The organism is Allobosea sp. 2KB_26 (genome assembly GCF_052115715.1).
GTDB lineage: Bacteria > Pseudomonadota > Alphaproteobacteria > Rhizobiales > Beijerinckiaceae > Allobosea.
The window spans coordinates 1-56689 of record NZ_JBFRHE010000011.1 but is presented as its reverse complement, the minus strand read 5'-3'; the positions used below and the strand labels follow the sequence as shown (position 1 = coordinate 56689).

The 56689-nt window shown below is 65.7% G+C and carries 50 protein-coding genes and 2 pseudogenes (1 of these 52 cut by a window edge); 27 read left to right on the top strand and 25 right to left on the bottom strand.

Going from position 1 to position 56689, the window contains the following annotated elements; all coding sequences use genetic code 11:
- On the top strand, window positions 1–708 hold the 3' portion of the coding sequence (locus AB4099_RS24665; RefSeq protein WP_113511898.1) for a sugar-binding protein. The gene continues 306 nt to the left of window position 1, outside the view; 708 of the gene's 1014 nt are visible here — the last part of the coding sequence; its start codon lies off the left edge, out of view; the stop codon is at window positions 706–708.
- Between the two features lie 109 nt (window positions 709–817).
- Here the strand turns inward: AB4099_RS24665 and AB4099_RS24660 are convergent, their stop codons facing one another.
- Together AB4099_RS24660 and AB4099_RS24655 are read right to left on the bottom strand one after the other, a co-directional pair.
- A complete protein-coding gene (locus AB4099_RS24660; protein WP_113511896.1) occupies window positions 818–1798 on the bottom strand; it encodes an ABC transporter substrate-binding protein in 981 nt (326 codons plus the stop codon).
- 518 nt (window positions 1799–2316) lie between these two features.
- Window positions 2317–2557 (bottom strand): annotated as a pseudogene (locus AB4099_RS24655) (ABC transporter permease); the annotation flags it as partial.
- Between the two features lie 206 nt (window positions 2558–2763).
- Here AB4099_RS24655 and AB4099_RS24650 point away from each other — a divergent pair.
- The 9 genes from AB4099_RS24650 to AB4099_RS24610 all read left to right on the top strand — a co-directional run bounded on the left by AB4099_RS24650 (window position 2764) and on the right by AB4099_RS24610 (window position 13141).
- A complete protein-coding gene (locus tag AB4099_RS24650) occupies window positions 2764–4101 on the top strand; it encodes an NtaA/DmoA family FMN-dependent monooxygenase (protein ID WP_113511893.1) in 1338 nt (445 codons plus the stop codon).
- A 3-nt stretch (window positions 4102–4104) separates the two neighbouring features.
- Entirely contained in the window at window positions 4105–5592 is a 1488-nt protein-coding gene (locus AB4099_RS24645) for an NAD(P)-binding domain-containing protein (RefSeq protein WP_441479979.1), read from the top strand.
- Window positions 5589–7175 (top strand): ABC transporter substrate-binding protein, encoded by a 1587-nt coding sequence (locus AB4099_RS24640; protein ID WP_441479978.1) that lies wholly within the window; start codon window positions 5589–5591, stop codon window positions 7173–7175. Before AB4099_RS24645 ends, AB4099_RS24640 begins: the two co-directional genes overlap by 4 nt.
- 53 nt (window positions 7176–7228) lie before the next feature.
- A complete protein-coding gene (locus AB4099_RS24635) occupies window positions 7229–8569 on the top strand; it encodes an NtaA/DmoA family FMN-dependent monooxygenase (protein ID WP_441479977.1) in 1341 nt (446 codons plus the stop codon).
- Window positions 8570–8592: 23 nt separating this feature from the next.
- Complete coding sequence (locus tag AB4099_RS24630) at window positions 8593–8925, top strand: rhodanese-like domain-containing protein (RefSeq protein WP_113511885.1); 333 nt, start codon at window positions 8593–8595, stop codon at window positions 8923–8925.
- A gap of 43 nt (window positions 8926–8968) precedes the next feature.
- Window positions 8969–9955 carry an ABC transporter permease gene (locus AB4099_RS24625; protein WP_441479976.1) on the top strand — a complete coding sequence of 329 codons (987 nt, stop codon included), beginning with the start codon at window positions 8969–8971 and terminating at the stop codon, window positions 9953–9955.
- Window positions 9955–10872 (top strand): ABC transporter permease, encoded by a 918-nt coding sequence (locus AB4099_RS24620; protein ID WP_113511881.1) that lies wholly within the window; start codon window positions 9955–9957, stop codon window positions 10870–10872. The genes AB4099_RS24625 and AB4099_RS24620 overlap by 1 nt, the downstream gene beginning before the upstream one ends.
- Window positions 10873–10892: 20 nt before the next feature.
- Window positions 10893–12578: an ABC transporter ATP-binding protein gene (locus tag AB4099_RS24615; RefSeq protein ID WP_441479975.1), complete on the top strand. Its 1686-nt coding sequence runs from the start codon at window positions 10893–10895 to the stop codon at window positions 12576–12578.
- A gap of 113 nt (window positions 12579–12691) precedes the next feature.
- Window positions 12692–13141 (top strand): RrF2 family transcriptional regulator, encoded by a 450-nt coding sequence (locus AB4099_RS24610; RefSeq protein WP_113511879.1) that lies wholly within the window; start codon window positions 12692–12694, stop codon window positions 13139–13141.
- A gap of 56 nt (window positions 13142–13197) precedes the next feature.
- On the opposite strand, the gene AB4099_RS24605 is transcribed toward AB4099_RS24610, so the two are convergent.
- The 7 genes from AB4099_RS24605 to AB4099_RS24575 form a co-directional block, all read right to left on the bottom strand.
- Window positions 13198–13578, bottom strand: coding sequence for a rhodanese-like domain-containing protein (locus AB4099_RS24605; RefSeq protein ID WP_441479974.1), 381 nt, complete (start codon window positions 13576–13578; stop codon window positions 13198–13200).
- 348 nt (window positions 13579–13926) lie between these two features.
- Window positions 13927–14808, bottom strand: a complete 882-nt coding sequence (locus AB4099_RS24600; protein WP_441479973.1) for an ABC transporter permease — start codon at window positions 14806–14808, stop codon at window positions 13927–13929.
- Between the two features lie 3 nt (window positions 14809–14811).
- Window positions 14812–15753, bottom strand: a complete 942-nt coding sequence (locus tag AB4099_RS24595; protein WP_441479972.1) for an ABC transporter permease — start codon at window positions 15751–15753, stop codon at window positions 14812–14814.
- A 3-nt stretch (window positions 15754–15756) separates the two neighbouring features.
- Window positions 15757–16878 carry an ABC transporter ATP-binding protein gene (locus tag AB4099_RS24590; protein ID WP_441479971.1) on the bottom strand — a complete coding sequence of 374 codons (1122 nt, stop codon included), beginning with the start codon at window positions 16876–16878 and terminating at the stop codon, window positions 15757–15759.
- A complete protein-coding gene (locus AB4099_RS24585) occupies window positions 16875–17891 on the bottom strand; it encodes an ABC transporter ATP-binding protein (RefSeq protein ID WP_441479970.1) in 1017 nt (338 codons plus the stop codon). The genes AB4099_RS24590 and AB4099_RS24585 overlap by 4 nt, the downstream gene beginning before the upstream one ends.
- 18 nt (window positions 17892–17909) lie before the next feature.
- A complete protein-coding gene (locus tag AB4099_RS24580) occupies window positions 17910–19430 on the bottom strand; it encodes an ABC transporter substrate-binding protein (RefSeq protein ID WP_441479969.1) in 1521 nt (506 codons plus the stop codon).
- Window positions 19431–19472: 42 nt separating this feature from the next.
- Window positions 19473–21305: a gamma-glutamyltransferase family protein gene (locus AB4099_RS24575; protein WP_441479968.1), complete on the bottom strand. Its 1833-nt coding sequence runs from the start codon at window positions 21303–21305 to the stop codon at window positions 19473–19475.
- Between the two features lie 242 nt (window positions 21306–21547).
- Between AB4099_RS24575 and AB4099_RS24570 the strand changes: the two genes are divergently transcribed.
- From AB4099_RS24570 to AB4099_RS24560, 3 genes are all read left to right on the top strand, one after another.
- A complete protein-coding gene (locus tag AB4099_RS24570) occupies window positions 21548–22240 on the top strand; it encodes a GntR family transcriptional regulator (protein WP_441479967.1) in 693 nt (230 codons plus the stop codon).
- Window positions 22241–22264: 24 nt separating this feature from the next.
- Window positions 22265–22684 carry a nuclear transport factor 2 family protein gene (locus tag AB4099_RS24565; RefSeq protein ID WP_441479966.1) on the top strand — a complete coding sequence of 140 codons (420 nt, stop codon included), beginning with the start codon at window positions 22265–22267 and terminating at the stop codon, window positions 22682–22684.
- Between the two features lie 623 nt (window positions 22685–23307).
- Window positions 23308–25308 carry a COG3904 family protein gene (locus AB4099_RS24560; protein WP_441479965.1) on the top strand — a complete coding sequence of 667 codons (2001 nt, stop codon included), beginning with the start codon at window positions 23308–23310 and terminating at the stop codon, window positions 25306–25308.
- 480 nt (window positions 25309–25788) lie between these two features.
- On the opposite strand, the gene AB4099_RS24555 is transcribed toward AB4099_RS24560, so the two are convergent.
- Window positions 25789–26490 (bottom strand): L,D-transpeptidase, encoded by a 702-nt coding sequence (locus AB4099_RS24555; protein WP_441479964.1) that lies wholly within the window; start codon window positions 26488–26490, stop codon window positions 25789–25791.
- 369 nt (window positions 26491–26859) lie between these two features.
- Here AB4099_RS24555 and AB4099_RS24550 point away from each other — a divergent pair, with 369 nt between their 5' ends.
- The 5 genes from AB4099_RS24550 (at window position 26860) to AB4099_RS24530 (ending at window position 31161) form a co-directional block, all read left to right on the top strand.
- Window positions 26860–27912 carry an ABC transporter substrate-binding protein gene (locus tag AB4099_RS24550; RefSeq protein ID WP_441479963.1) on the top strand — a complete coding sequence of 351 codons (1053 nt, stop codon included), beginning with the start codon at window positions 26860–26862 and terminating at the stop codon, window positions 27910–27912.
- A 20-nt stretch (window positions 27913–27932) separates the two neighbouring features.
- Entirely contained in the window at window positions 27933–28952 is a 1020-nt protein-coding gene (locus AB4099_RS24545; protein WP_441479962.1) for a FecCD family ABC transporter permease, read from the top strand.
- Window positions 28945–29826, top strand: a complete 882-nt coding sequence (locus tag AB4099_RS24540) for an ABC transporter ATP-binding protein (RefSeq protein WP_441479961.1) — start codon at window positions 28945–28947, stop codon at window positions 29824–29826. The genes AB4099_RS24545 and AB4099_RS24540 overlap by 8 nt, the downstream gene beginning before the upstream one ends.
- Window positions 29816–30622: a substrate-binding domain-containing protein gene (locus AB4099_RS24535; RefSeq protein WP_441479960.1), complete on the top strand. Its 807-nt coding sequence runs from the start codon at window positions 29816–29818 to the stop codon at window positions 30620–30622. Before AB4099_RS24540 ends, AB4099_RS24535 begins: the two co-directional genes overlap by 11 nt.
- 176 nt (window positions 30623–30798) lie before the next feature.
- Window positions 30799–31161, top strand: coding sequence for a hypothetical protein (locus AB4099_RS24530; RefSeq protein WP_113511835.1), 363 nt, complete (start codon window positions 30799–30801; stop codon window positions 31159–31161).
- A 289-nt stretch (window positions 31162–31450) separates the two neighbouring features.
- On the opposite strand, the gene AB4099_RS24525 is transcribed toward AB4099_RS24530, so the two are convergent.
- Entirely contained in the window at window positions 31451–31999 is a 549-nt protein-coding gene (locus tag AB4099_RS24525; protein ID WP_441479959.1) for a GNAT family N-acetyltransferase, read from the bottom strand.
- Between the two features lie 371 nt (window positions 32000–32370).
- Between AB4099_RS24525 and AB4099_RS24520 the strand changes: the two genes are divergently transcribed.
- The 5 genes from AB4099_RS24520 to ltaE all read left to right on the top strand — a co-directional run bounded on the left by AB4099_RS24520 (window position 32371) and on the right by ltaE (window position 37210).
- Window positions 32371–33129 carry an NAD(P)H-binding protein gene (locus tag AB4099_RS24520; protein ID WP_441479958.1) on the top strand — a complete coding sequence of 253 codons (759 nt, stop codon included), beginning with the start codon at window positions 32371–32373 and terminating at the stop codon, window positions 33127–33129.
- Window positions 33130–33208: 79 nt separating this feature from the next.
- Entirely contained in the window at window positions 33209–33391 is a 183-nt protein-coding gene (locus tag AB4099_RS24515; protein ID WP_441479957.1) for a hypothetical protein, read from the top strand.
- Window positions 33392–33692: 301 nt separating this feature from the next.
- A complete protein-coding gene (locus AB4099_RS24510; RefSeq protein ID WP_441479956.1) occupies window positions 33693–35303 on the top strand; it encodes an SUMF1/EgtB/PvdO family nonheme iron enzyme in 1611 nt (536 codons plus the stop codon).
- 12 nt (window positions 35304–35315) lie between these two features.
- Window positions 35316–35825: a DUF4399 domain-containing protein gene (locus AB4099_RS24505; protein ID WP_441479955.1), complete on the top strand. Its 510-nt coding sequence runs from the start codon at window positions 35316–35318 to the stop codon at window positions 35823–35825.
- Between the two features lie 338 nt (window positions 35826–36163).
- Window positions 36164–37210 carry a low-specificity L-threonine aldolase gene (gene ltaE, locus AB4099_RS24500; protein WP_441479954.1) on the top strand — a complete coding sequence of 349 codons (1047 nt, stop codon included), beginning with the start codon at window positions 36164–36166 and terminating at the stop codon, window positions 37208–37210.
- Window positions 37211–37546: 336 nt separating this feature from the next.
- Here the strand turns inward: ltaE and AB4099_RS24495 are convergent, their stop codons facing one another.
- On the bottom strand, window positions 37547–42190 hold the full coding sequence (locus AB4099_RS24495) for an autotransporter domain-containing protein (RefSeq protein ID WP_441479953.1): 4644 nt from the start codon (window positions 42188–42190) through the stop codon (window positions 37547–37549).
- A 74-nt stretch (window positions 42191–42264) separates the two neighbouring features.
- Here AB4099_RS24495 and AB4099_RS24490 point away from each other — a divergent pair, with 74 nt between their 5' ends.
- The gene (locus tag AB4099_RS24490; RefSeq protein ID WP_441479952.1) at window positions 42265–42558 is read left to right on the top strand and encodes a hypothetical protein; all 294 of its coding nucleotides are present in this window, start codon (window positions 42265–42267) and stop codon (window positions 42556–42558) included.
- 30 nt (window positions 42559–42588) lie between these two features.
- Here AB4099_RS24490 and AB4099_RS24485 read toward each other — a convergent pair whose 3' ends face one another.
- The 5 genes from AB4099_RS24485 to AB4099_RS24465 form a co-directional block, all read right to left on the bottom strand.
- Window positions 42589–43284 (bottom strand): RES family NAD+ phosphorylase, encoded by a 696-nt coding sequence (locus AB4099_RS24485; protein WP_441479951.1) that lies wholly within the window; start codon window positions 43282–43284, stop codon window positions 42589–42591.
- Entirely contained in the window at window positions 43278–43688 is a 411-nt protein-coding gene (locus tag AB4099_RS24480; RefSeq protein WP_113511823.1) for an antitoxin Xre-like helix-turn-helix domain-containing protein, read from the bottom strand. The genes AB4099_RS24485 and AB4099_RS24480 overlap by 7 nt, the downstream gene beginning before the upstream one ends.
- A gap of 325 nt (window positions 43689–44013) precedes the next feature.
- Window positions 44014–44535: a nuclear transport factor 2 family protein gene (locus AB4099_RS24475; RefSeq protein WP_113511821.1), complete on the bottom strand. Its 522-nt coding sequence runs from the start codon at window positions 44533–44535 to the stop codon at window positions 44014–44016.
- Between the two features lie 184 nt (window positions 44536–44719).
- Entirely contained in the window at window positions 44720–45061 is a 342-nt protein-coding gene (locus AB4099_RS24470) for an Atu4866 domain-containing protein (RefSeq protein ID WP_113511819.1), read from the bottom strand.
- Window positions 45061–45789: an SDR family oxidoreductase gene (locus AB4099_RS24465; RefSeq protein WP_441479950.1), complete on the bottom strand. Its 729-nt coding sequence runs from the start codon at window positions 45787–45789 to the stop codon at window positions 45061–45063. Before AB4099_RS24465 ends, AB4099_RS24470 begins: the two co-directional genes overlap by 1 nt.
- Before the next feature lie 121 nt (window positions 45790–45910).
- On the opposite strand from AB4099_RS24465, the gene AB4099_RS24460 reads away from it, so the two are divergent.
- Window positions 45911–46849 carry a LysR family transcriptional regulator gene (locus AB4099_RS24460; protein WP_441479949.1) on the top strand — a complete coding sequence of 313 codons (939 nt, stop codon included), beginning with the start codon at window positions 45911–45913 and terminating at the stop codon, window positions 46847–46849.
- 139 nt (window positions 46850–46988) lie between these two features.
- On the opposite strand, the gene AB4099_RS24455 is transcribed toward AB4099_RS24460, so the two are convergent.
- From AB4099_RS24455 to AB4099_RS24445, 3 genes are all read right to left on the bottom strand, one after another.
- On the bottom strand, window positions 46989–47156 hold the full coding sequence (locus tag AB4099_RS24455; RefSeq protein WP_441479948.1) for a hypothetical protein: 168 nt from the start codon (window positions 47154–47156) through the stop codon (window positions 46989–46991).
- 157 nt (window positions 47157–47313) lie between these two features.
- Window positions 47314–48882 carry a monocarboxylate uptake permease MctP gene (gene mctP / locus AB4099_RS24450; protein WP_441479947.1) on the bottom strand — a complete coding sequence of 523 codons (1569 nt, stop codon included), beginning with the start codon at window positions 48880–48882 and terminating at the stop codon, window positions 47314–47316.
- 54 nt (window positions 48883–48936) lie between these two features.
- Window positions 48937–49143 (bottom strand): DUF3311 domain-containing protein, encoded by a 207-nt coding sequence (locus tag AB4099_RS24445; protein WP_113511811.1) that lies wholly within the window; start codon window positions 49141–49143, stop codon window positions 48937–48939.
- Window positions 49144–49431: 288 nt separating this feature from the next.
- Here AB4099_RS24445 and AB4099_RS24440 point away from each other — a divergent pair, with 288 nt between their 5' ends.
- Window positions 49432–50829, top strand: coding sequence for a DUF2252 domain-containing protein (locus AB4099_RS24440; protein WP_441479946.1), 1398 nt, complete (start codon window positions 49432–49434; stop codon window positions 50827–50829).
- A gap of 203 nt (window positions 50830–51032) precedes the next feature.
- Here the strand turns inward: AB4099_RS24440 and AB4099_RS24435 are convergent, their stop codons facing one another.
- The 5 genes from AB4099_RS24435 to AB4099_RS24415 all read right to left on the bottom strand — a co-directional run bounded on the left by AB4099_RS24435 (window position 51033) and on the right by AB4099_RS24415 (window position 56195).
- Window positions 51033–52292 (bottom strand): hypothetical protein, encoded by a 1260-nt coding sequence (locus AB4099_RS24435; RefSeq protein ID WP_441479945.1) that lies wholly within the window; start codon window positions 52290–52292, stop codon window positions 51033–51035.
- 330 nt (window positions 52293–52622) lie between these two features.
- Window positions 52623–53978, bottom strand: a complete 1356-nt coding sequence (locus AB4099_RS24430) for an MFS transporter (RefSeq protein WP_441479944.1) — start codon at window positions 53976–53978, stop codon at window positions 52623–52625.
- A gap of 7 nt (window positions 53979–53985) precedes the next feature.
- Window positions 53986–54264 (bottom strand): metal-sensing transcriptional repressor, encoded by a 279-nt coding sequence (locus tag AB4099_RS24425; protein WP_441479943.1) that lies wholly within the window; start codon window positions 54262–54264, stop codon window positions 53986–53988.
- Between the two features lie 136 nt (window positions 54265–54400).
- On the bottom strand, window positions 54401–54760 hold the full coding sequence (locus tag AB4099_RS24420; protein WP_113511801.1) for a DUF2200 domain-containing protein: 360 nt from the start codon (window positions 54758–54760) through the stop codon (window positions 54401–54403).
- Between the two features lie 430 nt (window positions 54761–55190).
- Window positions 55191–56195 carry a helix-turn-helix domain-containing protein gene (locus AB4099_RS24415; protein WP_441479942.1) on the bottom strand — a complete coding sequence of 335 codons (1005 nt, stop codon included), beginning with the start codon at window positions 56193–56195 and terminating at the stop codon, window positions 55191–55193.
- 168 nt (window positions 56196–56363) lie between these two features.
- On the opposite strand from AB4099_RS24415, the pseudogene AB4099_RS24410 reads away from it, so the two are divergent.
- Window positions 56364–56689, top strand: a pseudogene (locus tag AB4099_RS24410) (transporter); the annotation flags it as partial.

Genomic DNA, 56689 nt, shown 5'->3' with positions numbered 1-56689 from the left:
GCGCTCGAGGGCGCAAAAAAGGCGGGAATTCCGGTTCTGACCTGGGATTCCGACCTCCTTGCGAAGGACAAAGGCCTGCGCACCGCCTATGTCGGCACGTATAACTATGACATCGGCGTCAATCTCGCGAAGCTCGTCCAGCAGATCAAGCCCAAGGGCGGCACGATTTGCATCCAGTCGGGTGGTGCGGCGGCGGCAAACCATAACGAGCGCATGCAAGGGATTCGCGATACGCTTGCCGGCGCGAAATCCGCCTCCGCGCCCGGTGCAAAACTCTCCGGCCAGCATGGCTGGACCGAGGCAGCGGGTTGCCCGCTCTATACCAATGACGATTTCCCGCTGTCGGTACAGCAGATGGAAGATACGCTCGGCAAGAACCCCAAGCTCGATGCCTTCGTGCCGACCGGCGGCTTCCCGCAATTCATCCCTCAAGCGTATCGCAAGGTCGCAGAGAAGTATAAGGCCCGCATCGATGACGGCTCGCTTGCACTCGTCGTCGCCGATACGCTGCCCGTCCAGATGGATCTGCTGAAGGCGGGCCTGTCCAAGGGGCAAGTCGGTCAGCGCCCCTTCGAGATGGGCTACAGGACCATGCTGTTCCTGAAGGACATGAAGGACGGCAAGCCCGCTCCGAAGGACCCGACCTATACCGGTCTCGATGTCTGCACACCGCAGAATGCCGCGACCTGCGTCGGCGCCGGTAGCTAGAGACGGATGACTTGGGCCAGAGCGGGATACCCTCCCGCTCTGGCCTGCAAGGGACGATCCCTGGCCAGCTTCCCTTTCTATGGAGCGGCTAGGACAACCTGCGTCATCGTCATTCGATGACCTCGTCTGCGCGGGCAAGAAGCTCGATCGGAATGTCGAGCTGGATGCTTCTCGCCGTCTTCAGGTTGATAACCAGCTCGAAGGTCTTCGGCCGCTCGATCGGCAGGTCCGAGGGCTTGGCCCCCTGGAGGATGCGGGACGTGAGATAGCCGACGCGTTGCACACACTCGACGAGGTCGGGCCCGTACGAGAATAGTCCACCCGCCTGCGCGAACTCGGTCCACCCCGAAAGTGCCGGAATCCTGTGCCGGTGAGCGAATTCCACAACCTGCTTCCGGCTCTCCAGCATGACGCTGTCGGGAAGGAACACCAGGGCATCCGGCGGGGCAGCCTCAAGCGAAGCGAGGGTCTGGCCAACCTCCGCAACGCTCCGGGTCGGGATCCACTCCAACAGCATGTCCAAGGCCCGTGCTGTTTGCTCTGCGGTGAGGACCTCCACTTCGTATCCGGGATGCATCGGATCGCCCAGGAGGACGGCCCGTCTCACGTTTGGGGCAACCTCTCGCAGGAGTTCCAGACGCTTGGCATTCAGTTCGGCTGCCATGAAGGTGACGCCGGTGAGATTGCGCCCGGGCCGTGCGAGGGTGCTGGTCATACCGGCGATGATCGGATCACCGCTAAAGCCGTAAACCACCGGGATGGTGGTGATGTCGCGAACCCCGTATATCGCCCCACCCTGGGTCGCGATCACGGCCGGGTTCATCGCGACGGTCTCGGCAACGACCTTGGCGAGGCGCTCCCCCCGGTCGCCATCGGCCGAGCGGGCGAGAATGCGGACATTGCGCCCATCGATGAAGCCCTGTGCGGCGAGGCCGGAGCGGAATGCTTGCAGGTACCGGTCAACATGGTCGAGCGGGTATATGGACAGCCAGACAACCAGTGGAAGGTCCTGCCCGGCCGCCGGCACAATGGCGGCTGTCGCAGCGAAGGCGAGGACGGCGCGGCGGGTCACAGGGAGCGGAGCGATCATCGGACCCTCGTCGGGTGGTGTCGCGCCACTCGTTTATGAGGGCGCGCGCTTCTCCCGGCAAGTGATTTATCCCTGTCGCGTGGCACCATACGGTAGAGGGCTCTTGATGACTTCGGTTCCAGGTCCTCGGTCGCGTCCCATAGGGTGCCGTAGCGGAAGATGGCCATCGGCAGTTGCCCGTCAGGTTAGGTTTGGTTTGCGAACGCCAACCCTGCCCCGAAAGATCCCCGATGACCGATGCGATGATGAACCTTCGCGGCCTGTAATTCCGTCCGACACGCTCACAGGACAATTGCTCAAGAGCGATACCGCCTCTAGCGGAACGCATCATTCTCTCGACATCGGATTGATCGCGAATGTCGAAGGCAGCGCCATCGTTCTGCTGGTGAGGCGCGGGAGCGCTGGTCGCAAGACCATCGTCGTCTCGTAGGCCACGCCCGCCGGAGACGTCGCGTCTCGACGCCTCCGGTGCTTCGCTCCCGCACCCGGCGAGAGCGAGGCGCTGCGTAATTCAGCGCGCGCGGATCGAGGGCGTCGCGCAGGCCGTCGTCGAGCAGGTTGAACGACAGCACGGTTGCGAAGATGGCGATGCCGGGCCGGAGCGCCATCCAGGGCGCATTGCTCAGGACGCGCTGGGCCGAATTCAGCATCGAGCCCCAGGAGGGCGCCGGCCCAGGCCGAGACAGGACGTGCTCGCTTCCACATGATCGCGGCTGCGATCGTCAGCGTCGCCTGGACCATGAATTGCGGCAGGATGTCCGCCGATTCATCCTTGGTCGCGACTGAACTTTAGCCTGTGCGACCTCGCCGAAACGATCATCTAACTTTCGCAGCATTGTAAGTCTTTTCCATCCAAAGAATACCGGAAGAACAGGAACAAATACTCCTCAATCCATATAGATTGACTATGAATTTATGAGCCGAGCCGGTTGGCCTCGGCCCTCCGGAAAAAGGACCGCATCGAGATGGCCGAGAAGCACCATCTGATCTTGACGCTCATCATCCATGGCGCCGGATCCCACAAGCAGGCGTGGCGGGCCCTGCCCGATCGGGATGCGTTCCTGAGCCTGGATCATTATCTGGAGGTCGCGCGCATCGCCCATCGCGGCACCTTCGATGCGCTCTGGCTGCCCGATATTCCGATGACGATCTCGCCACCGGAACATACCCCCTATCATTCCGTCGACCCGACGCTGCTGATGACGGCGATTGCGGCGCAGGTCCCGGATATCGGGGTGGTTCCCACCATCTCGACCACCTATTCGCACCCCTTCACCACCGCGCGAAACATCGCGACGCTGGACGTGCTTTCCGATGGGCGCGCCGGCATCAACGCGATCATGTCCTACGCCGACCGGGCGGCGCAGAACTATGGCGATAGCGACGCGATACCCTACGACCAGCGCCAGCGCCGGGCGAACGAATTCCTCGAGGTCTACCGTCAGCTCGGTGAAAGCTGGACGCTCTCGGATGGCGGCCCGTGGCGTGACCAGGGCCTGCTGTTCGACCCCGCGCTTCGGCGCGAGATCAACTACAAGGGCGAATTCTACCAGGTCAGAGGTCCGCTGAACGTACCGCAGGCCAGAACCGGCCGCCCGCTCCTGTCGATCGCGGGCGGATCTGAGCAGAGCCTCGATCTCGCGGCGCGGCACGCAGACATTCTCTACGCCGCCCTGGTGCACAAGGGCGCGGCCCGCGACCTCGTCCGCGACCTGCATACCCGGGTCCAGAAATACGGTCGCCGGCCGGGATCGCTCAAGGTGATGCCGGGTCTGGTGCCGGTCATCGGATCGACCGAGGAAGAGGCTCGGCGCAAGCTTGAGAAGCTTGCGCTCGAGGGCGGCTATGCGACAGATCCGGTCCAGCGGATCTCCGACCTGCTGGGCTACGATCCAGCCACGCTGCATCCCGACCGCCCGTTGACGGAGGAACAGCTTCGCCTGCCTGCAAGCTGGAAGCGCCCCGTCGGCCTGTTTCACTCCGTGGCGGATGTCGCCCGACGCGATAACCTGTCGGTGCGCGAACTGGCCCGGGTCTTCCAGCTCGACATCGGCCATCGCCTGGTGGTCGGCACGCCGGAATCCGTGGCCGAGCAGATGCTCGACTGGTGGCGCGACGACGCCAGCCATGGCTTCGCCATTCGCGCGCAATATCTGCCCGAAGACGCGACGCTGCTCGCCGATGAGGTCATCCCGATTCTGCGCAAGGCAGGCGCCTTCCCGGAGGGCTATCGCAAGGAATCCCTGCGTGAGCGTTTCGGCGCCCATGACGATGCGCCCGAGCGCGCTGCCTTGGCGGGCTGAGCCATGCAGGAAGCCCCAAACGGACCCGCTGTGCTGGCGCGCCTGACCGATGAGGCGCGACGTGCGATCGCCCTCGTCTCCCGCCCCCTTGCCTGGGACAGCGGGCCGGGCGCCGACCTCGACGTCGCGATCATCGGCGGTGGGCAGAGCGGGATCGGTGCTGCCTTTGCCCTTTCGCGTGTCGGCGTCACGCATGTCGGCGTCTTTGATGCGGCTCCCAAGGGCGCAGCCGGTGTCTGGGCCACGACGGCGCGCATGGAGACCCTGCGCACGGACAAGGCGATCAGCGGGATCGATCAGGGCATTCCCGCACTGACCTTCGAACGCTGGTTCGCAGAACAATGGGGAGAGGCCGCATACCGGACGCTGGGCCGGATTCCCCGGCTGATGTGGCAGGATTATCTCGACTGGTTCCAGCGGACCGTTGCGGTCGACATTCGCCACGACATGCGGTTGATCGATGTCGACGCCGCCGAAGTCGGTTTGCGCCTGACCTTCAGCCATGGCGGATCGCACAGCATCGTCACGGCGCGCCGTCTTGTGCTGGCCACCGGGGTCGACGGGCTCGGAATGCCCTTCGTGCCGGAGGTCATCAGAAGCGGGTTGCCGGCTGGCGCCTGGGCTCACACGGCCGATCCGATCGATTTTTCGCGTTTGGCCGGGCGGCGTATCGCGGTGATCGGGGCGGCGTCCTCGGCCTTCGACGCGGCGGCAACCGCTCTGGAAGCGGGCGCCTCGCAGGTCCACCTTCTCTCCCGTGCCAGGCGGCTGGCGACGCAAAGTCCCCAGGCGCTGGCGCGCAATCCGGTTCTCTACCGCCCATTCCGTGACCTGCCCGATAGGGTCCGGTGGCAGATCATTACGCGTGGCCGGGCGAGAGGGCATGCTCCGCAGCCCACGATCGACCGCGCCGGCCGCCATCCGAATTTCCACCTGCTTCTCGGCCGCGAGATCGCCTCCGTGCGCCAGGGCAATGACGGGATCGAGATCGAGACCGGGCAGGAGACGCTGAGCGTCGACTTCATCATCGCCGGGACGGGATATCGCACGGATCTCGCCACGAGGCCCGAGCTGTCACGGATTGCCAAGCGGGTCCGCCTCTGGCGCGAAGTTCCCGGCATCGCCGACGATCGCGATGCGGTGCAGGAATGGGGCGGGCACCCCTATCTCGACCGGGAACTGGCCTTTACCGAGCGCGTTCCCGGCACCGCACCCTGGGTCAGGCGCATCCACATCTTCAACTACGGCGCCGTCGTCAGCCATGGCTATCATGTCGGCGACATCGGCAGCCACGACACCTGCATCAGACGCCTGCGCGAAGCGATCCAGGACGGCCTGTTCCGGGACAGCGCCGACCGGCTGGTTGCCCCCCTCCTCAACCCTCCGCCGGCAGCCGAGACCCATCCGGCCCGGCCCATCGCGTCCCAACCGGCCCGCCAGCTGCCCGGGCCCTCTCCCTTCCAACTGCATCTTCAAGGACTGAACCCGTGACAGGTATCGATCGCCGAACGTTCGGCAAGCTGCTCGCCGCGAGCACTTTCGTCTCGGCCGACCTCGCCGTGCCCGCCTTTGCGCAAACGAAGGCGAAAGGCGGCACGTTGCGCGTGGTCGTCACCGCAGAGCAGCCTTCCTTCGTCGACCTGTTCGGAAACGGGGCCATTCCCGCGGTACAGGGCGAGCTGGTCTCGATCGACTTCGACATGAATCCGCAGCCTTCGCTCGCCGAACGCTGGGACATCACCGAGGACGGCACCGTCTACACCTTCCATCTTCGCAAGGGTGTGAAGTGGCATGATGGCCGGCCATTCACCTCGGAAGACGTGGCCTACAGCTTCGAGACGCTGCGCGAGACGCATCCGCGTCGCCGCAACACGTTCGCCAATCTCGTGGCAGTGGAAACGCCCGACGCACACACGCTGGTCGCCCGCTTCTCGGCACCGGCGCCCTATCTTCTCGGAGCGCTGTCGGGGGTCGGCACGGCCATCCTGCCCAAGCACATCTACAAGGGGACCGATCTCAAGACCAATCCCAACAACCGCAGGCCGATCGGCACGGGCCCGTTCCTCTTCAAGGAATGGGAACAGGGCAGCCACTACGTGCTGGAGCGGAATCCGGATTACTGGGACACGGCCAAGCCCCGTGTCGAGCGGATCATCGTTCGCGTCATTCCCGATTCCGCGGCTCGGGCAGCGGCTCTCGAGACGGGCGAGATCGACATCGGCCACGGCTCGCCGATCCCTTACGGGGATGTGGAGCGCTTTCTGGCCAGCAAGCGCTTTGGCGTGGAAACCCGTGGCTATGAACTGGGCGGCAACCTGCACCAGTTGTTCTTCAACCTGGACAACAGCTTTCTCAAGGAACTGAAGGTCAGGCAGGCGATCGCGCACGCGCTGGACATCGATCGCCTGATCAAGGTCGTGTGGAATGGCTACGCCATTCCTTCACCGACCGCGATCGTTCCCGATCTGCGCAACTTCCACGACAGCACCCTCAAGCATTACGCCTACGATCCGGCACGTGCCACGAAACTGCTCGACGAGGCGGGCTTTCCCCGTGCCGCCAACGGCAAGCGGGCCACGCTGAACCTGACCTGGAACCCGGGGATGGCGCAGCAGCGCCAGGCCGCGGAATACATCCGCTATGCCCTGGGCGAAGTGGGCATCGAGGTCAAAATCCTCAACTTCGAGTTCAGTACTTACATTCAAAAGGTCTACACCGAGCGCGTCTTCGATATCGATGTGCAGAACCTCAATAACGGTTACGATCCGACCGACGGTATCGACCGCGCGTATCTGAGCTCCAACATCAAGAAGGGGCTGCCGTGGTCGAACCACACGCATTATTCCAACCCCGAGGTCGATGCCCTGCTCACCTCAGCCGCGGCTGAGAGGGATCCGGCGGAACGACGCCGCAAATATGTGGAATTTCAGCGCATCGTGCATCGCGACCTTCCCGCGGTGAACCTGGTGCAGTTCCAGCGCCTGACGATCTTCAACACCCGGGTGAAGGAGCACACACCCTACGCCGCGCGCCTGGGCAGTGACTATTTCGATCGCGTCCATCTCGAGGATTGAGCTTTCGATCTTCGAACGACGTTCGCCGTGGCGCGGTTTCCCGCCACGGCCCCATGCAGGGATCCGACATGGCCGCTCGCGCGCCGCATATTTCACTTTCAATCAACTTCCACGCTGTCGGCGTTCATCCGCGGTCATGGAAACTCGTGCCCGATCGCGATGCAGCCTGGTCGTTCCAGACCAGACTCGAGGTCGCGCGCATCGCCCATGACGGCGTCTTCGATGCGCTCTGGCTGCCGGACCTGCCCATGGCGATTACGCCTCCGGAACAGGCCCCGCTCCATATTTCGGATCCGCAATTGCTGATGGCGGCGATCGCGGCTCGCATCCCCGATATCGGCGTGGTTCCGACGGTGTCCTCGAGCTATACCGAGCCTTACACGGTCGCCCGCAACATCGCGACGTTGGATGAAATCTCCGAAGGTCGCGCCGGCGTGAACGTCATCGCGTCCTACAATCCGCGCATCGCCCAGAACTATGGCGGCGACGCGGTCCCCGACTACGCCGAACGCTATGCCCGTGCTGCCGAATATCTCGAACTGTTCGGCCGGCTGAGCGACAGCTTCCGCCTGACCAGGGATTGGGACAAGCAGCCGGACGCCGCGCGCTATCTCTACGACCCGGCAGGCCGGCGCGAGATCGACCATGTCGGCCCATTCTTCAAGGTGCGCGGCCCACTGCCCGTCCCTCAGTCTCCCTTTGGCCGGCCGCTTCTGTCGACAGCCGGCGGTTCCGAGCATGCGGTCGGTCTGGCGGCGAAATACGCCGATGTCCTCTACGCAGCCCTCGTCGACAAGGCTTCGGCGCAGGACTTCGTCGCCGGCTTGCGCGCGCAGGTTGCAGCCGAGGGCAGACCTGAGGGAGCCGTCAAGGTCGTCCCCGGTATCGTGCCGATCATCGGGTCGACCACGGATGAGGCGAAACGGCGGCTCGAGCAGCTGGTCGGGCTCTTGGGTGAATCGATCGATCCCGTGGCGCGGGTTGCGAAGCTGCTCGACCTCGATCCCGCAACGCTGCATCCCGACCGCCCATTGACTGAAGCTCAGCTGTCGACCCCGTCGCCAAACTACAAGCGGCCGCTCGGCTTCTTCCACGCGATCACCGATGTCGCCCGACGCGGAGATCTGACGGTGAACCAGCTGGCGCGGGAGTTCCAGCTGGGAGGCGGGCACAAGATCATCGTCGGCACGCCCGATATCGTCGCGAATACGATCATCGATTGGTATCGCTCGGGCGCCGCGGACGGCTTCGTCCTTCACCTCCAGGATCTGCCGCTGGATGCCCGCGACTTCGTCGATCAGGTCGTACCCTTGCTTCGCAGGGCCGGTCATTACCCGGACGGCTATGCCAAGGGCTCGCTCAGGTCGCGGCTCGGCATTCCCGGAGCACTCTGACTTCAATCTGAAAGGAGAACACCATGACGAACCGGATCTCAGGAACGGAAGCTCTGAAGCGCGTCGCGGATGGCGCAATTCTGATCGACGTTCGCAGCGCCAAGGGCCGCGCGGCGAACGGAGAGGTGCGAGACGCGGTCATCATCGGCAAGGCTGCCGTATTGACCTTCCTGCGCGACCGCTCGGGGCTGTCCGAAAGCGACCAGCCGATCGTGATCTTCTGCGGCTCGGTTGCCGGATCGGGCCCGGTCATCGAGCAGCTTGTCGCTGCCGGGATCACCCGTGCGGTTGATGTCGATGGCGGGTTTGCGGCGCTGACCGGGCCGGGCGGACTCGCGCTCGCAGAGCAGCCGTGAGCCTGCGCGCAGCGGCCTTCAGGCCACAGGGAGCGGGAGCGAGATGAGCCGCAATCGCCGTATTCTTCTCAGTCTGCGCCGGAACCTGCTCCAGGCGATCCCGACCATGTTCGTGATCGTGACGCTTGGGTTCTTCCTGATGCAGCTCGCTCCAGGCGACGTGGCCGACTACATCGCCGCGGAAACCGGAGCGGCCAGCGAGGAGGGCATCCATGCCTTGCGGGTCCAGTTCGGCTTGAACCTGCCGGTTCTGGAGCAACTCTTCGTCTATTACGACAACCTGGCGCATTTCAGCCTCGGCATCTCGCCGCGCTACGGTGCGCCGGTCTCCGACATGATCATGGCGCGCGTTCCCGGCACGCTCCTGCTGATGGGCGTCGCGATCGCCGTCGCGCTGCTCCTCGGCTTCGCCATGGGCACCACCATGGCGTTGCTGGCCCGGCGCCTGCCGGACCGCCTGCTCTCTCTTCTGTCGCTGGTCTTCTATTCCGTCCCAACCTTCTGGATCGGGCTGATGCTGATCGTCCTGTTTTCCGTCCATCTCGGGCTGTTCCCGTCGGGGGGCGCTCGCACGATCGGTGGACCGAGCGAGGGCTGGGACTGGTTCGTCGACCGGCTCCGCTACATCACGCTGCCGGCGCTGACGCTGGGGCTGAACTATGTGGCGATCTACGCGCGGCTGACGCGGGCCGCCGTGATCGAGGCCCAGCGCCACGACTATGTGCGGACGGCCATCGCCAAGGGGCTGACGCCGGCCCGCGTGATCCGTCGCCACGTGCTGCGCAACGCCCTCACCCCCATCGCCGCGCTGACCGGGGCCAAGGTGGCGGGAATGCTGGGCGGCGCGATCGTCGTCGAGACGGTCTTCAGCTGGCCGGGAATGGGACGCCTCGCCTACGAGGCCATTCTTGCCCGCGAGTATCCGGTCCTGCTCGGCATCTTGCTCGTCAGCTCAGCGCTGGTGATCGTCGCAAACGCGCTGTTCGACATCCTGCAATCGCTGCTCGACCCGAGAGTGGAGGTGAGCTGATGGCCCTGGCCGAAATGAACACCACACTTGCCGAGAACGCGCGCGGTCCCGGCGCCGGTGAGTTCGCTCCGTCGCGGAAACGCCGCCGCAGCGTGTTTTTCACCGTGCTGCGCCATTCCGGCGCTCTCGTCGGGCTGATGGTCCTGGGAGCCATCATTGCGATGGCTGCCACGGCGCCGCTGATCCGGCCGGGCGATCCGCTTGCCCTGGCGGGAACGCCGCTGCTCTGGCCGGGACAGGACCTGGCGCACCCCCTGGGGACCGACAATATGGGCCGCGATGTCCTGGCCGGCATCATGCACGGCGCCCGCGTGTCCTTGCTGGTGGGCGTTGCCGCCACGGCGCTCGGGGTTCTGGGCGGCGTCTCCGTGGGCGCCGTCGCCGGCTATTTCGGGGGGCGCATCGACAATCTGATCGTTCGCTTCATCGAGATCTTCCAGACCATCCCGGGCTTCGTCCTGCTGGTGGTTCTCGTCGCGGTCATCCAGCCGTCGATCTGGACCGTGATCATCGGCATTGCGCTGACGTCCTGGGACACGATCGCACGGCTGACCCGTGCGGAATTTCGTACCTTGCGGCAACAGGACTATGTCTCGGCCGCCCGCAGCGTGGGCTATGGCGATGCCCATATCATCCTGCGCGAGATCATCCCCAATGCGTTGCCGCCCCTGGTGGTGACGGCGACGATCATGGTCGCATCGGCGATCCTGTCGGAATCGGCGCTGGCGTTTCTGGGGCTCGGAGATCCCAATTCGGTGAGCTGGGGCGCCATGATCGGCACCGGGCGCGAGTATATCCGAACCCACTGGTATCTGACGGCCATCCCGGGGGGCTTCATCGTCGCAACCGTGTTTGCGCTCAACCTCATTGGCGATGCGCTCAACGACGCCTTGAGCCCGCATCTGGCGCGCACATGATGCATCGCTTGGACCCCGGCATGACCTCCCCCCTGCTTCAGCTCCGCAATTTGCGGGTGAGCTACGACGCCCCCCTCCGCAACGGCGTTGCCGTCGGCGGGCTGGATCTCGAAGTCGAGCGTGGAGAGACGCTCGCGCTGGTCGGCGAATCCGGGTGCGGCAAGTCGACGACGGCGCTTTCGGTCCTCGGCCTGCTGCCCGCCCATACCGAGATCAGCGGCCAGATCCTGTTCGACGGCGGCGATCTGGTCGGCATGGCGCCGGAGCGGCTCCGGGCCCTGCGCGGCCGTCAGATCGGCATGATCTTCCAGGAGCCGATGACCTCGCTCAACCCGGTCTATACGATCGGTCGCCAGATCGCCGAGGTCCTGCACGAGCATACCGACATCTCGGCCGCGGCGGCGCGGCGGCGGGTGCTCGAATTGCTTGAGCAGGTCGGGATTCCAGACCCGGCGCACCGCATCGATGCCTACCCGCACGAACTGTCCGGCGGGCAGAGGCAGCGTGCCATGATCGCCATGGCGATCGCCCTGCGCCCCCGGTTGCTCATCGCCGACGAGCCGACCACGGCGCTCGATTCCACCACGCAGATGCAGATTCTCGAGCTGATCGACGGACTCCGGCGTGAGCTGGGCATGAGCGTTCTCCTGATCTCACATGACCTGCCCCTCGTCCGGGCCTGGAGCGACCGCGTCGTGGTCATGCATCACGGGCAGAAGATGGAGACCCTCAAATCCCGTGATCTCTTCGAGGCAGGCCGCCATCCCTATACGCGCGGCCTGATCTCGGCTTCGATCCGGTTGAGCGACGAGCGGCACTACACAACCAGCCGGCTGGCCGAGGTCCGCGCCCATCGTGCCGCAAACGACGAGTTTCGTTTCGAGCTGCACACTCCGCCGGGCCGGATCGCCGCGACCGCATCTGCCCCGGACCTACCTGGCCCGGACGCAGCTGGCCCCGACGCGAGCGCTGCCCTGGACGTCAGGGATCTGACCGTTCGCTATCCCGGTGCGGACAGGCCGGCGGTGGACGGGGTGAGCTTCACCCTCGCCCGGAACCAGACCCTGGGACTGGTGGGCGAGTCCGGGAGTGGGAAATCCTCGCTCTCGCGCGCGATCATGCGATTGATACCGGGGGCGACGGGAGAGATCTCGCTCCTGGGCAAGGATCTGGCCGGCGCGCAGGGAGCCGGGTTGCGGCAGGCGCGGCGGCATATCCAGATGGTGTTCCAGGATCCCTATGCTTCGCTCAATCCGCGCCAGACGGTGGGCGATATCCTCGGCAATCCGCTCAAGCTGCACGGTATCGCAGAGCGGGGCGAGCGCGTCCGGCAGATGCTGGATCGGGTCGGGTTGCCGGCGAGCAGCGTCGACCGCTATCCGCACGAGTTCTCAGGCGGCCAGCGCCAGCGCATCGGCATCGCGCGCGCCCTCATCCTGCAACCGGACGTTCTGATCTGCGATGAACCGGTTTCCGCCCTCGACGTCTCGATTCAAGCACAGATTCTGAATTTGCTCGCGGATATCAGGGCGGAATTCGGTCTTTCCATGCTTTTCATCTCGCACGATCTTGCAGTCGTTCAATACGTGTCCGACAAGGTCATGGTCATGCAGGGAGGCAAAATTGTCGATACGGGTGATCACACCACCATCTGGCGCAGCCCCCGGCATCCATACACCAAGGCGCTGATCGCGGCCGTGAACTGACAGGGGCAACGAGCATGGCGATACCGGGCAATGCGGCAAGCTATCGGGAAGCAGTTCTCCGGCAGCCCGCCCCGAGTGATCGCCTTAACAGGAAAACGAGAGGGTCTGCCGGAATGCTGTCGCGTAAGGCGAAGTACGGCTTGAAGGCGCTGGCCTATTTGGCATTGTCGGACAATGCAGTGCTCCAGCAACCCGGAACCATCGCAGCAGCCCGCAATATCCCGCGCAAGTTCCTCGAGGGCATCCTCGTTGAACTGCGCAATGCCGGCTTCGTGGCCAGCCATAAGGGAAGAGCTGGTGGCTACCGGCTGGCGCGGCCTGCCGCAGAGATAAGGCTGGGATCGGTCATTCGCCATCTGGATGGAGCATTGGCGCCGATACCCTGTGCCAGCCGCAGCAGATATGAGCCCTGCCCGGACTGCGACGAGCCCAAATGCGAGGTGCGGCGTGTCATGATCGAGGTCCGCCAGGCGATCTGCGATGTCCTCGATCATCGCAGCCTGGCCGATCTGTCCGCGCAGCTGGAACTGGGGCTCCTGGTCGATATTCCCTGCGCGGACTGAACGATCGGCAGGTCGCCTGGCCCCCGGGGCCGTTCGGCCCCGCAGCGGCCCGACGCTTACCTGGTCAATGGTGAGACGCGTGCGCCCGCCTGCGCCAGAGCATGAAAGCCGCCCGCCACATCAAGCACCCGTTCAATTCCGGCGGACCGCAACACCCGGACGATCGCAGCACTGGCATCGTCCCTCGAACAGAAGATGACGAACAGCTTTTCCCCATTCCGGAATGGTCGAAGCGCGTCGAGGATATCGATCTTCTCGATATGTCGAGCCCCCTCGATGATGCCTTCCTTGTCCCGGTAAGGCACGGTGCGGACGTCGATCAGCTCGCCACCTTCGCGGATGAGCTCCAAGGCGGCCTCGGCCGAGACACGCTCCGGCAATGAAGATGATGCGCTTCGCGCCCATCGGTCGTTCTGTTCAATCATCAAGTCCGCCATTCAGGGCCGCTGATAGGCGTCCCATCGCCATTGCCAGAACTCCAGGATCAAGGTGGAGAGGATCTGACCCGAGCCCCTGTTCCTCCGGCCAATGCAAGAATCCCGAATTTTGATTCTGGCCCGGTGCGCCCTGTTTTTCCAGCCCGGAATCGCGTGCAGGCCCCGGGGCGGTCATCATGACGCGCCTCACAACAGCGTGCCCGGTTTGCAGATCGCGCAGGTCGCTCGGAACAGCTTCGTTTGCGCCCGGAAAGATGCCGGCAAGGACGGGCGCCGCCCGGAGATCGGCGCCCCGGGAACAGGGACAGCCCCGCTCCCGCGGGCAGCGAGAGCGGGGCGCCGCGTCGGTCAGCGCGCGCGCGGGTCGAGGGCGTCGCGGAGGCCGTCGCCGAGCAGGTTGAACGACAGCACGGTTGCGAAGATGGCGATGCCGGGCCAGAGCGCCATCCAGGGCGCATTGCTCAGGAAGCGCTGGGCCGAATTCAGCATCGAGCCCCAGGAGGGCGCCGGCGGCTGCAGGCCGAGGCCGAGAAAGGACATGCTCGCTTCCGCGATGATCGCAGCCGCGATCGTCAGCGTCGCCTGGACCATGAGCTGCGGCAGGATGTTCGGCAGGATGTGGCGCACCGCGATGCGCCATTGCGGATTGCCGACAGCGCTGGCCGCCTCGACATAGTCCTCCGCCTTGATCGACAGCACCTGGCCGCGGGTCAGGCGGATGAAGAGCGGCATGGCGGTGATGCCGATCGCCAGCATCGCGTTCGTCAGGCTGGGCCCGAGGAAGGCCGCGAGCGCGATCGCCAGGATCAGGAACGGACAGGCCAGCATCGCATCGGTGAACCGGCTGATCAGCCCGTCGACCAGGCCGCCGAGAAAGCCGGCGGCGAGCCCGAGCGGCACGCCGATCGCCATGGCGATGCCGACCGAGGTGAGGCCCGCCAGCAGCGAGGCCCTGGCGCCCCAGATGATGCGCGAAAGCATGTCGCGGCCGGCCTCGTCCGTCCCGAACCAATGCGCGGCGGACGGCGCCTTGCGCACCGCAGTCCAGCTCTGCGCCGCCGGATCATAAGGCGCCAGCAGCGGCGCGAAGATGGCGACGAACACCATGAGCAGCACGACGGCGAGACCGACCAGCGCGCTCTTGCGCTTCGACAGGCGCCGCCACACGCGGCCGCGGAAGAAGTTCGCGACGGGATTGGCCGAAGGCTTGGGTTCCGAGATCGTCAGCACAGCTCAGCTTCTCAGTCTTGGGTTGACGAGGATGTATCCGATGTCGGCCAGCAGATTGAGGACGATGTAGAAGAGCGAGGTCACGAGCACGACGCCCTGCACCACGGGATAGTCGCGGGTGAAGACGGCATCGACGATCAGCTTGCCGAAGCCCGGAATCGTGAAGATCTGCTCGGTCAGGACCGCGCCGGACAAAAGCGCGCCGAACTCAAGCGCGCCAAGCGTGATGATCGGCGTCAGCGCATTCCGCATCGCATGCTTGAACACCACGACCCATTCGCTGAGGCCTTTGGCGCGCGCGGTGCGAACGTAATCGCTTTCGAGCGCCTGCAGCATCGCGCTGCGGGTGTGGCGCATGATGACGCCGGCAATCGCAGTGCCGAGCACGCAAGCGGGCATGATCGTCGTCGAGAGGTTCATCTTCAGGTCCTCCCAGGGGCTGACGAAGCCGGATGCCGGCAGCCAGCCGAGATGGACCGAGAAGAACATGATCAGCATGATGCCGAGCCAGAAATTCGGCACCGAGATGCCGGCAAGCGACGCGACATTGGTGGTGTAGTCGATCGCGCTGTTCGGGCGCAGAGCCGAGATGACGCCCGCCGTGATGCCGACGACGAGCGCGATCAGGATGCCCATGACCGCGAGCTGCAGCGTCACCGGCAGCTTGAGCAGGATCAGCTCGAGGACGGGGCGGTTATGGCGCATGGATTCGCCGAGATCGCCGGTCACCACGCCCTTCAGCCAGTAGAGATACTGCACGATCAGGGGCTGATCGAGGTGATACTGGGCGCGGATGGCGGCCAGCGTCGCCTCATCTGGATTTTCGCCGGCGAGCACCAGCGCCGGATCGCCCGGCAGGAGATGCTGCAGCGAGAAGATGATCATCGACAGAAGGATGACCGTCGGGACGAGTTGCAGAAGGCGGCGTCCAAGAAGCGAAGACATGGGTCAGCCCTCCGTCACGGTCTGGGCCGGCCGCGCAGCCATGGCTTCAAACGCCGCGAACAGCTTTTCGAGCTTCGGGTTGCGCGGTTCGCGCGCAATCTCGCCCGCATCCTGCGCCGGCAGTTCGCGCCAGAAGGCACAGGCATTGGCATGGCCGCCCGCCTCGACCTCGAGCACCATGCTCACGCTCTTGCAGTCCGGCCGCGCATGCGGGCAGCGTGTATGCAGCCGGCATCCCTCGGGCGGGGAAAGCGGGCTCGGCAGATCGCCATGGAGTCTCGCCGCGCGCGAGCGCTGATGGCTCGGCGGCGCCGCAACCGGAATGGCGGAGAGCAACGCCCGCGTATAGGGGTGGCGCGGCGCGGCGAAGATCTCGTCGGACGTGCCCATCTCGACGACCTTGCCGAGATACATCACGGCGACGCGATCGGCGATGTGCTTCACGACGCCGAGGTCGTGCGAGATGAAGACGAAGGCAATGCCGAGCCGCTTCTGCAGGTTCTTCAACAGATTGAGGACCTGCGCCTGGATCGAGACGTCTAGCGCCGACACCGCCTCGTCGCAGATGATCGCCTTCGGTTCGGAGGCGAGCGCCCGGGCGATGACCACGCGCTGGCGCTGGCCGCCGGAGAATTCATGCGGATAGCGGTCCGCCTGTTCCGGGCGCAGGCCGACCATCTCCAGAAGCTCAGCGACGCGCCTGGCGCGCTGCCCGGCCGGCACGATGTCGTGCAGCATCAGCGGCTCGGCGATCGTCTGGGCGATCGTCATGCGCGGGTTGAGCGAGGCATAGGGGTCCTGGAAGATCAGCTGCACATGCCGGCGCTGCGCGCGCACCGCCGTATGGCTGGCATGGGTGACGTCCTGCCCGTCGATGAAGACCTCGCCCGAGCTGGGCTCGATCAGGCGCATCAGCAGGCGGCCGAGCGTCGACTTGCCGCACCCGGATTCGCCGACGATGGCGAGCGTTTCGCCGGGCATCAGCGACAGGGTCACGTCATCGACCGCGCCGACGGTCGCGAGCGGGCGGCCAAACAGCGAGCGCTTGACGACGAAGCTCTTGCCGAGGCCCCGGGCTTCGAGGATCGGCTTGGCCGCGGGGGCGCTGGAGGCGCTCTGGATCATGGGACGAGGTCCTGCATGGGCGCACGCCAGCAGCGGCTGAAATGACCGGCCGTGACCTCGATGAGGTCCGGCATCTCGGCGCAGCGCTCGACGCGGAAGGGGCAACGCGCCTGGAACCGGCAACCCGAGGGCGGATTGGCCATGTCGGGCACGGTGCCGGTGATGGCGACCAGCTGCTCGCGCTTTTCGTCGAGGCGCGGCAGCGAGCCGAGCAGGCCGACGGTGTAGGGGTGCTGCGGGAAGGTGAAGAGGTCCTCGACCGAACATTGCTCGACGACCTGGCCGGCATACATGACGATGACGTCGTCGCAGGATTCCGCGACCACGCCGAGATCATGGGTGATCAGGATGATGGCGGTGCCGGTCTTCTGCTGCAGCTCGCGCATCAGCTCGAGCACCTGCGCCTGGATGGTGACGTCGAGCGCGGTCGTCGGTTCGTCGGCGATCAGCAGCTCGGGATCGCAGGCCAGCGCCATGGCGATCATCACGCGCTGGCGCATGCCGCCCGAGAGATTGTGCGGATATTGATGGTAGCGGGTCTCGGGCGAAGGAATGCGCACCAGCTTCAGCATGGCGATGGCGCGTTCGGTCGCCTCCTTCTTCGAGATCGGCCGGTGGCGCAGGATGACCTCGTTGATCTGCTCACCCACGGTGTAGGACGGGTTGAGCGAGGTCATCGGCTCCTGGAAGATCATCGCCAGCCGGTTGCCGCGCAGGCTGCGCATGCCGGATTTGCTCTCTTCGAGCAGCTCTCGGCCATCGAAGACGACGCTGCCTGAAATGCGTGCGCTGTGTTCCGGCAGAAGCCGCATGACCGCGAGCGAGGTGACGCTCTTGCCGCTGCCGGATTCGCCGACGATCGCCAGCGTGCGCCCTTTCCGAACCGAGAAGCTGACGCCGTCGACCGCCGTCACGGTACGCGTGTCGCCCGCAAAGGCGACACGCAGGTTGGTGACGTCGAGGACGGACGCTGATGCGTCATCGGCCTGGACGGTTCGGAGAGGGGTGCTCATCGCAGCCTTGATACCTGCTCAGCTTTTTCGGCTGACGTCAGCCAGGCGGATGATGCCATCCGGAGCGGGCTTGAGGCCGGTGATCTTGGAGCTGTGCGCGAAGATCCACTGCGAGTGGTAGAGATAGACGATCGGCAGGTCCTTGAGCAGGATCGCGACCGCCTTGGCGTATTCGGCCTGGCGCGCAGCCGGGTCCCCGAGCGAGCGGGCCTTGGCGAGGATCGCGTCGAGCGCCTCGTTGCAATACTTGGCGTCGTTCGTCGCCGCGCCGCAGGAGAGCATCGGCGTGACGTTCAGGTCGGGATCGACGCGGCCGCTCCAGCCGACGAGATGCGACTGGAACTTGCCCTGGCGGGCGACGTCGAGCAGCGTCATCAGTTCGGTCGGCTTGATCGAAACCTTGATGCCGATGTCCTGGACCATCGCCTGGATGAGCTGGGCGACCTGCTGGCGTTCGGCATCGGTGGGAACGAGCAGTTCCAGATTGACCGACTTCACGCCGGCCTCGGCCATCTTCTTCTTGGCGGCATCGAGATCACGGGCCGGAACCGGGAAGCTCTTGTCGTAGAACGGGCTCGACGGCGGGAACGGCTGGTTGCCGATGCTGGCCTGGCCGTCGAAGACGACATTGCTGATGGCCTGGCGATCGATCGCGAGGCTGAAGGCTTCGCGGATCGCGGCCTTCTTGCCGGCATCGAGATTGGCGCCATCGCCACCGATGCTGAAGGTGATGCCGTAATAGCCAAGCCCGACGACGGGATCGACGGCGAGCGCCTTGTCGGCCTTGACGGCGTCCACATCGGTCGCAGCCAGGCGCTCGATCAGGTCGAGCTGGCCCGAGCGCAGATTCAGCAGGCGGACGTTGGAATCCGGCATGCCGCGATAGATCAGGCGATCGAACTTGTACTTCGCCGCATCGTAATATTGCGGGAATTTTTCAAGGACGATGCGGTCCTGGACCACGCGCTCCAGGAATTTGTAGGGGCCGGAGCAGACCGGCGCATCGGTGAACTTGTCGCCGAGCTTTGCACCGGCCGCCGGGCTGATGATCATGCCGGCGCGGTCGCTGAGCGCGGCGAGCAGCGGAACCGAAGGCTCCTTGAGGCTGATCTTGACGGTGGTCGGATCGACGGCTTCGACGCTCTTGATCGCGCTGATCTCAGCCTTGCGTCGCGAGATGCCCGAGGTGAGAGCGCGCTCCAGATTGTACTTGATCGCCGCGGCGTCGACCTTGGTGCCGTCATGGAAGACGGCATCGCCGCGCAGCGTCAGGGTCAGCACGGTGCTGTCTGCGCTCCATTCCCAGCTGGCCGCCAGCATCGGGATGATCTTGCCGTTCTGGTCGATGTCGACGATCTTGTCGCAGAGCGACTGCAGGACGTGGCGGCCGACGAAGCTCCAGTTGGACACCGGGTCGAGCGTATCGGGATCGTCCTGCAGGCCGATCTTGAGAACGGTCTGGGCGGCGGCGGGCGCCACCGTCACGGCCATGGCGCCGAGCGCCAGGCTGGCGGCGAGTGCAAGATAAGTCGGTTTCATCGATAGTCCCCTCTCCTGTTCCGGAATGCTTGTCTTGCTGGATCAGCGTGCGACCGCATAACCCTGGACGCCTCGCGGATTGGCGCCGGCCTTCACCAGCTGCACGTCGCCATCCATCTCGCGGGCAACCGCCGAGAGGCGCCCTTCGGACCAGGCGTCGCCGACGGTGATCTTGTGCCCCCTCGCCGCCAGATCGTCGCGAACCGCCTGCGGGAAGCGATCTTCGAGCGTGATCGCGCCGAAGCTGATCTCGCGCGGCCAGAACGAGCTTGCGAGATGGTCAGTATGGAAGGACGGGGCGTCGATCGCTTCCTGAAGGTTCATGCCCTTGTGGAGATGACGCAGCAGCATGATCAGCTGCCATTGATCCTGCTGGTCGCCGCCCGGCGTGCCGAAGGCCATGTAGGGCTGGCCGTCCCGGTAGACGGTCGACGGGGTCAGCGTCGTGCGCGGTCGCTTCGATGGCGCCAGCGTCGAGTTCAGGCCCTCTTCGAGCCAGAACATCTGGGCGCGGGTCGTCAGGCTGAAGCCGAGGCCGGGAATGACCGGGCTCGACTGGAACCAGCCGCCGGACGGCGTCGCCGACACCATATTGCCCCAGCGGTCGACCGCGCTGACCTGCACGGTGTCGCCGCGCTGCGCGCCTTCGCGGGTCAGCGCGGGTTCGCCCTGCCGGTCATTCGGCAATTTGGCTTCGCGGGCGACCGTCGGTTCGCCGCCGCCGAGGCCGGGCTGCGCGATGGTGCCGACCGTGCGCAGCGGCGGCAGATTGGGATTGCGGCCTTCCGGAGTGCCGGGGAGCACCTCCATCGACGCCGTGCCCGTGATCAGTGCGCGGCGGATATCGGCATAGCCGGAGGAGAGCAGCGCCTTGATCGGCACATCGGAGCTGTCGCCATACCAGGAATCACGGTCGGCCATCGCGAGCTTGGCCGTCTCGACGACGAGATGGACGAAATCGGCGCTGGTCGGATCGAGATCGGCGATATCCGTGCCCTTGAGGAGCTGCAGCATCTGCAGCAGGACGGGGCCTTGCGACCACGGCCCGCATTTGAAGACCTCGCAATCGCCATAGGTCACCGAGACCGGCTTTTCGATCGACGGCTGATAATCGGCCATGTCCTGGGCGGTGATCAGGCCCTTGTGGTGGCGGCCCGAGACGTCCCAGACTTCCTCGGTGGCGCAGAATTCCTCGATCCGCTCGGCAACCGGGCCGCGATACCAGAAGTCGAGCGCCGCATTGATGCGTGCCTCGCGATTCCCGGCCGATTTCGCGTGGTCGAGGATCTGCTGGTAGAGCGCGGCAATCTGCGGATTGCGGAAGAGCTTGCCGGACTGAGGCGCTGCGCCGCCCGGCAGGTAGATCTCCGCGGAGCTCGGCCAGTGGGTCTCGAACAGCTCGCGCATCGAGGCGATCGTCCGGGCGATGCGCGGCACGAGCGGGTGGCCGGTCCTGGCGTAATAGATCGCGGGCGCCAGAACGTCTTCGAGCTCGGCCGTGCCGTAATCGCGCAGCAGCGTCAGCCAGGCGCCGAACGCGCCGGGAATGCAGGCGGCGAGCAGGCCGGTGCCTGGAATGATATCGAGGCCGAGATCCTTGAAATGCTTGATGGTCGCCTTCGCAGGGGACGGCCCCTGCCCGCAGATGACGATCGGGGTCTCGGCGCCGGCCGGGGTCACGATGATCGGCACTTCGCCGGCCGGGCCGTTGAGATGCGGCTCGACGATCTGCAGGACGAAACCGGTGGCGACCGCGGCATCAAAGGCGGTGTGGCCCTTTTCCAAGATGGACATGCCGACGGTCGAGGCCAGCCAATGCGTCGAGGAAACGGCTCCGAATGTGCCCCTGAGTTCCGGTCGCGTCGTAAATGTCATGGCAATTCCTCATTTCCAGCCGTTCGCGACCGCCTGACGGTGCGTGTCGACAAGGCCGGAGATCCACGCGGGGATGATAGACAAGCCTCAGGATTTTGTGCCGCAGCTCATGCGGGAGCGGCTCGTTTTGTATATTTTTTGTCCACATTGCAACAGGATTGTGTACTCATCGGGATCGGCCGAGGTGACGATCTGGAATGGTGGGCTTGCGCGTGGCGGAGTTGGGAACAGAGGAACGCGTGATGCTGGACATGCCGGCGGCCACCAAGAAAAGCCGCAGTGATTTCATCGCCGAACAGCTCGAAGAGGCTGTCATCAACGGCGAGATTCCGGCCGGTGCCCGGCTCGATGAAGCCTCCATCGCCCTGCAGTTCGGCGTCTCCCGCACGCCCGTCCGGGAAGCCTTGCATATCCTGTGCGGGCGGGGGCTGGCCGAGCGGGAGCCCTATAAGGGCGTGGTCGTGACGCAGATTTCCACGGAGCGCATCGACGAGATGTTCGAGGCCATGGCCGAGCTGGAGGCGACCTGCGGCCGGCTCTCCTCACACCGGATGACGATGCGGGAGCGGGCCGAACTCGAAAGCCTGCACCGCCAGATGAATGCGCTGGCCGACGAGGGCGACCTCGATGGCTATAACGAGCTCAACACGCAGTTTCACAGCCTGCTCTTCCAGGGCAGCCATAACAGCGACCTGATCGCGGTTGCCCAGACGCTACGGCTGAAACTCGCGCCGTTCCGCAAATTCCAGCTCAAGGACAAGGGACGCGTCAAGCGCTCCTGCCGCGAGCATCAGCAGATCGTCGACGCGATCCTGGATCAGGACGCGAAGACTGCGGAGAACGCGCTGCGCCGCCATCTCGTCTCGGCGGCCCAGGAAGTCCTGATCAAACGGCAGCGGCAGGAAGACGAGGCCGTGGCCAAGACTGCGCTCTGACGCACTCTGAAAGATGAGCTCCAAATGACTGATAGGATTGAGAAAGAGGCGATCCGCGCGGTGATCGCCACGATGCAGGCGGCCTGGAACCGCGGCGATTTCGAAGGCTATATGGCGGGCTTCGCCAATCCCGATGTGGTCTTCGTCTCGCGCGGCCGCATCCAGAAGGACTGGCAGGGAACGCTCGACCATTACATCGCCGATTATGGCGGCGGGCCGGGTTCGCAGGGCGAACTCGCCTTTTCCAACATCCGCATCGAGATGCTGGCGCCCGATGCCGCCCAGCTGATCAGCGACTACAAGCTGGTGCGCGCCGCCGGCAACCAGACCGGCGTCAACACCCGCCTGATGCGCAAGCGCGACAACCAATGGGTCATCGCCCTCAACCACGTCTCGCAGATCGAACCCGCCCATGCCGGCGGAAAGGCCCCGGCCCGGGACTGAACCGAAGGGCGGGAGCGTGGCTCATGGCACCGCCCTGCGCCACACAGCAGGGAGCCGGCCGTGGCGGACGTCGATTCAGTCGGTAAGACGCCGAAGTTTGCCGGCGATCGGTCGGCGGGCCCGATCGCGGCAGGAGCGGCGGTTGGGCTCCCCGGAAGCTGACGCTCACATGGAGGAAGGCCGGGGACGATTATCGCATTGGATCTGCCGGCGAACTCGCCCTCCGGAGATTTTCCACGCGCTGTCTCCTGTGCAGACCAGACGAGGCAGCACGCGATCGGCAACCCGCCAGTCATCGGAGCGATGCGTCTCTATCCCCCGCCAGGAGCGCGGAGCTCATTGACCTATCGGAATGGCCAAGCAATGGTCACCTTCGAGGTCAACAAGATGAAGCGCGTCTTGGCTGCCGAACGACGGACTTGAGAAGCGGCGCCCAGATGCCCCACACGGACCACCCGAAGGCCGCCACAAAGTCTCATGCCGAGCGCTGGTTGAAGCGACTGCCACTACGCTGGACACGCAACGTTGTCGTGGTCGGACTTGCACTATCGGTAGCTTCGCTTCTCCCGACGCCTCTGTCATCCCGGGTGTTCGCGTCCGGCTCCGTCGGGCACTACCTCGTTTTGACCGTGGTTCTTGCGTTCTTCGCTTTCCTTTTCGGCGCATTGGCGCGCCATGGCCTCGGGGCCGCATTGGGGCGGAGCCCGGCCGAGGCCCTCCGCACTTTGACGGCGAAGTTCGTCACTGGCGCAGCATCCCTCGCGGGTGCGCTTCTGCTCTGCGACATTCTCTTCCAGTGGCGCAACTCACACCGGTTCGGCCAGCCCGCGAATATGGCCGAAGATATCGGCTACTTCGGCGGGTTCGTCGGCTCGGCTGCCTTCATCGCGTTCAGTGTCTCGCTCGTCTCGAAATGGGGATTACGAAACGCGATCGACCTGGACGGCGTTGCGCCGAAGCGGGAACAGCGCCAGCCGACGAACTCGGCCGCCGTGGTCGGCCTGCAAGGCTCGCCGGTCTCCGATGTCGCTATTTCTGCATCGTCGGAGCAGCCGCCAGTCGCCCCGCGGCCCGAGGCACGTCCATCCAGCAACCTCTTCGTGAAGCATTGGCGGGGAGAGATTTCGCTCGGCTGGTCGTATTGGGGCGTCGCCTTCGTCGGCAACGTGCTGGCCTTGCTCGCGATACTTGGCGTCAACCAGCTGTTCACGACGGATAAGGGGTTTGATCCCGGCCCCATTTTCTGGCTGCAAGTGACGGTGTGGGCGATTGTTCTCGTCGTGACGGTCTGGCAGGTCGTGGGCACCTGGCGGTCGGCGACGAACCATGCCGCCCGCAGGATTGCAGCAAACCTCGGTACGGGTTGGGCGACCGCTGCGAAGGTCATGCTCGCCATCGGCGTCATCCGAACGATTGCCGAGTTCTCGCAGGGCGGCGCCCTTCAGATCGCCGAGACCTATGACATGGCGTTTCGGGGCGATCCCAGGACGCCGGCATATTCCCTGCGCGTCATGAGGAACGGAACCGAGATAGAGGTCACGGGCGGCTTCAAGTTCGGCTTGACCGCCGACTTCGAGCGTGTGGTCAGCGCCTCGCCGCGGATCCGCGTCGTCCACCTCACCAGCGTCGGCGGCCGCATCGGGGAAGCGGCAAAGCTCAACGATGCGATCAGGAAGCGGGGTCTCGTCACCTATGTGTCGACGCGCTGCACGTCAGCCTGCACCTTGGCGTTCGCTTCCGGCCGCGAGCGCTGGCTCAACAAGGGCGGCAAGCTGGGCTTCCACGGACCCTCTTTCCCGGGCATGACGTCCGCCGATCTGGAAGGCGCGGCCCGATCATGGAAGGCGCAGTATACCTCGGCCGGGTTCGCGGCCGGCTTCGTCGACCGGGCCCTCGCCGTCCCGAGCGCGGAGATGTGGTATCCGACCGAGCGGGAAATGCTGGCCGCCGGAGTCATAACGAACGTATCGGACGGGTCTCAGTTCGCCGCGTCGGGCTATGAGAGGGACACCACCAAGGACATGGTGGCCGAAGGGCTCGCCAAGTACATCCCCGCCTTTGCCGCCATGAAGACCCGGCTTCCGCAGGACTACCAGCGCATCGCCCAAGCCTATTTCGATGGCTATATGAACGGGCAGACCGAAAACCAGTTGATCGCCACCTTCCGCGAGCAGCTGTTGTCCGTGATCAAAGTCCACAAGGCGCGCGCCGACGATTCCGTACTAATCGATTCTGCTCGCTTGGCGCTGGATCAGTACATCGTGCTAGGCCAGCGAAACCCGACGCTTTGCTATCGGTACGCGGCGGGCCTGGGAGCCGTGAACTTGTCGGGCGAACTGCCGCCTGCACTGATTCAGCGGGAGCTGGCGCTCGGCGAGCGCGTGATCGCCACGTCCGCTCCCCGCCCGCCCGTAAATTCCCAGATGGTCGAGGCGCTGCTGGTGCGTGTTCACACGACCTTGGCCAAGCGGTTCACGCGTGAGAAATTGGGCATATTCCAGCTGTCATCGGTGCCGCCGTCGCGGCATGCCGAGTACTGCGCCATCACGGCGGCGATGTATCAGGAGATTCTCGCGATGCGTCCCGTGGAGGCCGCCGTAATCCTGCGAAGCCTCGAGACCTGATAGGATCAGATCCTGAAGGCGATGATCGCGAGGACGGCGACGATCGCCGGACGCCCCCGCTATGCGATGTTGGACGTCTTCCCCTGAGCGGCTCCCCGGTCGCCCGCACGCTCCAGGGTCCCGATCAGGTCGGGCCAGCGCTTATGAAAGAAGCGGGTCGAGCTGCCTTCCGGCTCCTCACCCGCAAACGGAACCAGTGTGGGATCGACCGGTTCAATCGCGCCCCGGGGGTGCGAAAGGCTCGGTGCGGCCCAGCTGATCACCGACTACAAGCTGGTGCGCGGCGGGCAACCAGGCCGGCGTCCCCCCGCCTGATGCGCAAGCGCGACAACCGATGGGTCATCGCCCTCAACCACGTCTCGCAGATCGAAAGCAGCACGCAGGTGGGAAATGCCCCTGGGCTCTGACCAAGATGCGGGCGACCGTCAGAGCCGCGCACGCGTCGCGGCGTGAACAGCGCCGCGACGCCCGGTCGGGCGTTCACGCAGCCAGTACGGTAACAGGCGTTCCGGGGGCGACGCGTGCGTAGAGATGCACGATGTCCTGATTGATCATCCGGATGCAGCCCGACGAGACGTTGGTGCCGACACTGTAGGGCTCCAGAGTGCCGTGAATTCGGTAGCCAAGATCCCGACCTTCGCCAAAAAGATACAGAGTACGCGCGCCCAGCGGACTATTGGGACCGCCGCGCACGCCAAGGCCCCTCGGCGTCTTCTCGAGTTGGGCCTTGATGGCTGGCTCACGCTCAATCATTTCGCGCGGCGGAACCCAATCGGGCCAGTCCCGCTTCATGTTGACCCGCGCCAAGCCGGACCAGGCGAAGCCCTCACGTCCAACACCGACGCCATAGCGGGTCGCAACTCGGGGCGTTTCGACGAAATAGAGATGGTAAGAGGCCGGATCGACGATGATCGAGCCCGGGGTCTCCTCTCGCGTAAGCTCGACGGTCTGGCGCAGATAGGCCGGATCAATCTTTCGATAATCCACCGTCCGGACCGCAAACCGCTCACCCGGATAATCCGTGTAGACCTCGGCGTAGTTCGGGCGCGCCAATGTGCGCGTCGGGCTCGCTCTGGCTGGGGAAAGAGCTGGCAGCCCGACGCTGCTTCTCGTGCCGCATCCCGCGAGCCCGGCAGCGGCAAAGGTCAAGGCAGACATGGTAAAGCAACGGCGGGTCGGCATGGATGTCTCTCAGGCAAGGCTTTGGAGAAACATGGACTTAGATCGTTAGGGCCACGTTAACCCGACTCAGAACGGCGAAACCGCTGCGGGCCACCGCCTACCACGTGACCTTGACGCCGTGGCGGCCGTGGGAGCGCCCGTCGAAGCCGACCGAGTAGCCCGCTGAGCGCGGTGTTGCGGGCGATCTACGCGTCGCCGCCGACCTTGACCTCCGGCTCCGATCGACCTGTGCCGAGATATCCTCGCGTCCCACCGGCTTGCCGCCCAAGGCATCGCACGCTATTCCCGCTTGAATACAGCGCTTCGATGCCGATCCGGCATCCTGGCATTGCACGTCCGGCTCTTTCGTCGGCTTGCGGGAGGATAGTCATGAAATCGCGCGTCCCGGCTCTTCTGCTGGCCTTGTTGCTTGCGCCGCTGATGGCGATGCCCGGCCATGCCGAGCGGATCGTCACCGACCAGCTCGGGCGGACAGTGACGCTGCCCGACACCGTCTCGCGGGCCGTCGTGCTCCAGCACCAGACGCTCAATCTCGTCGTCCAGATGAACGCGACCGGCAAGCTCGCCGGCATTCTCGACCAGTGGAAGCAGCAGCTCGGCGCGAACTATGCCCGTCTTGCTCCCGAGCTCGCAAAACTGCCGATGCCGGGCGGCCTGACCAAGATCAATATCGAGGCGCTGCTGCAGCTGAAGCCCGATGCGGTCTTCGTCACCAACTATGCGCCGGCAGAGATGATCGGCCAGATCGGGAAGGCCGGCATTCCCGTGATCGCGATCTCGCTGCTGAGCGCATCTCCGGGCGAGGCGACCAAGGTCAGTCCTGTCGTCGCCGACGAGCAAGCTGCCTATGAAAGCGGCTTCGCCGAGGGCGTCAGGCTGGTCGGCACAGTGCTCGACCGCAAGGCCGAGGCCGAGGCGCTGGTCGCCTACGCCCAGGCCAAGCGCAAGCTGGTTGCCGAGAGGCTCGCCTCGGTCGCGCCGGTGCAGCGCGTCAGCGCCTATATGGCCAATCCCGACCTCAACACCTATGGCTCGGGCAAATATACCGGCATCATGATGAACCGTGCCGGCGCGGCCAATGTCGCCGCCGCCTTGCAGGGCTTCAAGCAGGTGACGATGGAGGATGTCCTGAAATGGAACCCCGCCGTCATCTTCGTGCAGGAGCGCTATCCTGAGGTGGTCGAGGAGATCCGGCGCGCCCCGGCCTGGCAGCCGATCGAGGCGGTCAAGGCGGGCCGCATCTACCTGATGCCGGAATATGCCAAAGCCTGGGGCTATCCCATGCCCGAGGCAATGGCGCTGGGTGAGCTCTGGATGGCCAAGAAGCTCTATCCCGACCGCTTCGCCGATATCGACATGCAGGCCGAGGCGGACGCCTATTACAGGCGCTTCTACCGCATCGGCTACGATTCCTTCCATTGACGGCGGGCGCCGACCGCCGCGTGGCGCGCAGAACGCATTGGGCCGGTCCCGGCCTCGTGCTGGCGCTGCTGGCAGGCGCGCTCGTGCTCGTCCTGCTGGTCTCGCTCGGCATCGGCCGCTACGGCATTTCGCCTTCCCGTGTCGGGCAGATCCTGCTGGGTTTCGACGGCATGGATGCGATCGAGCGCCATGTCGTGCTGACGGTCAGGTTGCCGCGCGTCCTGACCGCGCTTGCCGCCGGTGCGGGGCTCGCCCTGTGCGGGGCGGCGCTGCAGGGGGTGTTCCGCAACCCGCTGGTCGGCCCGCATATCATCGGCGTCTCGACCGGAGCGGCCTTCGGCGGCACGCTCGCGATCCTGATGAGCGGGTCGCGCGGGCTCCTGCTGCTGCTGGCCTTTCTCTTCGGCATGCTGGCCCTGCTGATGGTCTACGCGCTGAACGCGCTGGTGGCGCGGCGCAACATGCTGGTCCTGGTGCTGGCCGGCGTCGTCGTCAGCGGCTTCTTCGGCGCGCTGGTGAGCCTGGCGCAATATCTCGCCGATGCCGAGGAGAAGCTGCCGCGCATCGTGTTCTGGCTGCTCGGCTCCTTCGCCACCGCCGATTATGACAAGCTCGCGCTGATGCTGGGGCTGCTCGCGCCGGGCGCCGCCCTGCTCCTGCTGCTGCGTTGGCGCATCAACATCCTGTCGCTGGGCGAGGAGGAGGCCCGCGCGCTCGGCGTCCGGACCGAGCCGACGCGCTGGCTCGTGCTGGTGCTGATCGGGCTGATCGTCTCGGCCCAGGTCGCCGTCAGCGGCGTGATCGGCTGGATCGGCCTCGTCATCCCGCATCTGGCGCGGATGCTGGTCGGCCCCGACCATCGCGCCCTCCTGCCGGCGGCGATGCTTGCCGGCGGGCTGTTCATGGTGCTGGTCGATGATCTCGCACGCACATTGAGCCAGAGCGAGATCCCGCTCGGCATCCTGACGGCGCTGATCGGCGCGCCGGTCTTCGCGCTGGTCTTCCTGCGCGCCACCGGCTCGGAGCGCGGCCATGGCTGAACCGCGCATCCGGGCCGAGCAGGCCGGCCATTCCTATGACGGCCGGCGCTGGCAGTTCCGCGGGCTCGACCTGACGATTTCTGCGGGCGAGATCGTCGCGGTGCTCGGACCCAACGGGCGCGGAAAATCCACCTTGCTGCGCGCTGTCGCCGGCCTGATCGCACCCAATGCCGGCCGCATCGCGGTCGCGGCCGCCGTCGGTTTCGTGCCGCAGGCCTTCATGCCGGCCTTTTCCTACAGCGCTTTCGAAATCGTGCTGATGGGGCGAACGCGGCACATCCCCCTGTTGCGTTCGCCCGGACAACGCGACCGCGAGATCGCGTCGGCCTGCCTTGCCGAACTCGGCATCGCGGCACTCGCGGAACGCACCTTCACGTCGCTCTCGGGCGGCGAGCGGCAGCTCGTCCTGATCGCCCAGGCGCTCGCCGGCGAAACACCGATCCTGCTGCTCGACGAGCCCGCCGCCGCGCTCGACCTGCACCATCAGGACGAGGTCATGGCGCTGATCCGCACCATCTGCGACGACCGGCAGCTCGCGGTGCTGTTCACGACGCATCATCCCGACCACGCCTTCGCCATCGCCGACCGGGTGCTGCTGATGGGCGACGACGAAGGGCATCTGATCGGCCCGACGGCCGAGACGATGACGGAGGCCCATCTCGCGGACCTCTACAAGGTGCCGGTGCGCCTTCTGCGCTTTGCAGCCGAAGGCCGGGAACTGACCGCCTTCGCCCCGGTTTTCCGCAGCCAGGTTTTGCGTAGCCAGGTCTTGCGTAGCCAGGTCTCGCGCGATGAGGTCTTGCGCGATCAGGCCTCGTGCGGCGAAGTCTTGTGCGGCGGCAAACCGGTTTCGGGAGACAGCCATGCCAAGTGAGATCGCCGCAACCCACCCCGTCAGGCTCTATGCCGCGGGCAGCCTGCGCCGCGCCTTCGGGGAGATTCTGCCGCTGTTCGAGCAGGCCCACGCGATCCGTGTGGAGGCGCTCTTCGGCCCGGCCGGACTGCTGCGCCAGCGCATCGAGGCCGGCGCGGCGCCTGATGTCTTCGCGTCCGCCAATCTGGACCATCCCCGCCGATTGTTCGAAGCTGGTCTTTTCGACGAGCCGATCTGCTTTGCCCGCAATCCGTTCTGTGCCGTCATCCGCCGCACTCTCGGCATCCCATCCGCCGGACTGATCGACGCCATGCTCGATCCCGCGCTCATGCTCGCGACCTCGACGCCGGGCGCCGACCCATCCGGCGATTATGCCGAGATGGTCTTTGCGCGGATCGACCGGCTGAGACCGGGCGCAGGCGCGGTGCTTGCCGCCAAGGCTCGCCGGCTGCTCGGCGGCGGCTTCGCGTCAGACGTTCCGGCCGGGCGCGCGCCGGCCGCATGGCTCATCGAGACGGGACAGGCCGATATCGTCCTCGGTTACCTATCCGGCACAGTGGGGCTCGATCCCTCCGGCCCTTGCGCGGCCGTCGATCTGCCTCAGGGCTGCGCGGTGACGGCGTCCTACGGTCTGGCCGTCGCGCGCGGGACCGGGCAGCGCGGGTACGACCTTGCTGCCTTCCTGACAGGCGGCGAGGCCGGGGCGTTGCTCCATCGCAATGGCTTCATCGCCCCCAACCACGTTTCACAGAGCAAGACCATCCATGTCGGTGCGAAGGCAGCGGCGCGAGGCTGAATCGACGCGCCGGCCCCTGTCTCACGGCACCACCCTGCCCGTCGCCATTGATACGCCGCGCGGCCCGAGACAGGTCGCGGCCAGGGGCGGGCAAGAGCCAGCTCCGCACAAGCGGGAAACGGAGTTTCACGCGCTGACAGCCGGGCCCTTAGCATGCTCCCGTCAGGTCAGACCCAATGGCAGCGGCGGATCCGCCTGCCGAACCGGTCACGGTGCATACGGCAGACCTGGCGCCGATGGCGGCGATGGTGCCTGCGATGCTGCGGCGGACGGTGATGCCGATGATCCCAATCCGAACCGCGCTGTTGGGCCCAGTCCAATGGCGTTCCGTCCGGGAGCGTCAGATCGGAAACATCTGCGTTTGGCGCCTCGGGCGCCTGGAGCCGTGGGGCAGCTTGCACATCCCGGGGCCGCAAAGTGAGGGCCAGGCCAAGAGTGAGGCCCAGAAATCCTGTCAGGAATGCCCGGCGTTCCATGGTTTCACCTCCTGCTATGAACTGCTGGCCTCACACAGTGCCATTGAACTCGAGGCGGCCTGATCTGCCGCCTCCTCGGGAATGCGTGGGGAACGCGCGGCAGCCCGATTTGTTCGGCACTGAGGTTCACGAAGACGATGCGGGGCAGCTGTCCGCCAGGCCGGGGCGTGGGGAGCCCTTGCATGAATTCCGCGGACGCTTCGTCGAGAGTTCCCGCGGTCTGCGCCGGCAATGAGGTCGCTGATGCGGCCCGACCGACGGCAACCGCAAGGCCGCCACCGCGCAGGGCTGCAGGGACGGATCGACATTCAACGCGCCTCAAGCTTCACAGTCGACAAACCAGGAGCTTTGTTCACGTTGATGGCGCAGCGATCTCAACCGTGCTCATGGCGCGTCGGTATGTGTCCAGCTGCAGCGTCATGTCCACGCGGTCCATGCCGGGCGCAAAGCCGTCCGGTACGCGGGTGGTTTCGACGAAGCCATAATGCGCGAAGAACCCGCAACTATGCTGGGTGGTCTCGATGGTCACCGTCTCGAACGCCGGTTCCGCGGCGATCTGCGCCAGGCGCTCGCTCAGCAGGCGCTCGCCCAGCCGTCGACCATGCAGGTCGCCCCGCACCATGCCCCAGCATAGGACGGCGACCGAGGGATCTTCGCCCTCGCCGGCATAGCCGCCGCAGCCCAGCGGCTCGCCGTCCATCGACTCCAGCATGAAATAGGGCCCCGGCATCTCGTCGAGGAAGGCAAGGAAATCGGCCTTCTCGGCCGCGGCGAAGGAACGGGGCACATTGCTCTCGAACAGCGCCAGCCCGCGTTCACGGTCCTCCGCCCGCCACGGGCGCAGGCGCACCCTTGCGGCCGGCGCGTTCGGGTTCGATTGGGCGTGGCGGATCCTGGACATGAACAAACCTCAACCGTGAAGACAGGCCTCGCCGCGCACTGACACCCGTGCACGGCGAAATCGTACAGGGCCAGTCGATCATGGCGTGTGTTTGTCGGCCGCATCGCTCACCTCATCCTGCCCCACAGCTATTGCAGGCCTCCCGAAAACGGCGCCCCGAGAATCGCGCATCCGGCCGGCCGAGGGATTGATGGTGGCGATGATGCCGGTGTCGCCGATCTCGGCAGACAGGATCGCCGGAGGTGGCGTAGCATGGTCCGCCTCTGCCAGGGTCGAACGCCCCCAAGCTCGAAGCCCCGCCCGCCACCACCCTCTTTGACCGACGCTCGGAATAATGGCCATGGTCGCCTTGAGCCAGGAGCCCCCTGCCCATGTCTTTCCTGCCCATGTCTTCCCGTGACCAAGCCTTCCGTGACCAAGCCTTCCCCGCTATGACCCAGCGCGTCCTCCTCGCCGGCAGTACCGGGCTGGTCGGCAGCCTCGTCCGCGCCCGGCTCGCGGCACGCCCCGACATCGATCTCGTCAGCCTCGTGCGGCGGGGCGCGTCTGCGCCCGGGCACGAGGTCGATTTCGAACAGCTTTGCGAAGCGCCCGAGACCGTCCTGAGGCCTTTCGCGCCCGAAGGCATCGACGTCGCGATCTCCTGCCTCGGCACGACCATCCGCACGGCGGGATCGCAGCCGGCCATGTTCCGCGTCGACCATGATTATGTGCTGGCCGTCGCCAGGGCCGCGCGAGCGCTCGGGGCCCGGCAGTTCATCCTGGTGACCGCCGTGGGCGCCGGCGGTCCCGGCTTCTACCTGCAGACCAAGGGTGCCATCGAGCGGGCTGTCGCCGATCTCGGCTTCGAGCAGGTGGACCTGATCCGGCCCGGGTTCCTTCTCGGCGGGCGCGCCGAGCGGCGGGTCTGGGAGGCGATCGGCCAGCGCGTCTTCGCGGCGCTCACCCCGATCATGCTCGGCCCCCTGTCCCGCTACGGGGCCATCCCCGCCGAGACGGTGGCAGACGCGATCGTCACGCTCATCGGCGACGTGGCGCCCGGCCGGCACCTGTACGAGAACGCCGACATGCGTCGGCTTTCCCAGGCGACGCGAGCCAGCGCCGAGAGGACGGGCCACCCCGCCCCGTGAACGCCATCCGGGTCGCCCCCGCGGCAGTGTCAGCAGGAACAGCCGGAGATCGCCATTCCGGGCGGGCCGGAGCGTCTCAATGCCCTTCGAACAGCAATCTCCGGCCGATGCCAGGAACGCGGCGATCGAAGCCGTCTCCATCGAAGAGGATGTGTGCCTCCTCGATCGTCGCGACGGCCGCGTGAGTCTTGCGCAGGCGAGCGGACGAAAATGGGAGGCTGGCCATGCGGGCAAAGCCCGCGCGGCGCATCCTCCGCTCTGACGCGCTGTCGGGGGTCTAGGCTGGGGCGCACGATCGGGCGTGCCTGGGCGAGCTTCTCTCCTTGGCGGCGTGAGCCAGGCTGGTGCTATGGCCGTGCCGAAGGTGGCTTGCTGCCCTTCGCCCGCGCCAATGCACCGGTCCAGGTCGCGCCGATACCGGAACTTGGGCAGCCCTCCCAAGCTGACACCAGCAGCGTGAACGGCGACGCCCAGCGCTCGTAGATCAGTGGAAATTTCGCGACGCTGGATGCGCTACCTGATATGGATAGCGCGGGGCTGTGTGATCCACAGTGGTGGTCGTGATGCGCGAAGAGTTTCCAGCTCATCCGCACCCTCATCGCAGGCTTGCGGCTATCCTCGCGGCGGACATCGTCGGTTACAGCCAGATGATGGGCCGCGACGAGGAGGGAACGGTTCGTCGGTTGAAGCAGGTTCGCCGCGAGATCGTCGATCCCACACTCGAAGAGCACTACGGGAGGCTCATAAAGAACACCGGCGATGGCTTCCTCGCTATGTTCGACAGTCCGCTCGAAGCCGTGAGATGCGCGATTGTCATTCAGCAGTCCGTGACGGCAAGGAACACCGATCTCCCGCGTGATGACAGACTGCAATACCGGATAGGGGTGAACCTAGGCGACGTTATCGTTGAGCCCGACGATGTCTTTGGCGATGGCGTCAATATCGCCGCCCGCCTGGAGGCTCTAGCGACGCCCGGCGGCGTCTATATCTCAGGCGGTGTCTACGAACAGATCAAGAATAAGCTGGTTTGCGGATATCAGTCGCTTGGCGACGAGAAGCTGAAGAACATTACCGACCCTGTTCGCATCTATCGTGTTCTTCCCGATCCGGCGGCCTTCACTCGCGCGACGAAGAAGAGACGGCTCTTTTTGATCCCTGCGGGGATCGCGGCAGCCTTTGCGCTCGTTGCCGCAGGCCTCTACTCCGCCAGCTACTTGGTCGGCGGAAAGCCAAGTCTGGTGTCTGTCGAACAGAGCCCGAAATGGGTGCCCGTCCCGCTCGTCACCGTGACAAACGAACCTGCTCGTGCCCCGCGGGTTGAGCCGCCAGCAATCAACAATGCGGATGCGGCTAAACCTTTGGCGCCATCGGCCGATCCCACACCTGGCGCCCCAGCTTCGGATCGCGCCCCAGCTTCAGATCCGCAGGTCGCGATTTTGACTCCGAACCGTCCTGCTGCACGGATCATCCAAACCGCCTCCGGCTTCCGGGACTGCGAAACCTGCCCCGAGATGATCCGCATACCCGGCGGGTCCTTTCGGATGGGTAGCGACGAAGACCCTTCGGAGCAACCGATCCGAACCGTGACCATCTCGCCGTTTGCAATCGGCTTGTCTCCCATCTCCGTCGCTGAGTGGAATCGATGCGCGGCGGCAAAGGGCTGCAACTTGGCGCTCGACGGAAGCGACACAGCGCCAGCCCGCAATCTGAGCTGGCTCGATGCTAAGCAGTATGCGGACTGGCTCGCGCAATTGACCGGAAAACCATACCGATTGCCGAGCGAAGCGGAGTGGGAATACGCCGCAAGGGCGCGCACCTCGACCCGCTTTTGGTGGGGGCAAGAGCTCGAACCCGGCAAGGCCAATTGCAAGGACTGCGGCGGGCCTCAAGATCCGAAGGTTCCGATGCCGGTCGGCAGTTTCGCACGCAATGCATTCGGCGGTGCCGATTTCGGAGGCGGTGTCGCGCAGTGGGTTGCCGATTGCTGGCTGCCCAACTACCGGGATGCGCCGTTGGACGGCTCCCCTCGGACGGCTGAGAATTGCCGCGAGAATGTCTTGAGAGGCGGCTCCTGGCGAAGCAACGCCGCCTCGGTGAGGCCAGCGAGCCGGACCCATTACGATACGGGCGTCCGTTACCCTGCACACGGATTCAGGATAGCTCGCTCGCTCTGACAGGAGGGTTCCATGGGCCGATCCGCCGGCGGCATCTTTCTCGCCTTTGCTGTAGTGAGCCTTTTCCCGCTCGAAACCTTGGCGCAGACAGCACCAGCCCCAACGCCCTCCACACCGCAACGCGCGCCTTCTCCGGATGCGCGCCTGTACATCATCTATCCTTGGGACGGAGCGCAGATTCGCGGCGAATTCTGGGTGCGATTCGGCCTCCGGAATATGGGCGTGACGCAGGCCGGCAGCTCCGCTCCGAACGCCGGACATCACCACCTCCTGGTCGATGTCACCGATGAGATCGATCCGGAAGAGCCGCTTCCGACAGACAACAAGCACCTTCACTTCGGTGCGGGTCAGACGGAGGCGAGGCTTGAGCTGCCGCCTGGAAAACATACCCTCCAATTGGTGCTCGGCGACCCAGACCACAGGCCCTTCAAACCGATGCTCATCTCGAAGAAGGTGACCATAACCGTGTTGCCAGCGGCGCCGGCGAGAACGTCGAAGAAGGTCAGTGGGAAGGGTACTTAAGGCGAAGGGAGCCCGCTCCAGACAGTGAACCTCTGCGAGAGCGCTTAGCCGCGAGCGCGCCGCACTCGATACCAGCATCTGTCGCCATCTCGCGCATTGCGACGGCTCGCCGCGAGACAATTGCAGCGAAGCCACGCCGGCGAGATTCGAGGTGTCCAGGCTCCGCGGCCTGGCGGTGAACCTGCCGGGGCGCCGAGCCTGATGCCGCGTCAAGTGCTTATAGAGCGGTGCGGGGGCTCTGATGCAGGGCTGGTTCGACCCAATGCCTTGCATCATGTTTCATACGGCAGCCGGTGCGCCCTCGCGGCGGCACGTTCACGCTCAACAGGATCTGATCGATGCTAGTGGATGACTTCCGTTCGGATACGGTCACGCGCCCCGATGCGGGGATGCGGGCTGCCATGGCTGCGGCCGAGGTTGGCGACGCCGTCTATGATGACTGCCCGACCACCAGTCGCCTGGAAGCGATCGTCGCCGAGCGATTGGGAAAGGAAGCCGCGCTTTTCTTCCCCACTGGCACGCAAGCGAACCTGGCCGGGCTGATGGCCCATTGCGGCCGCGGCGACGAATATCTCGTTGGCCAGATGGCTCACACCTATCGGCTCGAGGGCGGCGGCGCCGCAGTCCTGGGCTCGATCCAGCCGCAGCCCTTGCCCAATGAGCCGGACGGAACGATTGCGCTGGACGCCATTGCGAACGCGATCAAGCCGAACGACTTTCACTTCGCGGTCACGCGGCTGCTGGCGCTGGAAAACACGTTCAACGGCCTGGTCCTGCCCGACGCCTATCTGCAGGCCGCAACGCAGCTCGCCCGCTCGCGCGGGCTTGCAACGCATCTGGACGGTGCCCGGCTGATGAACGCCGCAGCGGCGAGCGGCCGGGACGCGGCATGGATCGCGGCGCAGTTCGACACCCTGTCCCTGTGTCTCTCCAAGGGGTTGGGCGCGCCGGTCGGATCCGTCCTCGTCGGCCCCAGGGACTTCATCGAAAAATCCCGCCGGATCAGGAAAATGCTGGGCGGCGGCATGCGCCAGACCGGCGTGCTGGCCGCGGCCGCGATCTACGCATTGGAGCACAACGTCACGCGGCTCAGCGACGATCACCGGCGCGCCGCGGATCTTGCGACCGTGCTGGCACGTTTTCCCGAGCTTGGCGCGGGACCGTCACGCACGAACATGGTGTTCATGACGCCCCAGGGGCTCGACACCAGCGCTTTCGGCGCGTTCCTGCGCAGCCGCGGCATTGCGGTGGGCGGGCGCTACGGAACGCTGCGTTGGGTGACCCATCTCGACGTCGGCGACGCGTCCGTCGCGCGGGTTGCCGAGGCCTGCGAGGTCTTCTTTGACCGGCAAAGCGCGCCCGCCGGCTTGAGCGCGCAAGCCTGACTGCCGGGCGCGGGACGCGGGTGGGTCTGACGAGACGCCGGCACCACACGACCGGCGGCCTCGACCTGCCCCGCGACGGGGGTGAGGTTGGCGCTGCCGTCAGCAAAGGGGACGAAGCGTTCCAGGGCTGTTCGCCAAAAAAAGACCCGCCATGGCGGCGGGTCCAGATGGGGAGGGTGTGCCACCTTACCGTGAGCAGCTGCCGCCCCGTCTGTGATCGAAGTCACAGAGCCGTGCCGGGTTGCTTGACCTGACCTGACCGATGCCGACGCGGACGGGCGCCGCGCGGAGATCGGCGATGCGGTGCTTCCAGAGCTCTCTTCGCGGCCGACCGCGTCAGAACCTCCAGACCACGTTTCCCTTCACAGCGTTTTCCTGCGCCTTGTTTCCGAACTGGCCGGAATAGCTGAGGCTGAGGCTGGCCGCGCGGCTCAAGGCCAGCTCGATGCCGGCATCGGCCACGAGAGCATCGCGTGCGATCGGCGTGCCGGCGATGGTAAACGGTGATCCGCCACTTGCGAAGGCCATCAGCGCCTTCGGCGCCATGTCGCCGAAGGCGTGCCGCCAGCCAAGCGTGCTGCGCATGCTCAGGACCATCCCCTCGCCGAGGTCGATCTGGCTGCCCAGATGCAGGCCGAGCGTCGTGAAGGCGACGCTCTCGCTGCTGCGGCGGCCGCGCAAGACCGCCGCACCGCCCCGCTCGGTGAAGCCGTCGCTGTCGAGATGGACAAGGGCGAGGTTCGCGAACGGCTCGAGGGCCAGAGTGCCGAAATTCATGCCGTAGGCGGCCTCCCCGAAGACCTGTGCGGTGCGCGCCTGGTCGCTCGCAATCGTCTGGTCGGAGAAGCCGGCGAAGCTGACCGCGCGCTTCGTATCGACCTCGTTCCAGGTGTAGGAACCGCCGAAGCGAAGGGCGAGAGCGCCGAACTGGCCGCTGCCATAGAGCGCGGCATGGTAGCTGTCGATCGTCCCTGACGACAGGCGCGCCTTGCCGTCGAGCGTCGTGCGGCCATAGCCGCCCGCCAGGCCGAGGCGCCAGGTCTCGCCGAACCCTGCATCGGCGCCGATGAGGAAGCCGCCGGTCGAACTCGTGATGCCGGCAGCATGACTGTTGCCGCCGATACGGCCCCAGGAACCGAAGGCCTGGCCCCAGAATGCATAGGGAAGCTCGACGAATGCCGGCCGCGCCAGGCCCATGAACGGCCCCTTCTCTGCTGACAGGGTGAAGGCGGCATAGCTCAACACCGGCGCGGCGACCGGCGCCAGCGCGGGGTTCCCGCCGGCGCCCTGCACCGCCGCCTGGCGCAGCCGGTCGTTCACAGCCTGGCGGAGATCCCGGCTGCGCTCGATCATCACCCCGGTTGCGGAGGCATGGATCTCGCCCGAGAGCGCATCGAAGGCCTGGCGCGCCTCGGCCGCGCTCGCCTGCTGGAGCACGGCATCATGGAGCGTGTTGCCCTGCCCCAGTGCCTCGACCGCGCTGCCGGTTGCGATCTGGTTGCGCGTCAGGCCTACCGACGGGAACGAGATCTGGTTGCGGGCGATGTCGAGATAGACGGTGCCGGGATCGTAGCTCAGGCCGAGATCGAGAAAGGGCAGGCTCTGGGACAGGCCGGCGAAGCTCCCGCTCACCCCGCCGGCCGCGGTCAGGATGGTGTAGCGCATGCCGGGCGTGAAGGCGCCGGGCCCCTTCGCCACGGTGACCGTGCCGCCCGACAGCACAGCCCTGCCGCTCGCCACGATGCGGTCGCTCGCGCCGTCGGGGCCGATCTCGACCGCATAGAACGAGCCCACCCCGAGCGCGACATCGCCCGAAACTGTCAAGGTGCCGATCGAATTGCCCGGCGCCACCGTGCCGCCGGACGCGACTGTCAGGCCGCCGATCGTGCCGATGCCGCCAAGCGTGCCGCCGGCCTTGACCGTGACCGCACTGGCGAGCTTCGCGCCCGGCTGGCCGGCGCCGCCGACCACCAGCGTGCCCCCCTCCACCGTCGTTGTGCCGGTATAGCTGTTCTGGCCGTTGAGGGTCAGCGTGCCCGTGCCGGTCTTGACGAGCGAGACTGCGCCAGGCCCGCCGTTCAGGATGGTACCGTCGAAGCTGCCGCCGCCCGCAACGGTCAGGGTGACCGGATCGACGCCCGAGCTGCCGATCCGGCCGCTGGCCGCTCCCGAGAGCGAGCGCAGGGTGGCATCGAAGCCGCCGGGATCGAGAATGCCGTCGACGATATAGTCGCTGTTCGGCGACAGGGAGGTCGGCGACAGCGCCAGCAGGATGCCGTTGGCCGTAATACGGGTTTGCCCGCCATAGCGGTTGTCGCCACTGAAAACGACATAGCCGCCGAGCGGGCCGCCGGAGCCGGTGATCGTCAGCGCGCCGCTGCCGCTGATGCTGCCGCCGATCTCCAATTCGCCAGCGCCCGCATCAAGGGAGCCGCCGGTGGTGCCGATGGTGACATCGTTCGTCAGGACGATGCTTCCGCAGCCGCAATCGGCCATCCGCAGCGTGCCGCCGTTCAGGGTCACCGCCCCCGTGCCGAGCGGCCGGGTGCCGGCGATTGCGAGCGTGCCCTGCGAGATCGTCGTGCCGCCGGTATAGGTGTTGAGGCCCGACAGGATCAGCGTGCCGCCGCCGGCTTTCTCGAGGCCCGTGCCGCCGCCATCGGCGATGGCGGACGCGATGCTGACCGTAATTCCACTGTCGATATTGAAGGTGCCGACCCTGCCGCTCGCGGGCATGATCGCGAGCGTGCCGCCGCTCAGGGCGTAGCCGTTGGTCTTGAATTGCAGCGTGTCGAAGCCTTGCGTGCCGGCGACGGTCACCGCGCCGCCCGCGCTGCCGGCGAAGACGCCGACCGAGCCGCCCCAGCCCGCATTGGCACTGCCGGTGCTGGTGGTCCAGTTGGTACCGAACGAAGCCCAGGTGCCGGCACCTCCATTGACGCTGCCGGAGCCGGTGGTGGTAGTCCCGTCCCAGAACTGCATGGCCTGGCCGACACCCAGCACCGCGAGATTGACCTGGCCGGCGACCCCAGTCTCCAACTGCGCGCCGACGGTTCTAAAACCAGCCGTGGTTGAGTGCACCATCATGAGGTCGAACCTGCCCGCGAGCGTGCCGCCATAGTCGAACAGCCGGTAATAGCCGGCCGCCGCGACGCGTGCATCGAGGCTGCCACCAAGCGTCAGATCGCCTGTGACCTTGACCAGGTCGTTGCCGGTGGCGGGATTGCTGCCACCGACCACACCGGGGCTGTTGAGTTCGAATATCGAGGTCGCGCCGCTGTTGAGCACCAGCGATCCGACCGTCAGCGTGCCGGGGCTATGGCCGGCCGAGAGCGTGCCATTCACCGTCACGGCGCCCGCGATCGAGCCCGTGCCGGAAAGGGTGCCGGCCGCGGCGACCGTCACCGCGCCCGAACCGAGCGAGCCGTCGACGCGCAATTCGCCCTGTGAGACCGTCGTGCCGCCGGTATGGGCGTTCGCGCCCGTCAACGTCAGCCTGCCAGTGCCGGTCTTGTCCAGGGCGATCGTGCCGGCACCGTCCCTGATGCCGCCCGCAAACAGCGAATCCGCGATGTTGTTTGCCGTCAGCATCGCCGCCGCGCCATTGCCGTTGAGCACGGTGCCGGCGCCGCTCAGAAGCTGGACCTTCGCATGGCCGTTGATGTCAAGCGTCGCCCCGGAGGCGATGCTTGTTCCACCAAAGGCGTCGGCAATGTGATAGCGTCCGAACGCGCCGAGTCTCAGCGTCCCCCCGTCCACCGCAATGGACGCTGTGGACAATAACGAGCCGCCACCGCTTCCTCCGTAGGCGATTGTTCCCGTGTCGCCCGTGGTGCCGAAATGGGCGGAGCCACCAAGGTGGATATTACCATCCAGCGACAACGTTTGGCCGGCGGCAGCCGACACCGTGGAGCTTGCCCCGAAAGCAAACTCCAGCATCCCGCCGAAGGAGCCTGTCACGGTCGAATTCAGCCTCCCGCCGTTCTGGAGCGTTACGGCCCCCGATCCGAGCGCGCCCATGTGGCCGATATTCAGCGTCCCCTGCTGAATCGTCGTGCCGCCGCCATAACTGTTCGCGTTATTGAGCGTGGCCGCTCCCCAGCGCGCGACCAGGGATCCGGTGCCGCCGAGCACTCCATGCACGGTTCCGCCTTGCAGCACATGCTCAGTCGCGGCCTTGATCGTCACCCCCGTGTTGACGACGCCGTCGTACATTTCGAAGCGTTGCGTGTTGATGATGCCGCCAGAACCGTTGAGCGTTCCTGTGAAAGTATTAGCCAACAAGGCCAGATCGCTCAGCGTATGGGTCCCGAGATTGAGCGCGCCTCCTGCGTTCACGAATATGGTTCCTTGCAACGCGCCCGTCAGGTTGAACACGCCCTCGTTGAACACGCGCCCATTGATGACGCCGCGCGCCTCGACTGTGCCCCAAATATCGCCCGCGGGCGTGCCGGCCTTGCTGTTGGCGACTTCTCCGTTGATCACGCCAGTCGTCGTCAAGGTTCCGAAGTTGTGGATGTAACGCGCGACATTGATCGTGCCGTGATTGACCACGACGCTGCCGCCCCCGCTGCCGATCCAGGCGATGCCCGAAGCGCTCCGGGATCCGGTGACGATTGAAAGATCCGCCCCGGTATTGATCGTTAACGCGTTGTCTCGGATCGATACCTCCTCGACGCTAGACGATCCGCTGATAGTTGGTTTGTTCGCCGTGAGCGTCGTGATGTTCGCCATCACGCCGGCCGCCGGCAGGCCGTTGCTCCAGTTCCCGACGGCGTTGAAATCAGTGCTGATCGCACCGGACCAATTCGTTTCCTGCCCACGCGCCGCTGGCGCGACTGCGGACAATGCGCTCACCAGCGCCGTGCCCGCGAGCAGATGGGCGATGCGGCCCCGGCGGGAGAAAAACGCGGCCGTCGTCATCGCGCCATCACGGGTAGCCGATGCGTCCAGACCGAGCCGAACGCCTGCGCGATCCATTCCAGAGCCTCATTTCGTCCCTGCCTCGCATCCTTCCGGCTCGGCCGGCATTTCGCGCGAAATCTTAGGAGGGGATGACGATCCCAGAAATACGGCATTTGCCGTATTTCGACATGGTCGGCGCCGGAATCTCGACCGAATCCAGCCGCCGCAGACGCGAGAGCGCCTCAGGCGGTGCCTGCAGACAGCCTCTCATCAGCGACAGCGTCGCGGCTCGCTGCCTGCATGCCCGTCAGCAGGATGCGGACGAAGGCGATGAGCTGTGGCTCGGCCAGGACGAAGCCGATCCGGCCGATCGTGCCCGGGTGGGCTGGACACGCCCGACAGGATCGCGAAGCGCCGGACCGGGCCCCGGCAACAAGGCGTGAGGGGCCAATGGCTTGAGTCCGTTTCTTCGGCTACAGCGCCAGGATTGCCCCGGTCCGGCAGTTGCGTACCCGGTCGACGCGGGCACCATCCCAGTGAAAGTCGTAGGGGTCGCCCTGTATCGGGATCGGGACGAGATCCGGCCAGAAGATCGCGATGCATTCTGCGCCGGGGCAGCGCACGCTCAGGTACAAGAACCCGGTCGAGCCCGCCGCCCGCATCTGCCGCGCAAAGGCCTGGGAGGCGGAGTAATCGTCCGGTTCGTGCAGCTCGATCCGGGCCCGGACATCATGCAGGTCGAGATCGACCTGGTTGATCAGCACGCGGAACTGCGAGGTCCAGCCGCCCTCCTCCCGGCTCGCCGCCATCGCCCGGCCATGGTGATGGGCGACCTCGCGGATCGCGACCTCGTCGCTCTGGCCGGCGGAATAGACGCCCCAGGAGCCGTCGGTGAAGCGGCCCGGCCGATCGGTACTGATATGGACGAAGGGCGCCATCAGGTAGCTCGCCCCGTGCCCAGCCACACGCCGCGCCGGTGGAACGAGATCGAGCCGGCCGATCTGCTCCCAGATCCGCGGGTTCGTCTTCGACTCGATCGAGGCCAGCGCCTCCCAGTCGCTCGGGTCGGCGATGTCCTCGAACAGGTCGACCGGCGGATAGATCGAGCGGATGATCCGGTAGGCCTTGAGCCAATGGACGCGGATGACGGGCGCAGCCTCGCTCACCAACCACCACGCTCGGCGTCGAGATAGGAGCGCACACGGGCCAGCGAGAAGATGTCGCCCTCAGCCATGATCTCGACAGGAGCCCGCCCACCAAAAGCGTCGTTCGGCTTGCCGACCCAGGCATAGCCGCGCTCAGGGTCCGTGAAGAGCGTGCGCAGGCCCTTGTGGATGCCCATCAGCAGAGACAGGCGGGTGGCGAGGTCCCTGTCGATCCGGCCGGGATCACCGGCTTTCCAGCGGGCATAGGTCCGGGCGGAAAGCCCACCCAGGATCTCGCGCGCAACGGCGTCGCTCAGCCCCCATTTTTCGAAGAGCCTGATCACCGCCCGTGCGGCCGCGGCGGCCTCCTCAAGCGTAATCTCCGGCACTGCCGGGGTGGCAACAGTCCGCGGGATCTCGACAAGCATGGCTCACCTCACTTCGGCACAAAATAAGGACACTTATGCCAAATGGCAAGAGCAACCACGTTCCTGACGATCATCCCGCGGAGGCGCGGCAGGCAAAACTCAGCCCCTGCCGCCTTACATGCGCTCCTGCGCGAGCAGGCCGGAGCGGCGGAGCCCGGCACGCAAGCGTGATCCGCGCTCGGCGCTGGCCTGAACCGCTGCCGGGAGTGCGACGCAATCCGCGCGGTTCGTGCCGCCGCGTTCATCGCGAAGCGTAAAGCGTGAACACATCCAGGGATAGGGACCGGGCCGGCCGGCTGTGCGCCGGCCGGCTCAGTCCGAGGCGTTACCGCTGGCGCGGTTGATTGTTGTCGACAACCTGCTGGTAGGCGACGAGATCGAGGAACGCCTCGGCCTCCGTGACCTTGCCGTCCTTCATCCGGAACAACCAGGCGAACTGGTTTCGATAGGGGTGCCCGCCGGTCGTCGTGGCCGTCGCGTCGAAGCGGATGATCACCCTGTCGCCGATGGCCCAGATGTGCCGAACCTGGGGAACGAGCGGGGTCGCAAGGCGGCTTACCAGCGGCACGGAGGCCCGCTCGACGAAATCCGTGATGCCGCGATAGGTGCCCGCGACGGGGCCGGAGCCCGGAATCGTCCAGACGATGTCGGGGGCAAGGAGCTGCTGGAACACATTGTCCCCGGCGGCCCAGCGCTGGAACGCGTCGCGCACGATGGTCTCGTTCTGCGCCGTGTCGGCCCGTGCCGGAGCGCCGGTTGCGGGTGAGATGGCCAGGGCGACGATGACTGCCAGGCCGATGCGCCGGGTGGCGGTCGCAGATCGCGTGAATGGGGCAGCTGACTTCATTGAACGTCTCCTTCTCCTGAGGTTGGTTGGGAAGGCAGCCCGCGCTGCCATGCGCGGGCCGCCGCTGCCGGAGCGCCCGGCTTAAGGCATCGGCCCGAAAAGCGGATTGCGGTTTTCGGGGCAAAGCCGATGCAAAGACAAAGGGTTAGATCATCGGACTGGCTACGATATCGGGCCTGAGGATCTAGGGGGCCGTCGCAGATGACGGCCGCCGACGAAGAACCATGCCGGCATGGTGGAGGGTATCGGTGTCGACGAACTCGCCGTCGGCGGTGAAGCCGGTGTCGTCCCAGTATTCGATGCGACGGCCCGTCACTTCGTATCGGCCGCGATAGGCGCCCTCGCGGTCGCCGCGCGCCTCGACATAGCGGCCGCCCGGCAGGAGTTCGTGACGGATCCGGTTGTCGTCGGTGACCCACATGCCGACAAAGGGATGAGTGGCCTGCGTCATGGCTTTCTCCGCGAAGACAGCACTTGCAAGCGCCACCACGACGCCCGTAGCAATGATGATGACCCGGGCCCGCATCAGTGCGGCGCCTTGGTCGAGCGGACGACGATCTCGTTGACGTCCACGTCCTCGGGCTGCTCCAGCACGTAACGGACGGCCCGTCCGATGGCGTCAGGCTGGAGCGCAATGGTCCGGTAGGTCTTCATGGCTTCGGCCGCCGCGCGATCGGTGATCGTGTCGGCGAGCTCGCTCTCGACGACGCCGGGATTGATGCAGGTGACCCTGATGTCGCTGCGCTCCTGCCGGAGGCCGTCCGAGATCGCCCGGACGGCGTATTTCGTGGCGCAGTAGACGGCCGCCGTCGGCGAGACGCTGAGCGCACCGATCGAGGCGATGTTGACGATATGGCCAGAGCCCCGGGCGGTCATCTCCGGCAGAACCGCGGCAATCCCGTAGAGGACGCCCTTGATGTTGACGTCGACCATGCGGTCCCACTCGTCGACCTTCAGGGAGGCCATCGGCGAGAGCGGCATCACGCCGGCGTTGTTGACGATGACGTCGATCCGCCCGAACTGCTGACGGGCCGCGTCGGCGAACCGCAGGACGTCGTCCCGCCGCGTCACATCCAGGCGGCGATAGTCGACCTTGGCGCCGCCATGCCGAAGTTCTTCGGCGAGGGCATCGAGCCGCTCGACCCTGCGTGCGCCCAGCATGAGACGGGCTCCGGCGGCGGCGAGCTCGCGGGCGATGCCGACGCCGATGCCGCTTGATGCCCCGGTTATCAGAACGGTCTTGTCCATAGCCATGATCCAACTCCTCTCGTTTCGTCCGCTCAGTGATGCGGAGCCCGTGATCGAGAAGATGGACGCTCGGCTTCGTCGCCGGTATCTGGCCAAGAGGCGACATTGTGGTTAGACTTTCTAACCAATGGCGCCTGATCTCAACGCACTCGCGACCTTCGTCCTGGTCGCCGAGGAACGAAGCTTCCGGGCAGCCGCGGATCGGCTGGGCGTGACGCGTTCCGCCGTCAGCCAGACGATCAGGCGACTCGAAGACGCGATGGGAATCGCCCTCGTCCACCGCACCACCCGCAGCGTCGGCCTCACCGAAGCCGGCGAGCGTCTCCATGCCGACATCGCCCCCTCGCTGGCCGAGATCCGCGCGGCGACCGAGGCTGCGCATCAACTCGGCTCGGGACCGCGCGGCCAGCTGCGGCTGGTCGTCTCGTCGATCGCGGAAAGTTTTCTGTCAGGCCCGCTTCTCACCAGTTTCGGCGAGGCATGCCCGGACGTGCAGCTGGATGTGCTGGTGACGGATGACGAGATCGACATCATCGCCTGCGGCTACGACGCGGGCGTGCGGCTCGGTGAGGTCATCGAGCAGGACATGATCGCCATTCCCGTCTCCGACCCTCAGCGGCAACTCGCCGTCGGCGCTCCCGGCTACCTGGCGCGCCGGGGGACGCCGGTCCATCCGCGCGAGCTCGCGGCGCATCGCTGCATCGGCTGGCGCCCGGCGCCACGAGCGGCGCCCTATCGGTGGGAGTTCACGGAAGCGGGCCGGGATTTCGCGGTCGACGTGAACCCGGAGGTCACCACCAACGATATGGCGCTGATGATTCGCATGGCGGCCGCGGGCGGCGGCATCACCTTCGGGCTGGAGGAAACGTTTCGACCGTCCATCCAGCGAGGGGAGCTCGTTCCCGTGCTCGAAGACTATTGCCCGTTCTTCCCGGGGTTCTTCCTGTACTACCCGAGCCGCCAGAACATGGCGCCGAAACTCCGCGCCTTCGTCGATCACATCCGCAGGAGCCGGAATCGCGAGGCCGGCTCGGCGAACGCGTCCCGCATGCCAAGGTCGGCATAGGCGCCCGCCACCACCTTCGAACGCCCCGCCGATCGCGGCCGCCGACCGGCGCGTGACATGCGCCTTCGTTGGGCTGGGAAAGGCGGACCAGCGCAACGACGTTTCCACTTCACGCCCTGCTGGGGGCGCGTGGCTGGTATCAGCCGCGCCCTCGCTGTCGATCAAGCGCACCCTGCAACTGCTCGACGCGGATGGCCAGTGCTTCCCTGGTCAGATTGATCCCCTCCGGCGCTCCATCGATCGACAAGAGCAAGCCGCGCTCGGCCATTGCGAGCTGCTCCTGCGCCAGCTCCAGATGCTTCTTCATGATCTGCGTGACGCGGTCCTTGGCCTCCTAGTCCGTATCCATAGGGCCCTCGCTTGTTCGCTCCTGAGCGCATGACGATCGCATGACCGCGGCGGCGCGCCAAACGGTCTGCGGCGTTGCCATCCCCGGCTGCCTTGGCGAGGCCGTGGCCCTTGGTTCAAGTCCGGCCAGCGGAGGGTCCGGCGGAATAATCGGCGGCCATCGTCTCGTCGCCAGCGGTCGAATGGGCCTTCAACGCCCGGAAGAGCAAGGTCAGCACGATGGCGAGGGCGAGGTTGAGGACCAGCGTGTAGACGGCGGTGTAGCCCGGGAAGACATGACCACCGAAGCTGAGCGGAAAGGTCGGCGTCAGATTGGACGCGAAGGCCATCAGCGTGCCCGCCACGATCCCGGCCAGCCAGCCGATCAGCAGCGCCCAGCCGTTGAACCAGCGCGTATAGACGCCGAGCATCACCGCCGGCAGCGTCTGGATGATCCAGATGCCGCCGAGCAACTGCAGCTGGATGGCATATTGCGTCGGCACGAACAGGATGAAGACGAGCGCACCGAGCTTGACGATTAGCGAGACCCATTTCGCCATCTGGGCCTCCTGCCGATCGGTCGGGTTCCGGTTGATGAACTCCCGGTGGATGTTGCGGGTATAGAGATTGGCGGCCGCGATCGACATGATCGCCGCTGGGACCAGGGCCCCGATGCCGATGGCGGCAAAGGCGATGCCGACGAACCAAGCCGGGAAACTGTGCAGGAACAGCGCCGGCACCGCGAAATTATTGCCGAATTCGGCAAAGCCCGCCGCATATTCCGGCATGCTGCGGACGCCGGCGGCGATCGCGAAGAAGCCGAACAGCGCCAGGATGCCGAGCAGGAAGGAATAGGCCGGCAGCATGGCCGCGTTGCGCCGGATGGCCTTGCCGCCATTGGCGCTGAGAATGCCGGTGATGGAATGCGGATAGAGGAACAGCGCCAGTGCCGATCCGAGCGCGAGCGTCGCGTAGGTGCTGTAGGCCCCGGTCGAGCCGGGGGCCGGCGTTTCGAGCAGGAGCTTCGTGTCCGGCACCGCGGCGAAGATCTTGGCAAAGCCGCCGAGCTGGATCGGGATGATGATGATCGCGGCAAAGGCGGTGACATAGATCAGGATGTCCTTGACGATCGCGATCGAGGCCGGCGCGCGCAGGCCGCTCGAATAGGTGAAGGCCGCCAGCACCAGAAAGGCAAAGATCAGCGGCAGGTCGGCGGCAAGGCCGGTCCCGGAAATGCCGAGCGCGCCGATGACCACCTGGATGCCGACGAGCTGCAGCGCGATATAGGGCATGGTCGCGAGGATGCCCGTGACGGTCACGGCGAGCGCCAGCCAGCGATTGCCGAAGCGGCCGCGGACGAAATCGGCGGCGGTGATGTAGCCGTGCCTGTGGCAGACGTGCCAGAGCCTGGGAAAGACGAGGAACAGGATCGGATAGATCACGATCGTGTAGGGCACGGCGAAGAACGCCACCGCCCCGGCGCCGAAGGCGAGAGCCGGCACGGCGATGAAGGTATAGGCGGTGTAGAGGTCGCCGCCGACCAGGAACCAGGTGATCCAGGTGCCGAACCTGCGGCCGCCGAGACCCCATTCGTGCAGCTGGTCGAGATCTGCCTTGCGCCAGTTGGCGGCGGCGAAGCCGAGCCACGTGATGAAGCCGAACAACGCCACGAACACCGTGGTGGCGGTCCAGTTCACGTCATGCATGACACGCTCCTGTCGGAGCTCGTCGTCCTCAGGCACAGGGTCTGGTCGGGCGAGCTAGTCCTTTGTCGCGAAGTAGACGATGGCGGTGAGGGCGGCTGCGATCAGCACCCAGAGCATCTGGTACCAATAGAAGAAGGGAATACCGGCCCAGACAGGGTCGATCCGGTTGTAGAACGGCGGCCAGAGGACCGCGACGAACTGGGCGACGAAGAGCAGGTACCACCAGCTCCATCCGCCCCGACTTTCTCCGGAGCCGTTCATTCCGAACCCTCCCGACATCGTGCCTTTGGGTCAGATTAGATAGTATGCTCCCCTTGGGCATCGTCTGGCAATGACTCCCCGAATACCTGCGACAACGAGAACCGATGCTTGCGCGTTTCGGAATCGGCCAGCATCCGGATCACGGCTCCTTGCTTGGTCATCGCTCCCGGAGGCTGGTATAAACGCCGCCTGCGCAAGCGACGGGTCGCGGGATACGGCCGCCAGGGACAGGCCTGTCGACGAAGAGCATGTCCATGCAGGCCGAAACGGCAAGATCGAGGTCCTCCGATGACGCGCCATCAACCGGCCAAGCCGCAGCTTCTGTCCCGTGCCGAGCGCTACGCCGCCGGCAAGGCCCTGCGCAGCAAAGTTCCGCGCGAGAGCCATGCCGACTGGACGCCCCGCTCCAGCAGCGAGGCCGTCGCCATTCTCGCCGGGACCGATGACAGCCGCATTCCGGAGCTTCTGCCGATCCGCTACGAGCGCATGATGGTGAGTCCGTTCGCCTTTCTGCGCGGTGCGGCGGCGGTGATGGCGGAAGACCTGGCAGGCCTCCCATCGACCGGTCTGCCCGTTCAGGCCTGCGGCGATTGTCATCTCATGAATTTCGGCGCCTTCACCACCCCGGAAGAGAACGTCCTGTTCGACATCAACGATTTCGACGAAACCCTGCCGGGCATCGACTTCGCCGTCGATCTCAAGCGCCTGGCCGCCAGCGTGGCCGTAGCGGCACTCGACGCCGGATTTTCCAGGAAGGCCGCCCGGCTCACCATTGCCGCGACGGTGAGCGCCTATCGCCGCCGCCTGCGCAGGCTGGCCAAACTCACGCCGCTGGAGGCCTGGCATGCGCGCACCGAGCTTGGACAGGAACTGGAACGGATCGACGATCCGGCACTGCGCAAGCACGTGCAAGGCCTGCTGACCAAGGCGTCGCGCAATCCGCAGCAGGACAGCAACTTTCCCCGCCTGCATGCTGGGGCGGACGGCTCCTGGAGCATCGAGGATCGGCCGCCGCTGATCTACCATCTCCCCGAGGAACGCGACAGCACGCGCTCGCTGCAGGCCCACAAGGTCTTCCATCACTATCACGAGACGCTGCCGCCCGAGCGCCGCGTGCTGGCGACGCGCTACGGCCTGCGGGACCTCGCCTTCAAGGTCGTCGGCGTCGGCAGCGTCGGCACGTTCTGCGTCGTCGGCCTGTTCATGACGGCCGATGACGAGCCGTTGTTCCTGCAGGTCAAGGAAGCCCAGACCTCGGTCCTCGCCCGGCTGACGAAGAGCAAGAACCCGGGGCCGCCGCATCAGGGACAGCGGGTGGTGGAAGGCCAGCGCATGCTGCAGGCGGCGAGCGACGTCTTCCTGGGCTGGGCGGATGACAGCGCCAGCGGGCGGCATTTCTACGTCCGGCAACTCAAGAATCGCCGTCTCGGATCGATCGCCGAAGTCGTCGAGGGCGAAGCGCTGACGGCCTATGCCGAGCTCTGCGGCCGCACGCTTGCCCGCGCGCATGTCCGCTCGGGCGATGCGGCCACTATCGCCGGCTACATGGGCGCGTCCGAAATCTTTGACGACGCCGTGACGAGTTTCGCGATGGCCTATGCCGCGCAGACCGCGCTGGACCATGAGGCGCTCGTCGCAGCCAAGGGCCCCGTCAAGACAGCGCAGGAGCGAGCCAAGGCAGCATGAAGGGCCACCCGGCCGTGAGCTGCGCTCCCGGCATGCCCTGACCTTGCATGCCATAGGGTGGCGGAACAGCGTGCCTTCACGATCAGGCGCCGGCCCGCCCGTCTGGTCTCGTCGCACACCCACGGAGCCGTGCGGGACATTGCCGGATCGACGACCGACGTTCCTTCGCGGCCCTCGGCAAGAGCCCCGGCAAAGCTCTCGGGCTAGATCCTGTCGAAGCCCCCACCGACTGCGGCAAAGCCTCCCGCCACGCGCAGGCTGTCGATCGCGCCATGCTGCTCGATCGGCGCCACGCCCGCCCCGTTTGTCTTGATGCCACCGGTGATTTCGATTTCGCGGGCCGAGCCGCCCGGCTTGATGCTCAAGGCGATGGCAGAGAGGGTTACCACAACGCCCTTCACGAGCGACGGCCCTGTGCCCCCGAACGTCTCGATCCCGCGACGCACGACGAGCCGGCCGATCGGCTGGCTGATCTGGATGCCGACTGCGCCATCCGCATGGGTGACGACGCGATCGAACTCCGCGAGGTTCACCGTGCCGGTATAGACGTTGAAGCCGCGTGCACCCTGGCCGAAGGTTTCGATCAGCGCATTGACCCTCAGCTCGTGCACGATCCCGAAATTGACGAAGCCGATGCCGCTCGGGCCGTGGGACGTGATCTTCTCCTCGGCAGTCCAGCGGTCGACGACGCCCCAGTTGTCGAGCGCCATGTCGTTGACGCCATAGGTCACGACCGGTCCACGATTGCGCACCACGTCGACATGCGCGCCATGGACGGTGAAGACACCGCCGGTGATCTGGTCTGCGGTACCGGGCTCGATCCCGCCGTCGCTATAGACCGCCTCGGTTTCGAGCCGCCTCACGATGAGCCGGCCACCCGTGTCGCCAGCACCGCTTACGAAGATGCCGCCACCGCGAACCGGCGCACCATTGCGGCCGGCCGACAGGCCGACAAGGTCGGCGCTGACAACGACGGCCTCATCGGGCTGCATGTTCCATAGCGTGAAGGCACCCTGCAGGACGTAGACGCCGTAGCCATGCGGTCGCTCCGTCTCCCCGCGTGCATCGGCTGCGATGATGTCGAGCCCGATCACATCGACATGGCCACCACGCACCTTGTTGCGCGCGAGAATCTGGACGCGTCCGGTCGTGATCACGCTGCGCAGTTCGATCCGGCCCAGCGTCGCCATGCCGGTGTCGTTGAAGATCGCACGCCTGTCCGGAGCGGCGTCGAGGCGGATATTGTGAACTCGGTTGTCCGAGGACAGCTGGAGGCCATCGCTGCCCCTGGCGAACCTGATGGCAGCCCCGTCGCCCTCCCCGCGCAGCGACTGCCCCGCGCCAAGACGGATGGACGGCACATCGATCAGGTCACCGTGAACGACGATGTGAGGAGTGGCCGTATCCTGGGCGGCTCCGACCAATTGCTCGACTGTCGAGACCACCTCAAACATCGCATTCATACTGCGCCCTCCCAATAACCGAGGATATCGTCGTCAAACGCGCGCTATACGAATATTGCATCGAAACAGCTGGTTTCGATCGTGTTGAATGCTGATTGATGAGAGCGCACGCCGCGATGGCGGGCGAATTCCCTCCCCGAGGCTACCGAAGGCCGCCATGCGACGCGAGCGAGCTGCGTTCATGTTTCCGTGATCGCAATGCCGGGTCTGCGGGAATGGCAAAGCTGTCCGCTTCCGGAAAGGTCCCGCTCCGATCACCCGTCCCAGCCATTCCATGCAAGCTCGGTCATGGGTCTGGCCCGCGCATGGTGGCATTGCATCCTGACCACCTCATCTTGCCTCGGCGGGCCACCGGCTGTGCAGGTCGTCGATGATGATGGAATGGGAATGGCGCGAACCATGCTCTGCAAGGTGAGGATGTCCCGGTGGAAGCTCGGGATGGTCATGCGCAAGGGCATCCGCGCTGCCGGCCGGCCAAAGCCGCGATGCGAAGAGCACTGCCGCCAGCGTCGCCAGCGCGAACAGGCCTGCCAGTGTCGCCAGTGGCAGTATCGCGCCGAGCCAGCCCGCCAGCGGATAGGTCACCAGCCAGCAGGCATGCGAGAGCGCGAACTGCGCGGCGAACACCGCCGGACGATCCTCGGCGTGAGCTGAGCGTCGCAACAACCGGCCTGACGGTGTCTGTGTCGCGGAGTAACCGATGCCGAGCAGCGCCCAGGTGATCAGGAGCACTGCCCAGCCGGTACCCGTCGCCGCCGGAGCGAGTGCCCAGCCGCTGGCCCAGAGGAGAGCAGCGAAGCCGCCAAGGACGGCAGCCAGAAGGGTCGCCGCCGTCAGCATTACCGTTCGATCTGCGACCCGCTCCAGCACACGCGGCAGCGTCAGCGCCGACAGCATGGACCCGCCGCCGAAACAGGCCAGCGCGAGCGCAACCGCGTTGTCGTCAAAGCCGAGGCGCCCCTTCACGATCACCACGGTATTGACGATGACGAGGGCACCACCCATCGCCACTGCCATGTTGAGCGCGAGCAGTCCGCGCAGCCTCGGCGTCGCGAGATAGATCCTGATCCCTCGCGTTGTCCGGTCGTAGATCCCGCCCTCGCGTTTCCTGGCTGGAGAAACCGGCAATGTAAGGGAAAGGACGAGTGCTGCCGAGACGAGGAAGCCGATGACCGTGCCACCGAAGAGCCAGTGAAAATTGATGACCGTGAGCAAGGCGGCCGCGAGTATCGGGCTGACGATGCTTTCCAGGTCATAGGCCAGGCGCGAGAGCGAAAGGGCTTTGGTGTAGTCGTCCTCGTCCGGCAGCACGTCGGGAATCGTGGCCTGGAAGGTCGGCGTGAAGGCAGCCGAGGCCGACTGAAGCAGGAACACGGCCAGATAGATCTGCCAGATCTCGGTGATGAAGGGCAGCGTGAGCGCGATGGCCGCGCGCACCAGATCCATGGCGATCAGGAAGGCGCGGCGCGGCAGCTGTGCCGCAAACGCACCGACAATGGGCGCGACGGTGACATAGGCGATCATCTTGATCGCGAGCGCCGTGCCCAGGACGGCGCCAGCCCTCTCGCCGGCGAGTGCGAAGGCGAGCAGGCCGAGCGCGACCGTGAGGAGACCGGTGCCGACCAGCGCGATGATCTGCGCGGCAAACAGGCGACCGTAGACGCGATTGGACAGGACCTTGAGCATTGTGGCCTCAGAGGAACTTCGTGATCTGCTTGAACTCGTCGATCGGCTGGCGACGCTCGGTCGGCAGGTGGCCAAGGACTTCGTCGAGGCAGTGATCGAGATGATCCTGCACCAGCGTCCGCTTTGCCTGCCTGATGGCGCTCTCGACGGCCTGGAGCTGCGTCGCGATGTCGAGACAGGAGCGTCCGGCCTCGATCATCTCGATGACCTTGGCAAGGTGACCACCAGCGCGCTTCAGCCGTTTGATGATCGCGGGATGGGATTCATGGATGTGGGCTTCCGACATTTCCTTCCTATATCCCCCCAGGGGGGATATAGGAAGGCGCTTCTCGGCCGTTTGCGGCGAAACCAGCCTCGCATCCCCCCTGAAACACAAAGCCGCCCTGAAGGAGCGGCCTTGGACGCGAGCGCAAACGCCAAGCCTATCCTGGCCGACGGTGTAGGATCTTATCGATCGCCCTCCCCTGGGCGAGTTCATCGATGAGCTTGTCCAGGTAGCGGATCTCCCGCATCACCGGCTCGGCGATCTCTTCGACGCGGACGCCGCAGACCTTCCCCCTTATCTCGGCTCGCGCAGGATTGAGCGCAGGCGCCTGGGCGAAGAAGGTCTCATAGTCCGTATCCTTTGCCAGTTCGCAGGCGAGCGCCTCTTCCCCGTAGCCGGTCAGCCAGTGGATGATCTGGTCGACCTCCGCCTTCGTCCGGCCCTTCCTCTCCGCCTTGGCGACCAGAAGCGGATAGACCTTGGCGAAGCTCATTTTATAGATGCGGTGCTGGGTCATCACGTCCACTGCCGCAGGCCAGCGCGTGGCGCGCCCAAACGTCAAAAAGAGCAAACCTGACGTCATGGTTCAAGGTTCGGGGCGGCCAGCCTCCGCTCGAAGTCCGCCCGGCTGTGCCATCTTCCGTCCTCGGGCTCAGGAAGCGCTTCCGCAGCGATCCGAGATTGATGTTCTACGCCCCTCGTCGCCGGATGTTGAGCTCGGACGCCCCCATCGATCGATAGTCCACCAGTAGGACACGCATTCACCCGGATTTCGCGTTCGAACAGCATCGAGGCATTCGACAGTCCATCCAAAACCTCGTTGTCCGCTGACTTTGCATCGGTCTCCGAACTTTCCGCCAAGTGTCCGCAACACCATTCGCCAATGCCGCGGGTCGACATTCCCCGCTAGCCGCGTCAACCGAGCAAGTTGGCGGACCAGCTCCAGACTACATGCTCGCACGGAACTCCCGGGGTGTACGGCCCGTCGCCTTCTGGAAGGCGCGGGCGAAATTGGCGGGAGAGGAATAGCCCATTTCCGCCGAAACACGGGTGATCGAACCATTGGTGTGCCGGAGCAGCTCGGTTGCGCGCTGGAGCCGAGCCGCGTTCGCCAGGCTGCGAAAATCGGTGCCGGCCCGGTTTAGCTCGCGTTGCAGTGTCCGGATGCTGGTGCCCATCGGTCGTGCAGCCCCATCGATCGAGACGCTGCCGGTGAGAACCTGGGCCCGGAGCTGCTCCCGGACGACGTCGAGCAGATCGCGCGGAGCCCCGCCGGGCCGGTCTCGCGCCACGTCCTCGATGGTGACGATGGGCCATGCCCCGCGGTTGGGAGCAGCCGACAAGAGATGGCGTTCCATGACGATCGTCACGGCCGGCGCGTTGAACAGGACCGGACAGTGGAAGAGATCTTCGAACAGGCCGACCTGGCGCGGCCTCTCGATATTGAGCTCGATGCGCAGCGGCCGCCAGTCGAACGGCAGATAGGCCCTGAGAACGCTGAGCAGAACGCCGGCCGCCGCACCGGCGATCATCTCGTAGCCAGCATGGCCGGCAAGTGCGAAGACATAGCTGTAGCGTGCCTCGTCGCCGGTGATCGCGAGCGACATCCGGTCATCCGTGCTGTGATAGCCAAGGGCCGAAATGGCCCGCTCGATGGATTGGCCCAGCGTCTCGGCCCCCAGGACGTAGCGCCCGAAACAGCCGTAGTTGCCGGCGTTCATCATCGGGGCGATCAGGAGCCCGAGATTGGGCTCGCCGGCCGCTCTCGCGGCGGCATTGACGAAGCCGAGCACTGCGGCATGCGGGATGAAGCAATTGCGGCCCTCGGTCAGCTCGAGATCGAAGCCCGCCGCACGGTTCGCCCGCAGCAGCGCCCTCTCCCCGAGTTCATGACGCAGGAATGCCGGCAGGCCGTGCAGGATATGGCTGGAGATGACCGGGATTTCAGACACGCTTTGGACACTCCGGAATGCCGCAAGGTTGGCGCAAAATGAGTGGTCTTGAAATCCGATTGCTGTTTTGTCGCACAGTATAAGTGCCGCGGGCAAACGGGAAACCGGTTTTGGCCGTCGGCAGCTTTGTTGTCGTTGAAGGAATTTCGGGCCGTGTGCGCGAGGACGTTGATCAGGTTAGCTGGACTGACACTCTTCGCGACCTTGTCGTGTTCGGGAGGAGCCCTGGCGGAGGATTCGACGCGCAGCACGGCCGATCTGGCCAAGGCGGCGCAGAACCCCGTTGCCGACATGATCAGCCTGCCCTTCCAGAACAATTTCAACTTCAATGTCGGGCCGCATAAGCAGCTGCAGAACGTCCTCAACATCCAGCCCGTGATCCCGATCACGCTGAACAAGGACTGGAACCTGATCACGCGCTGGATCACGCCGGTGATCGCGCAACCGGCCCTGACGGTGAATGGCGAGCGCGAGTTCGGCCTCGGCGACATCAA

Bases quoted from the DNA above. Each gene is read 5' to 3' on its own strand.
- AB4099_RS24660 (WP_113511896.1), bottom strand. From the start codon at position 1,798: ATGATCGCTCCGCTCCCTGTGACCCGCCGCGCCGTCCTCGCCTTCGCT.
- AB4099_RS24650 (WP_113511893.1), top strand. From the start codon at position 2,764: ATGGCCGAGAAGCACCATCTGATCTTGACGCTCATCATCCATGGCGCC.
- AB4099_RS24645 (WP_441479979.1), top strand. From the start codon at position 4,105: ATGCAGGAAGCCCCAAACGGACCCGCTGTGCTGGCGCGCCTGACCGAT.
- AB4099_RS24635 (WP_441479977.1), top strand. From the start codon at position 7,229: ATGCAGGGATCCGACATGGCCGCTCGCGCGCCGCATATTTCACTTTCA.
- AB4099_RS24630 (WP_113511885.1), top strand. From the start codon at position 8,593: ATGACGAACCGGATCTCAGGAACGGAAGCTCTGAAGCGCGTCGCGGAT.
- AB4099_RS24625 (WP_441479976.1), top strand. From the start codon at position 8,969: ATGAGCCGCAATCGCCGTATTCTTCTCAGTCTGCGCCGGAACCTGCTC.
- AB4099_RS24620 (WP_113511881.1), top strand. From the start codon at position 9,955: ATGGCCCTGGCCGAAATGAACACCACACTTGCCGAGAACGCGCGCGGT.
- AB4099_RS24615 (WP_441479975.1), top strand. From the start codon at position 10,893: ATGACCTCCCCCCTGCTTCAGCTCCGCAATTTGCGGGTGAGCTACGAC.
- AB4099_RS24610 (WP_113511879.1), top strand. From the start codon at position 12,692: ATGCTGTCGCGTAAGGCGAAGTACGGCTTGAAGGCGCTGGCCTATTTG.
- AB4099_RS24605 (WP_441479974.1), bottom strand. From the start codon at position 13,578: ATGGCGGACTTGATGATTGAACAGAACGACCGATGGGCGCGAAGCGCA.
- AB4099_RS24595 (WP_441479972.1), bottom strand. From the start codon at position 15,753: ATGTCTTCGCTTCTTGGACGCCGCCTTCTGCAACTCGTCCCGACGGTC.
- AB4099_RS24590 (WP_441479971.1), bottom strand. From the start codon at position 16,878: ATGATCCAGAGCGCCTCCAGCGCCCCCGCGGCCAAGCCGATCCTCGAA.
- AB4099_RS24585 (WP_441479970.1), bottom strand. From the start codon at position 17,891: ATGAGCACCCCTCTCCGAACCGTCCAGGCCGATGACGCATCAGCGTCC.
- AB4099_RS24580 (WP_441479969.1), bottom strand. From the start codon at position 19,430: ATGAAACCGACTTATCTTGCACTCGCCGCCAGCCTGGCGCTCGGCGCC.
- AB4099_RS24575 (WP_441479968.1), bottom strand. From the start codon at position 21,305: ATGACATTTACGACGCGACCGGAACTCAGGGGCACATTCGGAGCCGTT.
- AB4099_RS24570 (WP_441479967.1), top strand. From the start codon at position 21,548: ATGCTGGACATGCCGGCGGCCACCAAGAAAAGCCGCAGTGATTTCATC.
- AB4099_RS24565 (WP_441479966.1), top strand. From the start codon at position 22,265: ATGACTGATAGGATTGAGAAAGAGGCGATCCGCGCGGTGATCGCCACG.
- AB4099_RS24555 (WP_441479964.1), bottom strand. From the start codon at position 26,490: ATGCCGACCCGCCGTTGCTTTACCATGTCTGCCTTGACCTTTGCCGCT.
- AB4099_RS24550 (WP_441479963.1), top strand. From the start codon at position 26,860: ATGAAATCGCGCGTCCCGGCTCTTCTGCTGGCCTTGTTGCTTGCGCCG.
- AB4099_RS24540 (WP_441479961.1), top strand. From the start codon at position 28,945: ATGGCTGAACCGCGCATCCGGGCCGAGCAGGCCGGCCATTCCTATGAC.
- AB4099_RS24535 (WP_441479960.1), top strand. From the start codon at position 29,816: ATGCCAAGTGAGATCGCCGCAACCCACCCCGTCAGGCTCTATGCCGCG.
- AB4099_RS24530 (WP_113511835.1), top strand. From the start codon at position 30,799: ATGGCAGCGGCGGATCCGCCTGCCGAACCGGTCACGGTGCATACGGCA.
- AB4099_RS24525 (WP_441479959.1), bottom strand. From the start codon at position 31,999: ATGTCCAGGATCCGCCACGCCCAATCGAACCCGAACGCGCCGGCCGCA.
- AB4099_RS24520 (WP_441479958.1), top strand. From the start codon at position 32,371: ATGTCTTTCCTGCCCATGTCTTCCCGTGACCAAGCCTTCCGTGACCAA.
- AB4099_RS24515 (WP_441479957.1), top strand. From the start codon at position 33,209: ATGCCCTTCGAACAGCAATCTCCGGCCGATGCCAGGAACGCGGCGATC.
- AB4099_RS24510 (WP_441479956.1), top strand. From the start codon at position 33,693: ATGCGCGAAGAGTTTCCAGCTCATCCGCACCCTCATCGCAGGCTTGCG.
- AB4099_RS24505 (WP_441479955.1), top strand. From the start codon at position 35,316: ATGGGCCGATCCGCCGGCGGCATCTTTCTCGCCTTTGCTGTAGTGAGC.
- ltaE (WP_441479954.1), top strand. From the start codon at position 36,164: ATGCTAGTGGATGACTTCCGTTCGGATACGGTCACGCGCCCCGATGCG.
- AB4099_RS24495 (WP_441479953.1), bottom strand. From the start codon at position 42,190: ATGGATCGCGCAGGCGTTCGGCTCGGTCTGGACGCATCGGCTACCCGT.
- AB4099_RS24490 (WP_441479952.1), top strand. From the start codon at position 42,265: ATGACGATCCCAGAAATACGGCATTTGCCGTATTTCGACATGGTCGGC.
- AB4099_RS24480 (WP_113511823.1), bottom strand. From the start codon at position 43,688: ATGCTTGTCGAGATCCCGCGGACTGTTGCCACCCCGGCAGTGCCGGAG.
- AB4099_RS24475 (WP_113511821.1), bottom strand. From the start codon at position 44,535: ATGAAGTCAGCTGCCCCATTCACGCGATCTGCGACCGCCACCCGGCGC.
- AB4099_RS24470 (WP_113511819.1), bottom strand. From the start codon at position 45,061: ATGCGGGCCCGGGTCATCATCATTGCTACGGGCGTCGTGGTGGCGCTT.
- AB4099_RS24465 (WP_441479950.1), bottom strand. From the start codon at position 45,789: ATGGCTATGGACAAGACCGTTCTGATAACCGGGGCATCAAGCGGCATC.
- AB4099_RS24460 (WP_441479949.1), top strand. From the start codon at position 45,911: ATGGCGCCTGATCTCAACGCACTCGCGACCTTCGTCCTGGTCGCCGAG.
- AB4099_RS24455 (WP_441479948.1), bottom strand. From the start codon at position 47,156: ATGAAGAAGCATCTGGAGCTGGCGCAGGAGCAGCTCGCAATGGCCGAG.
- mctP (WP_441479947.1), bottom strand. From the start codon at position 48,882: ATGCATGACGTGAACTGGACCGCCACCACGGTGTTCGTGGCGTTGTTC.
- AB4099_RS24445 (WP_113511811.1), bottom strand. From the start codon at position 49,143: ATGAACGGCTCCGGAGAAAGTCGGGGCGGATGGAGCTGGTGGTACCTG.
- AB4099_RS24440 (WP_441479946.1), top strand. From the start codon at position 49,432: ATGACGCGCCATCAACCGGCCAAGCCGCAGCTTCTGTCCCGTGCCGAG.
- AB4099_RS24435 (WP_441479945.1), bottom strand. From the start codon at position 52,292: ATGAATGCGATGTTTGAGGTGGTCTCGACAGTCGAGCAATTGGTCGGA.
- AB4099_RS24430 (WP_441479944.1), bottom strand. From the start codon at position 53,978: ATGCTCAAGGTCCTGTCCAATCGCGTCTACGGTCGCCTGTTTGCCGCG.
- AB4099_RS24425 (WP_441479943.1), bottom strand. From the start codon at position 54,264: ATGTCGGAAGCCCACATCCATGAATCCCATCCCGCGATCATCAAACGG.
- AB4099_RS24420 (WP_113511801.1), bottom strand. From the start codon at position 54,760: ATGACCCAGCACCGCATCTATAAAATGAGCTTCGCCAAGGTCTATCCG.